53 protein-coding genes (1 of these 53 running past the window's edge) are annotated in these 57,671 nt (G+C 57.8%); 13 read left to right on the top strand and 40 right to left on the bottom strand.

All coding sequences use genetic code 11. The features are described 5' to 3' along the window. From ACR0JR_RS14525 to ruvC, 15 genes are all read right to left on the bottom strand, one after another. A partial coding sequence (locus ACR0JR_RS14525) for a hypothetical protein (protein ID WP_480435051.1) occupies window positions 1-192 on the bottom strand: 192 nt, incomplete at its 3' end. Window positions 193-252: 60 nt separating this feature from the next. Further along, window positions 253-828: an MOSC domain-containing protein gene (locus ACR0JR_RS14530; protein WP_480456742.1), complete on the bottom strand. Its 576-nt coding sequence runs from the start codon at window positions 826-828 to the stop codon at window positions 253-255. A 95-nt stretch (window positions 829-923) separates the two neighbouring features. Next, window positions 924-2,840, bottom strand: coding sequence for an ATP-dependent zinc metalloprotease FtsH (gene ftsH, locus ACR0JR_RS14535; protein ID WP_010438169.1), 1,917 nt, complete (start codon window positions 2,838-2,840; stop codon window positions 924-926). 77 nt (window positions 2,841-2,917) lie between these two features. Continuing rightward, window positions 2,918-4,171, bottom strand: coding sequence for a tRNA lysidine(34) synthetase TilS (gene tilS, locus ACR0JR_RS14540; RefSeq protein ID WP_480456743.1), 1,254 nt, complete (start codon window positions 4,169-4,171; stop codon window positions 2,918-2,920). Beyond that, window positions 4,168-4,998, bottom strand: coding sequence for a tol-pal system protein YbgF (ybgF, locus tag ACR0JR_RS14545; protein WP_170775036.1), 831 nt, complete (start codon window positions 4,996-4,998; stop codon window positions 4,168-4,170). Before ybgF ends, tilS begins: the two co-directional genes overlap by 4 nt. 4 nt (window positions 4,999-5,002) lie before the next feature. Next, window positions 5,003-5,506 carry a peptidoglycan-associated lipoprotein Pal gene (gene pal / locus ACR0JR_RS14550; RefSeq protein ID WP_010438162.1) on the bottom strand — a complete coding sequence of 168 codons (504 nt, stop codon included), beginning with the start codon at window positions 5,504-5,506 and terminating at the stop codon, window positions 5,003-5,005. Window positions 5,507-5,592: 86 nt separating this feature from the next. Beyond that, window positions 5,593-6,912 carry a Tol-Pal system beta propeller repeat protein TolB gene (gene tolB / locus ACR0JR_RS14555; protein WP_480456744.1) on the bottom strand — a complete coding sequence of 440 codons (1,320 nt, stop codon included), beginning with the start codon at window positions 6,910-6,912 and terminating at the stop codon, window positions 5,593-5,595. Then, the gene (locus ACR0JR_RS14560; protein WP_480456746.1) at window positions 6,909-8,012 is read right to left on the bottom strand and encodes an energy transducer TonB; all 1,104 of its coding nucleotides are present in this window, start codon (window positions 8,010-8,012) and stop codon (window positions 6,909-6,911) included. The genes tolB and ACR0JR_RS14560 overlap by 4 nt, the downstream gene beginning before the upstream one ends. 15 nt (window positions 8,013-8,027) lie before the next feature. After that, complete coding sequence (gene tolR / locus ACR0JR_RS14565; RefSeq protein ID WP_010438155.1) at window positions 8,028-8,498, bottom strand: protein TolR; 471 nt, start codon at window positions 8,496-8,498, stop codon at window positions 8,028-8,030. Between the two features lie 2 nt (window positions 8,499-8,500). Next, on the bottom strand, window positions 8,501-9,196 hold the full coding sequence (gene tolQ / locus ACR0JR_RS14570) for a protein TolQ (RefSeq protein WP_480456748.1): 696 nt from the start codon (window positions 9,194-9,196) through the stop codon (window positions 8,501-8,503). 105 nt (window positions 9,197-9,301) lie between these two features. Next, window positions 9,302-9,685: a tol-pal system-associated acyl-CoA thioesterase gene (gene ybgC / locus ACR0JR_RS14575; RefSeq protein WP_170545473.1), complete on the bottom strand. Its 384-nt coding sequence runs from the start codon at window positions 9,683-9,685 to the stop codon at window positions 9,302-9,304. Further along, the gene (locus tag ACR0JR_RS14580; RefSeq protein WP_480456749.1) at window positions 9,682-10,305 is read right to left on the bottom strand and encodes a hypothetical protein; all 624 of its coding nucleotides are present in this window, start codon (window positions 10,303-10,305) and stop codon (window positions 9,682-9,684) included. The genes ybgC and ACR0JR_RS14580 overlap by 4 nt, the downstream gene beginning before the upstream one ends. Before the next feature lie 63 nt (window positions 10,306-10,368). Further along, window positions 10,369-11,388, bottom strand: a complete 1,020-nt coding sequence (gene ruvB, locus ACR0JR_RS14585) for a Holliday junction branch migration DNA helicase RuvB (protein ID WP_260023066.1) — start codon at window positions 11,386-11,388, stop codon at window positions 10,369-10,371. 4 nt (window positions 11,389-11,392) lie between these two features. Next, entirely contained in the window at window positions 11,393-12,070 is a 678-nt protein-coding gene (gene ruvA, locus ACR0JR_RS14590) for a Holliday junction branch migration protein RuvA (protein WP_260023067.1), read from the bottom strand. Continuing rightward, entirely contained in the window at window positions 12,067-12,564 is a 498-nt protein-coding gene (gene ruvC / locus ACR0JR_RS14595; RefSeq protein WP_170781487.1) for a crossover junction endodeoxyribonuclease RuvC, read from the bottom strand. Before ruvC ends, ruvA begins: the two co-directional genes overlap by 4 nt. 332 nt (window positions 12,565-12,896) lie before the next feature. Between ruvC and ACR0JR_RS14600 the strand changes: the two genes are divergently transcribed. Continuing rightward, on the top strand, window positions 12,897-13,109 hold the full coding sequence (locus ACR0JR_RS14600; RefSeq protein WP_170477359.1) for a DUF1127 domain-containing protein: 213 nt from the start codon (window positions 12,897-12,899) through the stop codon (window positions 13,107-13,109). Window positions 13,110-13,222: 113 nt separating this feature from the next. Here ACR0JR_RS14600 and ACR0JR_RS14605 read toward each other — a convergent pair whose 3' ends face one another. The 4 genes from ACR0JR_RS14605 to ACR0JR_RS14620 form a co-directional block, all read right to left on the bottom strand. After that, on the bottom strand, window positions 13,223-13,648 hold the full coding sequence (locus tag ACR0JR_RS14605; protein ID WP_480422911.1) for a hypothetical protein: 426 nt from the start codon (window positions 13,646-13,648) through the stop codon (window positions 13,223-13,225). A gap of 18 nt (window positions 13,649-13,666) precedes the next feature. Next, window positions 13,667-14,545, bottom strand: coding sequence for a 50S ribosomal protein L11 methyltransferase (locus ACR0JR_RS14610; protein WP_170781488.1), 879 nt, complete (start codon window positions 14,543-14,545; stop codon window positions 13,667-13,669). Window positions 14,546-14,613: 68 nt separating this feature from the next. Beyond that, window positions 14,614-15,846, bottom strand: coding sequence for an MFS transporter (locus tag ACR0JR_RS14615; protein WP_480456750.1), 1,233 nt, complete (start codon window positions 15,844-15,846; stop codon window positions 14,614-14,616). 79 nt (window positions 15,847-15,925) lie between these two features. Beyond that, entirely contained in the window at window positions 15,926-18,121 is a 2,196-nt protein-coding gene (locus ACR0JR_RS14620; RefSeq protein ID WP_480456751.1) for a primosomal protein N', read from the bottom strand. A gap of 88 nt (window positions 18,122-18,209) precedes the next feature. Between ACR0JR_RS14620 and fsa the strand changes: the two genes are divergently transcribed. The 4 genes from fsa to ACR0JR_RS14640 all read left to right on the top strand — a co-directional run bounded on the left by fsa (window position 18,210) and on the right by ACR0JR_RS14640 (window position 21,452). Then, a complete protein-coding gene (gene fsa, locus ACR0JR_RS14625; protein ID WP_480456752.1) occupies window positions 18,210-18,863 on the top strand; it encodes a fructose-6-phosphate aldolase in 654 nt (217 codons plus the stop codon). Window positions 18,864-19,059: 196 nt separating this feature from the next. Continuing rightward, window positions 19,060-19,767 (top strand): DUF484 family protein, encoded by a 708-nt coding sequence (locus tag ACR0JR_RS14630; protein WP_170477375.1) that lies wholly within the window; start codon window positions 19,060-19,062, stop codon window positions 19,765-19,767. Then, window positions 19,764-20,684 (top strand): tyrosine recombinase XerC, encoded by a 921-nt coding sequence (locus tag ACR0JR_RS14635; RefSeq protein WP_480456753.1) that lies wholly within the window; start codon window positions 19,764-19,766, stop codon window positions 20,682-20,684. Before ACR0JR_RS14630 ends, ACR0JR_RS14635 begins: the two co-directional genes overlap by 4 nt. A gap of 54 nt (window positions 20,685-20,738) precedes the next feature. Then, window positions 20,739-21,452: a CDP-alcohol phosphatidyltransferase family protein gene (locus ACR0JR_RS14640; RefSeq protein ID WP_480456754.1), complete on the top strand. Its 714-nt coding sequence runs from the start codon at window positions 20,739-20,741 to the stop codon at window positions 21,450-21,452. Here the strand turns inward: ACR0JR_RS14640 and ACR0JR_RS14645 are convergent. The 10 genes from ACR0JR_RS14645 to ACR0JR_RS14690 form a co-directional block, all read right to left on the bottom strand. After that, entirely contained in the window at window positions 21,437-21,904 is a 468-nt protein-coding gene (locus ACR0JR_RS14645) for a hypothetical protein (protein ID WP_170781492.1), read from the bottom strand. The two genes, ACR0JR_RS14640 and ACR0JR_RS14645, sit on opposite strands and share 16 nt — an antisense overlap. Before the next feature lie 76 nt (window positions 21,905-21,980). After that, window positions 21,981-22,439 (bottom strand): methylated-DNA--[protein]-cysteine S-methyltransferase, encoded by a 459-nt coding sequence (locus tag ACR0JR_RS14650; RefSeq protein WP_480456755.1) that lies wholly within the window; start codon window positions 22,437-22,439, stop codon window positions 21,981-21,983. A 136-nt stretch (window positions 22,440-22,575) separates the two neighbouring features. Then, the gene (gene ileS / locus ACR0JR_RS14655; protein ID WP_480456756.1) at window positions 22,576-25,494 is read right to left on the bottom strand and encodes an isoleucine--tRNA ligase; all 2,919 of its coding nucleotides are present in this window, start codon (window positions 25,492-25,494) and stop codon (window positions 22,576-22,578) included. Between the two features lie 164 nt (window positions 25,495-25,658). Next, window positions 25,659-28,367, bottom strand: coding sequence for a DUF2339 domain-containing protein (locus ACR0JR_RS14660; protein ID WP_480456757.1), 2,709 nt, complete (start codon window positions 28,365-28,367; stop codon window positions 25,659-25,661). 101 nt (window positions 28,368-28,468) lie between these two features. Then, window positions 28,469-28,948: a DUF2269 family protein gene (locus ACR0JR_RS14665; RefSeq protein ID WP_480456759.1), complete on the bottom strand. Its 480-nt coding sequence runs from the start codon at window positions 28,946-28,948 to the stop codon at window positions 28,469-28,471. Next, window positions 28,948-30,288, bottom strand: a complete 1,341-nt coding sequence (locus ACR0JR_RS14670) for an SDR family oxidoreductase (RefSeq protein ID WP_480456760.1) — start codon at window positions 30,286-30,288, stop codon at window positions 28,948-28,950. Before ACR0JR_RS14670 ends, ACR0JR_RS14665 begins: the two co-directional genes overlap by 1 nt. Window positions 30,289-30,347: 59 nt before the next feature. Then, window positions 30,348-31,058, bottom strand: a complete 711-nt coding sequence (locus tag ACR0JR_RS14675) for a VIT1/CCC1 transporter family protein (RefSeq protein WP_010438103.1) — start codon at window positions 31,056-31,058, stop codon at window positions 30,348-30,350. 54 nt (window positions 31,059-31,112) lie between these two features. Next, window positions 31,113-32,102, bottom strand: a complete 990-nt coding sequence (locus ACR0JR_RS14680) for a YcjF family protein (protein ID WP_480456761.1) — start codon at window positions 32,100-32,102, stop codon at window positions 31,113-31,115. Further along, a complete protein-coding gene (locus ACR0JR_RS14685) occupies window positions 32,095-32,550 on the bottom strand; it encodes an N-acetyltransferase family protein (RefSeq protein WP_480456762.1) in 456 nt (151 codons plus the stop codon). Before ACR0JR_RS14685 ends, ACR0JR_RS14680 begins: the two co-directional genes overlap by 8 nt. Then, window positions 32,547-33,962, bottom strand: coding sequence for a YcjX family GTP-binding protein (locus tag ACR0JR_RS14690; protein WP_480456763.1), 1,416 nt, complete (start codon window positions 33,960-33,962; stop codon window positions 32,547-32,549). The genes ACR0JR_RS14685 and ACR0JR_RS14690 overlap by 4 nt, the downstream gene beginning before the upstream one ends. A gap of 107 nt (window positions 33,963-34,069) precedes the next feature. On the opposite strand from ACR0JR_RS14690, the gene truA reads away from it, so the two are divergent. Continuing rightward, window positions 34,070-34,837: a tRNA pseudouridine(38-40) synthase TruA gene (truA, locus tag ACR0JR_RS14695; RefSeq protein WP_480456764.1), complete on the top strand. Its 768-nt coding sequence runs from the start codon at window positions 34,070-34,072 to the stop codon at window positions 34,835-34,837. 2 nt (window positions 34,838-34,839) lie between these two features. Here truA and ACR0JR_RS14700 read toward each other — a convergent pair whose 3' ends face one another. The 5 genes from ACR0JR_RS14700 to ACR0JR_RS14720 all read right to left on the bottom strand — a co-directional run bounded on the left by ACR0JR_RS14700 (window position 34,840) and on the right by ACR0JR_RS14720 (window position 39,102). Continuing rightward, window positions 34,840-35,778 carry a nickel/cobalt transporter gene (locus ACR0JR_RS14700; RefSeq protein ID WP_480456765.1) on the bottom strand — a complete coding sequence of 313 codons (939 nt, stop codon included), beginning with the start codon at window positions 35,776-35,778 and terminating at the stop codon, window positions 34,840-34,842. Beyond that, window positions 35,763-36,410, bottom strand: coding sequence for a DUF1007 family protein (locus ACR0JR_RS14705; protein WP_480456767.1), 648 nt, complete (start codon window positions 36,408-36,410; stop codon window positions 35,763-35,765). The genes ACR0JR_RS14700 and ACR0JR_RS14705 overlap by 16 nt, the downstream gene beginning before the upstream one ends. Before the next feature lie 70 nt (window positions 36,411-36,480). After that, the gene (locus ACR0JR_RS14710) at window positions 36,481-37,281 is read right to left on the bottom strand and encodes a thioesterase family protein (protein ID WP_480456769.1); all 801 of its coding nucleotides are present in this window, start codon (window positions 37,279-37,281) and stop codon (window positions 36,481-36,483) included. Between the two features lie 16 nt (window positions 37,282-37,297). Continuing rightward, entirely contained in the window at window positions 37,298-38,533 is a 1,236-nt protein-coding gene (locus ACR0JR_RS14715) for an acyl-CoA dehydrogenase family protein (RefSeq protein WP_480456770.1), read from the bottom strand. Window positions 38,534-38,745: 212 nt separating this feature from the next. Continuing rightward, a complete protein-coding gene (locus ACR0JR_RS14720; protein ID WP_480456771.1) occupies window positions 38,746-39,102 on the bottom strand; it encodes a hypothetical protein in 357 nt (118 codons plus the stop codon). 176 nt (window positions 39,103-39,278) lie between these two features. On the opposite strand from ACR0JR_RS14720, the gene ACR0JR_RS14725 reads away from it, so the two are divergent. The 3 genes from ACR0JR_RS14725 (at window position 39,279) to ACR0JR_RS14735 (ending at window position 41,571) form a co-directional block, all read left to right on the top strand. Next, window positions 39,279-40,112: a bifunctional allantoicase/(S)-ureidoglycine aminohydrolase gene (locus ACR0JR_RS14725; protein ID WP_170477427.1), complete on the top strand. Its 834-nt coding sequence runs from the start codon at window positions 39,279-39,281 to the stop codon at window positions 40,110-40,112. A 91-nt stretch (window positions 40,113-40,203) separates the two neighbouring features. Further along, a complete protein-coding gene (locus ACR0JR_RS14730) occupies window positions 40,204-40,527 on the top strand; it encodes a hypothetical protein (protein ID WP_010438086.1) in 324 nt (107 codons plus the stop codon). A gap of 54 nt (window positions 40,528-40,581) precedes the next feature. Further along, a complete protein-coding gene (locus ACR0JR_RS14735; protein WP_480456773.1) occupies window positions 40,582-41,571 on the top strand; it encodes a type I glyceraldehyde-3-phosphate dehydrogenase in 990 nt (329 codons plus the stop codon). 40 nt (window positions 41,572-41,611) lie between these two features. Here ACR0JR_RS14735 and ACR0JR_RS14740 read toward each other — a convergent pair whose 3' ends face one another. The 3 genes from ACR0JR_RS14740 to puuE form a co-directional block, all read right to left on the bottom strand. Then, entirely contained in the window at window positions 41,612-43,039 is a 1,428-nt protein-coding gene (locus ACR0JR_RS14740) for a nucleobase:cation symporter-2 family protein (protein ID WP_170477434.1), read from the bottom strand. A gap of 67 nt (window positions 43,040-43,106) precedes the next feature. Next, window positions 43,107-43,592, bottom strand: coding sequence for an ureidoglycolate lyase (locus ACR0JR_RS14745; protein WP_480456775.1), 486 nt, complete (start codon window positions 43,590-43,592; stop codon window positions 43,107-43,109). Continuing rightward, window positions 43,589-45,007 carry an allantoinase PuuE gene (gene puuE / locus ACR0JR_RS14750; RefSeq protein WP_480456777.1) on the bottom strand — a complete coding sequence of 473 codons (1,419 nt, stop codon included), beginning with the start codon at window positions 45,005-45,007 and terminating at the stop codon, window positions 43,589-43,591. The genes ACR0JR_RS14745 and puuE overlap by 4 nt, the downstream gene beginning before the upstream one ends. Before the next feature lie 163 nt (window positions 45,008-45,170). Here puuE and uraH point away from each other — a divergent pair, with 163 nt between their 5' ends. Beyond that, window positions 45,171-45,527 carry a hydroxyisourate hydrolase gene (gene uraH, locus ACR0JR_RS14755; protein ID WP_170774878.1) on the top strand — a complete coding sequence of 119 codons (357 nt, stop codon included), beginning with the start codon at window positions 45,171-45,173 and terminating at the stop codon, window positions 45,525-45,527. 2 nt (window positions 45,528-45,529) lie between these two features. On the opposite strand, the gene ACR0JR_RS14760 is transcribed toward uraH, so the two are convergent. Beyond that, the gene (locus ACR0JR_RS14760) at window positions 45,530-46,444 is read right to left on the bottom strand and encodes a LysR family transcriptional regulator (protein WP_480456778.1); all 915 of its coding nucleotides are present in this window, start codon (window positions 46,442-46,444) and stop codon (window positions 45,530-45,532) included. Between the two features lie 96 nt (window positions 46,445-46,540). On the opposite strand from ACR0JR_RS14760, the gene ACR0JR_RS14765 reads away from it, so the two are divergent. The 3 genes from ACR0JR_RS14765 (at window position 46,541) to ACR0JR_RS14775 (ending at window position 53,805) form a co-directional block, all read left to right on the top strand. Beyond that, on the top strand, window positions 46,541-47,764 hold the full coding sequence (locus ACR0JR_RS14765) for a urate hydroxylase PuuD (protein ID WP_480456779.1): 1,224 nt from the start codon (window positions 46,541-46,543) through the stop codon (window positions 47,762-47,764). Between the two features lie 153 nt (window positions 47,765-47,917). Continuing rightward, window positions 47,918-49,723 (top strand): autotransporter assembly complex protein TamA, encoded by a 1,806-nt coding sequence (locus ACR0JR_RS14770; RefSeq protein WP_480456781.1) that lies wholly within the window; start codon window positions 47,918-47,920, stop codon window positions 49,721-49,723. After that, entirely contained in the window at window positions 49,723-53,805 is a 4,083-nt protein-coding gene (locus tag ACR0JR_RS14775; protein ID WP_480456782.1) for a translocation/assembly module TamB domain-containing protein, read from the top strand. The genes ACR0JR_RS14770 and ACR0JR_RS14775 overlap by 1 nt, the downstream gene beginning before the upstream one ends. Before the next feature lie 53 nt (window positions 53,806-53,858). Here ACR0JR_RS14775 and fdhF read toward each other — a convergent pair whose 3' ends face one another. Continuing rightward, window positions 53,859-56,645, bottom strand: coding sequence for a formate dehydrogenase subunit alpha (fdhF, locus tag ACR0JR_RS14780; protein WP_480456784.1), 2,787 nt, complete (start codon window positions 56,643-56,645; stop codon window positions 53,859-53,861). A gap of 13 nt (window positions 56,646-56,658) precedes the next feature. After that, window positions 56,659-57,671, bottom strand: partial view of an NAD(P)H-dependent oxidoreductase subunit E gene (locus tag ACR0JR_RS14785; RefSeq protein ID WP_480456785.1) — the 3' portion only. It continues 691 nt past the right edge of the window; 1,013 of the gene's 1,704 nt are visible here — the last part of the coding sequence; its start codon lies off the right edge, out of view; it ends in the stop codon at window positions 56,659-56,661.

Here is a 57,671-nt window from a genome sequence, read left to right on the forward strand (position 1 = left end):
ACTGGAAATGCCCAGCTTGGCACCGATCTCCTGAATCGGCTTCTTGTTTGCCTCACGGGCAATCTCAATATCGGATTTATAGCTCATTGGGTCGGGTCCCTGATTGAATTCCGTGCACGGCCGACGCGCGGGAGTCGGCGCTATGCAGTCCTTACGATGGTGCAGCGCCTTAGTGAACACAGATTCCGACATAATCAAGCCGTGAAACGGCTTCGATCCATTTCGGGCATTACCTATAGAGGTCTTATGTTTTCAAGGTGACCAAGGACGTTGATCCGGTACAAACAATGACATGCAATCGCCTATTCGCACTTTGCCTGGCCGTTCGACCCAGGCCGTCACGCCTCTGCGGCCCTGTGCCGCAGATTTGAATAATGCACCATAGCCGGGGGAAACTGCCTCTATTTCACGCCCTGGCAGGACACAGGGGCGGTTTTCCATATCAACGGTGATCGTCAAGCCCCCCTCTGCCTGAAGCCGAGAGCTTGGCGGTATGTGGGTAAAATCCGGGATCCCTTTGAGAACCATACTTGCACCCAGCAAAGAGGGATCAAGCCCATCCAGCCGCATATCACGAGCGATCACATCCAGTTCATCAGCGCACAGAACAGAAAGCTGACGCACATTCCTTATCTCAGTGCCGTTCGGGTACAGGTCCCTGACCCGCGAACACGACGCCCGGGTATGCCCCTCATGGCGTGCACCCCGGTCGCCTTCGAATTCGAGATCAAGCGCTTCGACCGCCTGTGCGCTAATAGCGCCACCAACCACTACGTGACCCAACCAGACAACCTCGGCAGCGTATTCCATTTTCCGCAATACCGGCATTTCCTACATCACCCTTTCGCCTTGTGGGTCATAGAGAACATGCGGGTGATGTGATGGAAAGAAAAAAGACCCGAGCAATGCCCGGGTCTGTCTGGTTAAGCTGAGGGTTCAGGCTCCATGCCACCTTCGGGCGGAGACTTCTTAGCCTTGGTTTTGGGAATCGCGGTGACACTTGGCGCGTTGCCCTCATCTGGTTTATCGCCTTCGTCATCGCTCTCACTTGGCGATTCTCCATTCATAACCCGCTTGATCTCATCTCCGGTCAGCGTCTCGTATTCGAGCAAACCCTGAGCCAGGCGTTCCCATTCCTCGTTCTTTTCGGTCAGAATCTGGTGCGCGCGCTCATAACCTTGCTGGATCAAGCGCTTCACCTCTTCCTCAATCAGCTCTTTCGTATGAGCCGATACTGAGAATCCGGCAGTATTGCCCGAATAGCCTTCGTGGGCTTCGGCATAGTCAATGTTACCGACCTTGTCCGACATACCCCAGCGCATCACCATAGCCCGCGCCAATTGGCTGGCCTGCATGATGTCGCCTGCAGGGCCATTCGAGACGTGATCTTCGCCGTATTTGATCACCTCGGCCGCCTTACCTGCCATGGTCATGGCCAGTTTCTGCTCGCACTCATCCCGGTGATAGTTCAACCGATCCATCTCGGGTAAGGACACAACCATACCCAACGCTCCACCGCGTGGAATAATGGTCGCCTTGTATACGGGATCGCACATCGGCAATTCCAGACCAACGACGGCGTGACCGGCCTCGTGATAAGCCGTCTTCTCTTTCTGATCCTGGGTCAGCACCATCGAGCGGCGCTCGGCGCCCATCATCACCTTGTCCTTGGCGTTCTCGAAATCTTCCATGGTGACAAAACGACGACCCACGCGGGCGGCCATCAGCGCGGCCTCGTTCACCAGGTTCGCCAGATCAGCACCCGAGAAGCCGGGTGTACCGCGCGCGATGATACGCAGATCAACATCTGGACCTAAAGGCGTCTTCCGCGCGTGCACGCCCAGTATTTTCTCACGGCCTTTTATGTCAGGGTTGCCGACAGTCACATTGCGGTCGAACCGGCCCGGACGCAGCAGCGCCGGGTCCAGCACATCCTTACGGTTGGTGGCCGCCAGAATGATCACGCCTTCATTGGCCTCGAACCCGTCCATCTCGACCAGCAACTGGTTGAGGGTCTGTTCACGTTCGTCGTTACCACCGCCATAACCCGCGCCACGATGGCGTCCCACGGCATCAATCTCGTCGATAAAGACGATGCAAGGCGCATTCTTCTTGGCCTGCTCGAACATGTCGCGCACACGACTCGCACCGACACCCACGAACATTTCGACAAAGTCTGAACCCGAGATGGTGAAGAACGGCACGCCCGCCTCACCCGCAATCGCGCGGGCCAACAGCGTTTTACCTGTCCCCGGAGGGCCAACCAGCAGCGCACCTTTTGGAATCTTGCCACCCAAGCGGCTGAACTTCTGCGGGTTGCGCAGGAATTCAACGATTTCTTCCAGTTCTTCCTTGGCCTCATCAATGCCGGCGACGTCGTCAAAGGTTACGCGCCCATGCTTTTCGGTCAGCATCTTCGCCTTGGATTTGCCGAAGCCCATCGCGCCGCCTTTGCCGCCACCCTGCATCCGGTTCATGAAATAGACCCAGACACCGATCAGCAGCAGGAAGGGCAGCAATGTGATCAGGAACGACTGGAACCCTGACTGCTGCTGTTTCACAGCCTCAACAGGGATGTTTTTGTCGATCAGCAGCTTGGTAACCTCGGCGTCGGCGGGTTTGATCGTAGTGTAACTGGCGCCGTTCTGAGTCGAGTAGCGAATCTGCTCACCGTCCAGCGTGACTTTGTTGACCTCACCACTTTCGACGGCTGACACAAAATCAGAATAGGTTTTTTCATTGCCCTGAAGCGACCCGCTGGGTCCGCTGAACAGGTTGAACAGTGCAAGGATCAGTAGAAACAGAACGACCCAGAAGGCGATGTTGCGAGCGTTGCCCAAGGAAAATCTCCCGAAAGGTTTCGGCAGGTGGCGACCTGCCGGAGTTACCCCTTAAAATAGAGAGGATTGTGGCAGGTTCAATGCGATAAAATCAAAGCCGCAAAGTCAGACCTTTCTGGCAGCAATTCGACGCGCCATTCATTCGCAAAACTGGCCAAAGGTGCCGCCAAAACCGTATCACCAGCCCAAACGGCGGGTGTCGACAATACTACAGTACGGGGTTTGCCTGTAGAGCGCCAATTTTCAAGCTGCCGAATCCCATCTTCACCCAGCGCCCGAATTTCAGCATCTGCATGATTTGGACCAGATACGATCCAGCGGCGATCCCATGGTTCAAGCGGTCGTGCGCGTTGATCCCTGATGGCGTTTAGCTCTCTGCAAATCCAAGTTTTTTTGCCTTCTGGAACCAGAATACAGCCCCCGAGCGTCGTCGTCTGGCCAGAAGAGATCGCATCCATCACTTGGTCCACCGCGTTGTGACGCGGAGGATAGCCAGCGCCAGCAATCCACAAGACAGACGCAATCACCAAACGCCGGCGAATTTCGTCGGGTAAAGTTTCGAAATCACCGCGGTCGAGACACAAATCGCCATCCGACACCTGGATGCATCTGACAGCGGATTCCTGCGTGTAGCGCGCCAGAGCCTCACGCGCTTGTGCCATATTTTCAGCGACCTTTGATAAGTTCGCTGCGGTGATGCCGATCTGATCCAACCCGGATAGGACCTGACGCGCCTTGATCCGATCATAGCGCTGGTCCTGATTCGAGGGGTCATCAATCCAAGAAATGTCTTGCGCAGTCAGATAGTCTCGTAAGCGCTCACGTGTCGTGGTTAGCAATGGGCGCAATAGGGCTATCCCCCCTTCTTTGCGCGACCCGGACATTGCTGAAAGACCTGAAACGCCCGCTGCGCGCGCCAACCGCATCAGAACGGTTTCGGCCTGATCGTCTGCGGTATGACCCAGTGCGATTGCCTGCAACCCTTTGGCCTTGGCCCAGGCGACAAGCAGTCGATATCGCGCACGCCGCGCCTGATCTTGCAGATTACCGGCTCTGTCCCAACCTTGCCATTTCAGTATCTCATGAGGGATACCCCAGCGCTGCGCCAGTGCCGCGGCAGCCAAAGCTTCCGAGGCTGATTCAGGCCGCAATCCATGATCGACCGTTGCCGCATATAGTTCCAATTGCTCTTGCTGTGCTATGTCCGCCAACAAACGCATGAGGGCAGTCGAATCACTGCCCCCTGAAACCGCCACACCCAGCCGACATGGTAGCGGGTCCGGCAAGCGCGCCCGCATTTCAGCCCGAAGCGTATCGGCGTCAATGTTCAAGAACAGCCCAGCGTTGCCATTTCCTGCACGGCCGAAGCCGCTGGTGCCGAGGTCGGGAACCGCACACCAACTTCGCCGAGTGTAATGCAGGCCTGATCTGTTTGACCCAATTGTCCAAGCGCTGCGCCCAACTCGAACAAAGCCTCGGGGGCCAGGGGGCCTTCGGAATCGCCTGTGAAACTTGCCAAGAACGCGCGTGCAGCTTCCCGGGTATCACCCACCCCTTTAAGCGCCTGCCCGCGCCGCAAATTAGCCTGACTCGCCAGCGGGCTACCGGGATAAGACAGGTCGAACTGCGCAAACAGATCGGCTGCGGTTTGGAAATCCCCATCCGCCAATGCCTGTGAAGCAGCGTCAAAATCCGCCTGCTCACCCACAGCAAGTTCACCTTGATCCGTGTCCGAGGGTTGCGTCGGCGTTGGTGAAGGAGCTACCGCAACTTCCGTTTGTGTCTCACCGCCCAGTGTGGAGGTTTCGCCCAATGTGCTCAGGTCTCCGCCTTCAAGCTCAACCAGACGGAACTCCAGATCACCAATCCGGTTCGTACCGTCGGTGACGATATTCTGCACCCGTTGGTTCAACTGCTCGGTTTGGCGCGTCAGACGCTGCAACTCGGCCTCGATCGCGTCGACACGTTCCAGAACGGAACTGCCGGACAGGTTCGGCGCGGGCGAGCCTGTGGTCGAAAACTCGCGCTTGAGACGCTGGATTTCCACATGAAGCACGGTCAGTTCCTGACGGATATCCGCCAAAGTTTGCTGATCCTGTGCTTGTGCCACACCAGCGACGGCCACAACCGCCGCCAGAACCAATCCTGCAAATCGCATCATCTTACCCCAAGGTTGAGCCGGTCAGCACCGTCACCGCGCGGCGGTTTTTGGAATAGCAATCCTCGGTGCTGCAAATTTCGATAGGGCGTTCCTTGCCATAACTAACGGTGGTCAATCGGTTGCCCGCAACTCCGCGCGAGATCAAATATTCCCGAGCTGCGTTTGCGCGACGAGCGCCAAGCGCAAGGTTATATTCGCGCGTGCCCTGCTCGTCCGCGTGGCCTTCGATGTTGGCGACAAAATCCGGGTTGGCCAGCAGCCAGTCGGCCTGCCCTTGAAGAACCGTCTGCGCCTGCGGACTGAGCGTTGACTGGTCGACGGCAAACAGAACCCGGTCGCCGACTGTCTGCTGGAAATAAGCTGGCGAGCGCGGATCACTGGGAGACCCCGGAACCAGAGCACCGCTGCCACCGGCACCTCCGCCCAGTGCCGACGGATCGTTATTCGTACAGGCAGCAATCAGGGTCAGCACCCCGATAGCCGCGGCTTTGCTCAACAGTTTCATCTCAAGTGCCTCGTGTTTCGTTGTTTATTGCCGCGCTTCTATCACATTGCGGGTTTGTTGTGAACTTTACCTGCTGCCTGTTCCGATCAATTCTGCAGTGGTCCCCAAGACGGGTCGCTACCCCCGTCCGGCGTTCGCACAGGGCGCAGGTTCCTTCCCGAAATATCCACGGAGTAAAGCGTCGATCGACCGCTCGCGCCTTGTGTTTCGCGGGTGAACATGATGACCCGCCCGTTCGGTGACCAGGTGGGACCTTCGTCTAGGAAAGAAGCGGTCAGAAGACGCTCTTCACTGCCGTCGGTGCGCATAACGCCGATGTGAAAGCGGCCCTTATTCTGCTTGGTAAAAGCAATCAGGTCACCACGCGGAGACCAGACCGGCGTGCCATAGCGCCCCTGTCCGAAACTGATCCGCGTCGCCTCGCCGCCGTTGGCGGGCATGATATAAAGCTGCGGAGTGCCCGAGCGGTCGCTTTCGAACACGATCTGGCTACCATCCGGCGAATAGCTGGGTGCGGTTTCGATCGCAGGTGTGTTTGTCAGCCGCACACTTTGACCCGAGGCCAGATCCATCTTCCACAGATCCGTGTTTCCGCCCTGCGTCAGCGAATAAACAATCGAGCGACCATCGGGCGAAAAGCGCGGCGAAAAGCTCATGGTGCCTTCCTGCGTTGGCAATTCCTGCCGTTTCACGCGACCGACATCCAGCACGTAGATGCGTGGCTGACCGGTTTCATAGCTGGTGTACAGCAGCCGGTCACCAGACGGCGAAAAGCGCGGCGCCAGCACGATGGCGGCGCTGTCAGTCAGGTACTGCACATTCGCGCCGTCATAATCCATGATCGCCAACCGCTTGCGCCGTTGATCCTTCGGGCCACTTTCAGATACGAACGCAACCCGGCTATCAAAATAAGCACCCTCACCGGTGATCCGGGTATAGACCTGATCGGCCACCTTATGCGCCATCCGACGCCAGCCGTCGGTAGTGCCGGCAAACTGCAACCCATTGCCCAGTTCCTGACCCGAGAATACGTCCCACACTCGGAACCGAACCGTCAGCCGTTTGCCCGAAACATTGACCGCGCCTGTCACCAATGCCTGCGCGTTGATTGCTTTCCAGTCGGCAAACTGCACCGGAGCATCAAAACTGCTGACCCGGCTGATGAACGCATCCGATGAAATTTCGCGAAACAGGCCCGTTCCCGTCAGGTCCGACACGATCACGCGCGATATATCCTGAGCGTATTGTGCCGCAGAAGGCCCATCCGGCACAAAACTCGGCACCGCAAACGGCATCGGCTCGATGATCCCTTCATCGATTTCCAAGCGCAGCGGGCCACTCTGGGCATAGGCCGAGGTCGAAAGAAGGGTCAGGCCAACGAAGAGGCTGGTCAGAAGTTTCATCATTTGATCCGCATCCTCTCGGGATTGAAGGTAATCTCAATATCCTGCCATTGATCGTATTTGTCAGCAGGCAGGTCGTATCCTTTGGCGCCACAGCGTAAAATCGCGCGCCGCGCTGCCTCGTAGGCTTGTTTTGCCGAAGCGGCCGAGCCGCCGGTACTGTCCAGCAACTGCAGGCTGCCACCGACCACTTTACCGTCCCGGGTAAGCGAGAACCCAACGACGACGATAGTTTCCAGCGCATCCGTCGACAGAGATCCGACATTCCAACACCGCGACACGGCAACCCTCATTGCATCTTTCTCGCCGCTGGTCAGTGGAGGACCCAAAGGTTCGGTACCATTCCCCAGCGCTTCAGCAAGCGCGTCGTTGATTGCCTGATCATTTTGCGCGGGTTCTGTCGGAGCGGGTTCAGGTGCTTCGGCAACCTCAGGCTCGGGTGGTGGCGCCGGACGGTTCGGACGCACGCGCGGGCGGGGCGAGGTGCGGGGAGCCGGGTCCTCGACCTCTTCCGCCTCGGTGACGATCTCGGGCGCGGCTTCTTCAGGAGCAGTCTGGTCCTGCTGCTCTTGCTGAACCTCAGCACCCTCATCCAAAGAGACGGGAGGGGTCTCAATGTCATCCGGTTTCGCCTCCGGCGGGGGTGGTGCAATCTGTTCAGGTGCGATCTTATCTGCGGGGCTCGGTTCCGCCTCGGGACCCGGAGGAACCGGAAGCGCCGCCACCTCGGGCTCGGGCTGTTCAAGCGTCGGGGGCTGTTCGATCAGCTCAGGTTCGGGCTGTATTTCTACCTCCTCGGGCTCCACCTCGGGCTCGGGTTCGGGCTCAGGCTTGGCAACCGGTTCCGGCTCTGGCTGGTCTTCCGGTGCTGGGTCCGGCGTATCAATCTCGTCCGGCTCTGTGGGTTGTTGTAATTCAGCCGGGTCAGTCGGCACCTCTGGTGCCTCCCGCTGGGCGGTCATTGCCGCAAACTGCTCAGACGATATCACGGTGACATCCTGCACTGCCATCGGCAACGGCTCGGACCGGAAGGTCCCTCCGAACAGCGCCCAGCTGATCAGGCTGACATGCGCAATTGCCGAAATCTTGGTGCCGGTCTCCACCGCGCGACCTCACTCTCACCCTTCGTCCAGCGTTGGCCCGCCGGTATCGGTTACAAGACCAACGTTGGAGAACCCGCCTGCATTCAGCGCACCCATGACCTGCATTACCTGCGCATATGGGATAGCACCGTCAGCACGCAGGAACACTCGATCACTGCTGCGCTCAGCCGCAATGGCGCGCAACTTGCCGATCAGCTCTTCGCGCAGCACATCTGTTGTCTGGATCTGTACTCGGCCGTCTGCCGTCAAAGTGACAGTCAATGGTTCTTCGTTGTCACCGGGTAAGGCGCTTGCGGCCGTCTTTGGCAGATCAACGGGCACACCAACGGTCAGCAATGGGGCAGCCACCATGAAGATAATCAGCAACACCAGCATGACATCTACAAATGGTGTCACGTTGATCTCAGCCATTGGCTGCGCGCGCCCGCGACGCCGTCCGCGCCGGCGTCCGTTATCACCCGAAGATTGCTGAACCGCCGCACCCATCGTCAGCTATCCAACTGTCTGGACAGGATCGTTGCAAATTCATCGGCAAATGCTTCGTAGCCGCCTACGATCCGATCACTGTCGGCGCTGAGCTTGTTGTAGAAAATCACTGCCGGAATGGCAGCAAGCAACCCAAGGCCTGTGGCCAGCAACGCCTCGGCAATACCGGGGGCCACAACAGCGAGGTTGGTGTTCTGCTGCTCGGCAATCTCGATAAAGGCGTTCATAATGCCCCAAACGGTGCCGAACAGGCCGATAAATGGTGCAGTCGAACCTACCGTGGCTAGAATGGGCAGTCCTTTTTGCAGCCCTTCGGCTTCTTTCGCGATCGCCACATCCATCGAGCGGTCAATCCGCGCGGTCGCCCCGGCGATCAAACCACCATCGTTACGATGCGAGCGGCGCCACTCGATCATCCCGGCTGCAAAAATCTTCTCAGAACTGCCCTCCGGCTGTGTTCCAATCTTCTCGAACAGCTCGTCCAGAGGATTCCCTGACCAAAAGCTTTCGTCAAACACCTGAGCCTCACGACGCGCCGCCCGGTAATTGATCAGCTTTTGAATGATGATCGCCCAAGACCAAAATGATGCGATCAAAAGGATCAGCATCACGATTTTGACGATAAATGTCGCACGGGCAAACAGCCCCCACATGGAGAAATCGATCTCCTGCGCCAGCGCCAGCGTTTCAGCTTCCATGAACCTGCTCTTTGTTTTGCCTGATGGCCATTTGGCCTTGTTTTGCCAAACGCTAACGCAGATGGAGGGGAAAAGCCAACAGAACCACCCCTGAGGGTGAAAATGTTACATCAATGCGCGAATCTCTGCCGGAAGGCGCACAGGCTTACCCTGCGCATTCATGCAAACCGCAGTGACTGCGGCACGAAAGATCTCGGTTTCACCACGCCTAACCAATTGCGACATCGACAGCCGCGCACCCGATAGTGAAACCATCTCGGTTTCCACCACCAATTCATCTTCGAAGCGCGCGGCAGCCAGATAATCCGCCTCGATCCGCCGCACGACCCAGACAATACCCGCATCCCGCATCGCGTTCTGATCATTGCCCAGCTTGCGCACCCAGTCTGACCGGGCGCGTTCGATGAACTTCAGGTAATTCGCGTGATAGACCACCCCGCCCATGTCGGTGTCTTCGTAATACACGCGAACCGGGTAAACATGTTTCATTGCGGTTGTTCCAATCGGGCAAACAGACGCAACGCATGAGAGGAATCCTGCGCTGCCCCGGGTAAAACCGGATCGTATGCGGCGCGGATCAAGGCGGCAATATCAGGCCGTAAGATCGTTGCGTCACCTGCGATGGCCAAAGGTGACGCGCTACGGAATGCCGTATCGGACCATAGCAGAATGGTCTGCACCACCTGGCTGAGCGCCAGTGTTTCCGCCGGGACCTTGGACATCTCCTTGTCCATGCGCAGAAACACAAAAGCCGCGCGAATTGCGCCATCTTCTTCGAACCGGAAAATGCGATACTGATTGGCATCAGCGGCAACCAACCGCTCGACCAATGGAGCCAAATCCGGGATCAGGCGATCCAGGTCAGGAACTTCCAACAACTCCTGCCAACCTCGGAAGAAGAAGACCATGCAGTTGGCACCCAGCTCAGGGTCCGTCTCGGTCATCTTATGACCGGCCAGAGTGACGACCGCTTCAAACGCGCCTTTGACGGTCGCGAGTGTCTCATCCTCGACACCGAATACGATTGGCGCGATGGGCCGCCCCCAGCGCGCAAACAAAAACTCACCGTTTTCGCGCGTGAACAGCGCTTGGATCTCTTCCGGAGTCACGCTTAAACCTTCATCTTCTGAAAAATACTCTCAGTAGAGGCATAAAATCTCTTGCGAGCTGCTTCAACCAAACAGATCGCTTTGCCCTTTGGGCGCAGCCATCCCCAAATGCGTCCATGCTTTCTGCGCCAGCATCCGTCCGCGCGGGGTGCGTTGGATCAATCCTTGCTGCAACAGATAGGGCTCGATCACTTCTTCCAGCGAGTCCCGGCTTTCCGACAACGCCGCCGATAGCGTCTCGATTCCAACCGGACCACCAGCATAGTTCTCGGCAATCAGCTTCAGATACCGGCGGTCGGCCCCGTCCAGACCCAGATTGTCGACACCCAGTCGGGTCAACGCTCCATCCGCCAATTCGCGGGTAATCCGACCATCACCTTCGACAATGGCAAAATCCACGACCCGCCGCAGCAAACGACCGGCGATCCGCGGTGTGCCGCGTGACCGTCGCGCAATTTCGCGCGCGCCTTCATCGTCGGCAGGAGCTCCCAGCTTCCGCGCATTCCGTGTGACAATCTCATGCAGCTCATCGACCGTGTAAAACTGCAGCCGGGTTGGAATACCAAAGCGATCCCGCAGTGGGGTCGTCAATAGCCCCATGCGTGTGGTCGCCCCGACCAGCGTGAAAGGCTGTAACTCAATTCGCACCGTCCGCGCCGCCGGGCCTTCACCGATCACCAGATCGAGCTCGAAATCCTCCATCGCTGGATAAAGCACCTCTTCAACTGCCGGGTTCAGACGATGAATCTCGTCGATGAATAACACATCTCTTGTTTCCAGATTGGTCAGGATCGCCGCCAGATCCCCCGCCTTGGCCAGAACCGGCCCCGAGGTCATGCGGAAATTCACTCCCAACTCACGCGCCATGATCTGCGCCAGCGTGGTCTTCCCCAATCCCGGAGGCCCGTGGAACAGTGTATGGTCCATCGCCTCACCCCGCTGGCGGGCCGACTGGATAAAGATGCGTAGGTTCGCGCGTGCCTCGGCCTGACCGATAAATTCATCAAGGCCCTGAGGGCGCAGGGCGCGATCATTGTCTTCCGGCATCGGCTCCGGGCGCAAGGCGGGATCGGCGTCTACCATTAACTTACCCTTTCGGAGCCAGCAGTTTCAGCGCGGCGCGGATCAGATCGGCTTCACCCGCATCGGGCATATTGGCCGCTGCCTCAGCGACAGCAGAAGCCGCCTCGGATGGGCCATAGCCAAGATTGCCCAGCGCCGAAAGCGCGCCCGCAGAAGCAGCAGCAGCGCCTGAGGCCGGTTTTACCGCTCGTTTCGGCGCGGGCGCAGGCTCACCCGCGTCGATGACTTCCAGAGCGGGACCCTCCATTGCTTCGGTCACAGTGCCACCCATAGCCATCACGCCTGGGGCTTTGTCCTTCAGGTCCAACACGATCCGTTGTGCCGTCTTCGGTCCGACACCCTTGGCTGCCTTGACCGCACCCCAATCGCCCAAGGCGATCGCACGGCTGACACCATCCGGTCCCAGCGCACTAAGGATCGACAACGAGACCTTCGCACCCACGCCCTGAACCGAGCACAACAGGCGATGCCATTCCTTCTCTACCAAGGACAGAAAGCCGTAAAGCTGCATCAGGTCTTCGCGCACAACCATGTCTGTGTAGATCGATACACCTTCACCCACACCGGGCAAAGCCGCCATGGTCCGATCTGAGCAATAGACGATGTACCCGACCCCGCGTACGTCGATCAGAACGTGATCAGCAGCGCGATAGTCCAGTCGTCCGGTGAGTTTGCCGATCATGCACGCACCTCTTTCAACCGAGCCTGCGGAGCGGAGCCATAGTAGGAGTGACAAATCGCAATCGCCAAAGCGTCCGCTGCATCCGCCCCTTTGGGCGAACAACCCGGCAGTTGCAATTTAACCATGTGCAACACCTGTTCTTTCTCGGCGTGGCCGACACCCACCACAGTTTTCTTGACCCGGTTGGGGGCGTATTCACCCACCGGCAGACCGGCTTGTGCCAGGGTCAATAGCGCAACACCCCGCGCCTGCCCCAACTTCAGCGTTCCTGCTCCGTCTTTGTTGACAAAGGTCTGTTCGATGGCCGCCTGATCGGGCCGGTGTTCAGCGATAACCTCGACTATCTGGTTGTGGAGCGACAAAAGCCGTTCTCCCAAATCATCACCATCAGATTTACACAAGCCATTGGCGACGTGGCTCAGGCGGCTGCCCGTTGATTCGATGACGCCCCATCCCAGGGTCCTTAGACCCGGATCAATGCCCAGAATTCGCATGTTTGCTTCGGCCTGCTCGGGTTTACGTGATCTTTTTCCATCGATTAGCACGAAGCGTGAACATTTTCCAAGCAAAATGGTCGCAGGGTGAAAAACGACATTTGTGTCGCCCCTGGTCTTCCCGGGTTCATTTGCGACACGGACTGGTTCATTTTCGACCTCGATATGAAGGAAAATTAACCAATGATTTAAAGGGCTTTCAGAGATACTGAGCATTGCAAAAAACGCATAGGACACATGCAATTTCAGCGCTTGCACGGCAAGATTGAGATCACTAGATGCCGCTCAGATCGCAAGATCAGAGTTTAACACAAACCAGAAGGAAACAGGATATGGCTGCACTGGACACCACCCGCACCACCACTGGCTCATTCGGCCTCGTCGGCCGTATCGGCGCGACTTTCGCATCGGTTGTAAGCACCGTGGTCGAATGGAATGACGCCCGTGTAACACGCAACGCGCTGAACGGTCTGACCGATCGTGAACTGGCTGATATCGGCTTGTGCCGTGGCGACATCGACGAAGTCGCCGAGGGCCGTCGATAACAAATTGTCACTGCTCCAAATAAGCCCCTACTTCCTCCCTGTTGGGCGAACAGAAACACCGCGTGCCTCAAGACACGCGGTGTTTTTGATTGAGGAGGGCGTTCAAACTTAGGCTAGAACATTACCTTGTTTAATTGGGTGGCGAAGAATGCAGTCACAGGATCGGCTTGCATGATCCATGCACCAGCTTGTTCAACTGCAGTGCCTTGGTGCAAGGCATCCACGCGCGTGTCGTAGGCAGACGGGCCCAGATGCGACAGAAGGAAAGCTTTGAAACCAAAGAAGCCCACCACACACATGAGTAAAACCTTGGCCGGAACTGCCGAGCGCACGCGCTGCGGCTTCATCACCACCAGTCCATCCGACCGCATGGTCGCACGATACCCACGGCTTAGTTTTTGATGCTTTTTGTTCAAGCGCGTAACGCGTTGATCAAATTCCAGTTGTTTTCCAGTCATGGCAGCCTCCAAAAAACCGCCCCCCGATTGCGTCCAATGACGGTAAAAGAAGAATGCGACAAAAACGTGGCGAAAATCCACAAAACTCCCGCAAATGGCCTAGCTTTCGCCCCGTTTGCTTAAGATTAGCGTCGTCCACTCACCAATCTCACTCCTGCGCACCTGATTGAAGCCATTTTGGATATAAACTGTGAGCACATCATCAGCTTGTTCATTGAGGATTCCCGACAGGATTGCGTGTCCGCCTACCCGCAGATTCGCCGATATCTCTGGTGAAAGCGCGACCAGGGGTCCTTTGAGAATGTTTGCAAATATCAGGTCATAAGGCGCATGTTCATTCAGGTCGGGATGATCGAATCCCGCAGCTTCGACGCATTTCACGGCTCCTGCCATACCGTTTGCCTTCAAATTGGCCTCGGCCACATCAACAGCAACCTCATCAATATCACTGGCGATGATATCGCCTTCCCAAACCCGAGCCGCGGCCATCGCCAGCACGGCAGTACCGCAACCGATATCGGCAACTTTGGTGGCCGCGAAGCCTTCATCCAGAAGAAAGTCCAGAGCTTTGAGACATCCTAAGGTCGTTCCATGATGCCCCGTGCCAAAGGCCATCGCGGCTTCAATCAACAATGGAATACGACCATCGGGTAGCTTGTCTGCGTCGTGGCTGCCATAAACAAAAAAACGACCTGCTTCGACCGGGGCCAGTTCGCGACGTACATGGGCAACCCAGTCAGTTTCGGGAAGCTCTGAGACGACGAATGGCTTGGCCTCAAATGCGGCTGCCAAAACGGCCAACGCGGTCTCGTCTGGTGCTTCAGTAAAGTACCCGCCGATCTCCCATAGGCCCGAGCCATCCTCGACCTCAAACACCCCCACACCGGTGGGTTCCGGGTTCAGACGTTCCATCGCCTCGCCCAGACCTTCGGCTGCTACTCGGCCGGTCAGGGTGGTCAGTGCGGTGAATGTGGGCATGGGGGGCCTCCTGTCTCAAGCTGCCCCTGCGCGTAGGGCGGCGCGGCGCCGAGGTCAAGCGCCGGTGACTACTCGGCGGGTGCAGTGGCGTATTTCGACAGGATTGTCTCGTTCCCGGCCTCCGGATGCCGTGGGATCAGAAGAGACAAGCCCAACGACACCATCGCCATCGCAGCGGCAAGACCAAATACGGCGCCCGGTGAAATGACCCAAAGCAGACCCAATAGCGCAGGCAGGAACACCGCCGCGATATGGTTAATGGTAAAGGCAACCGCCGCAGTGGGTGCAATATCTGCCGGATCGGCGATCTTTTGGAAGTATGTTTTCAGTGCCAGTGCCAGCGCAAACAAAACATGATCGATCACATATAATATTGCCGCCAGCAAAACGCCCCATCCGAACCAATAGATACCACCATAGGCTGCGAATACGATTGCAAGGCCGGTATATTCAAAGATCAGCGTGCGGCGTTCCCCGAATCTGGCAACTGCTTTGCCCAACATCGGCGCTGCGGCCATGTTGATCATCAGGTTGATGAGGTAGAGGCTGGTCAGTTCGTGCACCTCGAACCCGAACTTCTCAACCATCATGAAGCCCGCAAAAACGATGAAAATCTGACGCCGCGCGCCTGCCATGAATTGCAGGGCGTAATACAACCAGTAACGTCTGCGCAGTACGATCTTTTTGGTCTGGGGTGTCGGCGAATCGAACTGCGGAAATGCGATCAGACAAAACAGCGCAAGCAGAACGGTTACGCCGCCAGCAGCCATGAAGACGAAGTTGTAAGACAGATCGAACCGATCCCATGTCAAAACGATCAGGCCATAGACCACAGCCGTCGCAGCCGAACCCATCGCAACCAGCCAGCCCAAAATCTGTGGCGCACGATCCTTGGGCAACCACTGCAGTTGCAACGACTGATTCACCGTCTCGTAGTAGTGAAACCCGATTGAGCTGAACAAAGTGACAAACAACAGACCGCCAAGGCTTGGAAACCACGCGGTCACCGCAGTTGCAGCGCCCAGCATCATCAACGAGATCATGGCCAGAACCTGCTCGCGGATGAAGATGATCACTGCGATAACGCCGACGGCCAGAAACCCCGGAACTTCGCGCACCGTGTGCAACAGACCGATATCCGCCCCGTCAAAATTCGCAGCCTCAATGACAAAATTGTTCAGCAACGCACTCCACGCGTTGAACGCGATCGGCATGGTCAACGCCATCACGAACAAGAGCGTCATAGGACGGCGCCAGAGCGGAAGACTCTGCGCCTCAGACAAGGGCATGGGTTTCAGCATGAGGTTGCCTTACGCCCATTTGCACCTTTTGGCGAGTGGAAAGCGGCTGGCGCACAGTGGCTCTGCACTGATGCAGGGGTCAGTAGAAGCTTTGCGGATCGATATCCACGGCCAGGCGGATATCGCCTTTCAACTTCAATGGCGCAATCCAGCGGGCGATGGCGTCCTGAATAGGCGCGCCTTTCGGGGCTTTGACCAAAAGCCGGACGCGGTGACGGCCACGTATGCGCGCGATGGGGGCCGGAGCCGGGCCAAACACCTGCGCCCCGACGTCGCGCAGCGGTGCATCGTTGCGCGCCATGGCATTGCCGATATCGAAGACCGGCCCAACCTCGGGGCCCGACAGGACAATCCCGGCCATACGGCCGTAAGGTGGCACCCCAGCGGCCTGACGGCCAGCGGCTTCGGCCTTCCAGAACCCTTCTTCATCGCCCGATAGGATCGCCCGGATCACCGGATGCTCGGGCTGGAAGGTTTGCAGCAATGCCTGCCCCGGTTTATCCGCACGGCCTGCCCGGCCCGCAACCTGCCGCATCAGTTGAAAAGTCCGTTCCGCCGCGCGCAGGTCAGCCCCGTGCAGGCTGAGGTCCGCATCGATCACCCCCACCAGCGTCAGCTTGGGAAAGTTATGCCCCTTGGCCACCAGTTGCGTCCCGATAACGATATCCGCATCGCCCTCGGCAATCTCTTCGATCTTGGCCTTCATGGCACGGGCCGAACCAAACAGGTCAGAGCTTAACATAGCGATCTTGGCCTCGGGGAAGGTCGCCTCGGCCTCTTCGGCCAGTCGTTCAATCCCCGGCCCGACCGGTGCCAGCTTGCCCTCGACCCCGCAGGACGGGCAGGTCTCGGGCATCGGCTTGGTCTCACCACATTGGTGGCACATCAGACGTTTGAGGAACCGGTGCTCCACCATCCGCGCATCGCAATGGTCACAGGCAATCTGTTCTCCGCAGGCCCGGCACAGGGTCACCGGTGCATAGCCGCGGCGATTGATGAACAGCAGCGACTGTTCGCCCCGCTCAATCCGCTGCCGTACCGCCTGCCGCAGCGAGGGGGAAATCCAAGTCCCCGCCTGCATCTGTTCGGCCCGCATGTCGATGGGCTTCATCTCGGGCAGGACTGCCGCGCCAAAGCGTGCGGTCAGGTCGAGACGCTCATACTTCCCAGCCTCGGCATTCGCCCAGCTTTCAAGCGACGGCGTCGCGCTGGCCAGAACCACGCGCGCCCCGCAGATGGAGGCCCGCAGCACCGCCATATCGCGCGCGCTGTAATGCACGCCATCTTCCTGTTTGTACGACGTGTCGTGCTCTTCATCGACCACAACCAGCCCCAGATCGCGGAACGGCAGGAACAGCGCCGACCGAGCGCCCACAACCAGCTGAGCATCCCCCTGCCCAACCATCCGCCAGACCCGGCGTCGTTCTGTCATTGTTGCGCCCGAATGCCATTCTGCCGGACGCGCACCGAAACGTGCCTCGACACGGGTCAGAAATTCAGCCGTCAGCGCAATCTCGGGTAGCAGGACCAGAGCCTGCCGCCCCTTGCGCAGCGCCTCGGCCACGGCTTCCAGATAAACCTCGGTTTTGCCCGACCCCGTCACGCCCTTCAGCAGCGTGGTCCCATAGTCACCCGTGCGCTGCCCGGCTTGAAGCCGCGCAACGGCTTTTGCCTGATCCTCGGTCAGGTCTTTCCCCGGCAGATCAGGCTCCAGATAGGGATAGGGCAGATCTCGTGGGCTGTCCTCTTCCCGCACAGCGCCCTGCTTCACCAGCCCTTTCACTACAGACGAGGTTACACCCGCCTGCTCGGCCAGTTCTTTCAGTGTGAAAGCCAACCCCCCATAGTCGCGCAGCACCTCCAGCACACGGGTTCGCGCATCAGTCATCCGATCCGGTTCCGTGCTTCCCAGCCGATAAACCTTGCGCATTGACGGCGGATCACCCAATCCCGGCGCGCGCGTCGCCAGACGCAGCATCGCAGGCATCGGTGTCAGCGTGTAAACTGCTACGCGCCCCAGAAACAGGCGCATTTCCTCGCGCATCGGCGCAACCTCAAGCACCCGGATCACCGACCGCGCCTTGGCCAGGTCAAAACCGCCCTGCCCCTGCCCCCAGACCACACCCAAGACTTTACGCGGCCCCAAAGGCACTTCGACAAACGCCCCAAGAAAGCACCCGCCTTCGGGCGCTTTATAGTCCAACGTCCGGTCCAGCGGCTGCGTTGTCAGCACCGCAACAAGCTCTCCTTCGTCGAAAAATCCGTTAGCGCTCACGGCATATCCTTCGCAGGGGGTTCCAGCATGGGTCTCTTTGAGGTAAAGCCATCCGCGACCAAGGCCAACCCATCAAAGGACTGCCCTCATGAAATTCTTCATAGACACCGCCGAGATCGACGCCATCGCCGAACTGAACGATCTGGGCATGGTGGACGGCGTAACCACCAACCCCTCGCTGATCCTGAAATCGGGCCGCGACATTCTGGAAGTCACCAAAGAGATCTGTGATTTGGTCGACGGCCCCGTCTCGGCCGAAGTTGTCGCCACCGAGGCCGACGACATGATCGCCGAAGGCCGCAAACTGGCAAAGATTGCATCGAACATTGCTGTCAAAGTACCGCTGACATGGGCGGGTTTAAAAACCTGTAAAACGCTGACCGACGAAGGCCAGATGGTCAATGTGACCCTGTGCTTCTCGACCAATCAGGCGATTCTGGCCGCCAAGGCGGGCGCGACCTTCATCTCGCCCTTCATCGGACGCCTTGACGATATCAACCTCGACGGCATGGACCTAATAGCAGATATCCGTCAGGTCTATGACAACTACGGGTTTGAAACCGAAATCCTGGCCGCCTCGATCCGTACCGTGAACCACGTTACCGATAGCGCACGCATCGGGGCCGACGTGATTACCGCTCCTCCGGGTGTCATCAAGAAACTGGCCGACCACCCGCTGACCGACAAAGGTCTGGAAACATTCCTGGCCGACTGGGCCAAAACAGGTCAGAAAATCCTCTGATCCTTTGCGTTGCCGCGCGGTGCTGCCAGGCACCGCGCCCTGCCCAACGGCCAAAGCTAAATTTCATTCAGCGCATGGCTGGCGGGAGCTCCCGCCACAGCAGCGATGAAATTCGCCTTTCGCGTGCATTTTTCCCAAGGCAAATCCGTCAACCCGTGTTATAAGCCGGCCAAAACAAAAAACGACCGGACGGGACATGAGCAGCGATCCTAAACTCAAGGACAATCTCCGCGCCGCGATTCTGGCTGAGCCTGACGCAGTGCTGGATGACAAAGACCTGATGCAAGCCCTTGTGGCGGCAAATGAACAAGCCCGCGGTGACAATGTCGTTGATCTGCGCGGCATCGCCATGCAACGCCTTGAGGCACGGCTCGATCGACTTGAGGACACCCATCGCTCAGTCATCGCAGCAGCTTACGAAAATCTGGCAGGCACAAATCAGGTGCATCGTGCCATTCTCCGGCTTCTCGAGCCCACAGTATTCGAAGATTTCTTGCGCGCGCTTGGCAATGACGTGGCCGAGATCCTGCGCGTCGATCACATCACATTGGTTCTTGAAACGACTATCGTGCGCGACGATCCTGTAGTGAACCAGCTTGGCGGCGTTCTGACCGTGGTCGAGCCCGGATTTATCGACAGCTACCTGACCTCGGACCGCAATGGCCAACCGCGCGAAGTAACGCTGCGCGAAATTCGCTATCCCAATCCTCAAGTCTACGGTGAACAGGCTGATCAACTGCAATCCGAAGCCTGCCTCAAACTTGATCTCGGCGCGGGACGCTTGCCCGGCATGATTGTCATGGGTGCCAACGACCCACGGCATTTCTCACCTCAGCTTGGCACAGATCTTCTTGCCTTCTTTGCCGGTGTCTTTGAACGCTCGATGCGCCACTGGTTGTCATGAGCCTGATCTCCCCAGCCTGCCGCGATGCTTTGCAGCATTGGCTGGACAGTCTGGGGGCGCTCGCTGGGCGATCAGAGAATACGCTCGAGGCCTATCGCGGTGACGTGACCGAATTCCTGTCCTTCATGACCCTGCATCACAGCGAGCGCCAAGGGCTGGCAGCACTTGAACGTATTACCGTCTCGGATATGCGGGCCTGGATGGCGGATCAGCGCAATTCAGACGTCGGCGCGCGATCTCTGGCGCGCAAACTGTCTGCGGTCAAAAACTTCTATCGTTGGCTGGCTGAGCGCGAAGGGTTCGAGCCAACCGCTGTCCTGTCCACTCGCGCGCCTAAATTTACTAAGAAATTGCCGCGCCCTCTGGCCGAAGACGCAGCCCGCGCCATGATCGAAACGGTCGAGTTGCAATCATCTTCCGATTGGGTTGCCGCCCGGGATGTCGCGGTTGTAACACTCCTATACGGTTGTGGGCTTCGCATTTCCGAGGCACTTTCTCTGACCGGATCGGATGCGCCCCTGCCGGATACTCTGCGCATTTCAGGGAAAGGTGGCAAAGAACGAATCGTGCCGGTTCTTCCGGCCGCTAGGGCAGCGGTTGATCGCTATCTCCGGCTATGTCCGCATCCGCAAACACCTGATGCCCCGCTGTTTCGAGGCGTTCGGAGCGGCCCCCTGAACCCCGGAGTCATTCAATCCGTGGTTGCCAAGGCGCGGATGCAGCTTGGCCTACCCGCCACAGCCACCCCGCACGCGATGCGCCACAGCTTTGCTACCCATCTGCTGTCTGCGGGCGGTGACTTACGTGCAATCCAAGAGCTTTTGGGTCACGCCTCGCTTTCGACCACACAGACCTATACCGCGGTCGACACGGCCCGGTTGATGGAAGTCTACAACCGCACCCACCCAAAAGCCTGAAGCAAAGACCCTTTTTGCTTTGCATCTGCGCCTTGCTTCCGTCATGACACCACCATGACACTTAGATTCAAAGCGCTTTCCGTTCATCTCTTCACCGCCACAGGTGCCGTTTTCGCAATGCTCGCCATGTTGGCCGCAGTCGAAGAGAAATGGAGCCTGATGTATCTCTGGCTGGTTGTCTCGTTCATCGTGGACGGAATCGATGGCCCGCTGGCGAGGCACTATCACGTCAAAAAGAACGCACCAGAGTTTGACGGCGTATTGCTGGATCTGATCATCGACTATCTGACCTATGTGTTCATCCCGGCCTTTGCCCTGTTCAAATCAGGGCTGATGGACGGCTGGACCGGGTGGTTCGCAATCATCGTCATAACCTTTGCCAGCGCGATGTATTTTGCGGATACGCGCATGAAAACCAAAGACAATTCCTTCTCCGGCTTTCCGGGCTGCTGGAATATGTTCGTCATCGTGATCTTCGCTTTGGAGCCCAACTTCGGGGTCATCCTGCTGCTGGTCACCTTGCTGTCAGTCGCAATGTTCCTGCCGCTGAAATTCATTCACCCGGTCCGAACCGAGCGTTGGCGCACCTTGTCGCTGCCGATGGCATTTGCGTGGACCTTCTTTGCAGGCTGGGCCGCTTGGGTCGATTTTCACCCCGAAAGCTGGGCCCATTGGGGGTTGGTGATCACCAGCTTGTATCTGGTTTCAGCTGGAATAGCGCAGCAAATAATCCCACCGCGCAAAGCCATAGATTACAAGACTTCCTGAACCTCAAACTCAGTTCCGTTATGGGTGAACACATCACCCTTCTGAAGGCCGACCATGGCCAGATAGATCGGGCTTTGGGTCGAAATGCCCATGTAGGTTTTGCCGTCCACGTCAAAGCGAGTCGTTGAGACACATACGACGAAGCGGCGATTGTTGAACTTGATCACCGCACCGGGCTGCACCGTGTCCGTGACGCTGAAATCAGTGTTTTCGATGACGTCAATCTTGGCGTGATGCGCATGAACGGGTGCATCAAAGGCGGCCGCCAGGTCCGCATTCTCGCGCGAGGCAGCAATGTCATCCTTGTCATGCCCTTCCCGGTCATCCAGTTGGGAATCCTTCAGAAAGGCATCATAATGCGCCTGTGCGGTTGCCAGTTCCTGTTCTTCCAAAGACATCAAATGATCAACAATGGCTTTCTTACGTACGGCGGGATCTGTCTGGCCGGTCATGCAATTCGGTCCTTCAAATTCACTATTTGATATAGGTTGGGGCCGTGACGCTCTGAATGCAACAGGTAAGTGCAGATCAGATCAACAGGCTGGCTGCACCTTCGTGACGCAGCAAAGCCACTTTGGTCTCTACTCCACCCTGCCCTGAAAACCCGACCATCTTACCATCCGTGCCCAGAACCCGATGACAGGGAATGATGATCGGGATGGGATTCCCACCGCATCCGCGCCCAACCGCCTGCGCCGAGTATCCAAGCTCGTTGGCCAACTCACCATAGGTGCGCGTATCCCCGAACGGGATGGCATACATCGCATCGCACACGCGACGCTGAAATTCCGACCCCTTGATCCGATAGGGCAGATCGAAGTGCTGCAAACGCCCTTCGTCATAAGCGCGCAATTGCGCCGCCGCCTCTTGCAGAACCGGGGTGGCCGGGCCTTCGTCTCGGCCATTCCAGACAAGTCGTGTAATGGCGCCATCGATCTCGTCGACACCAAGGCAACCAAACTGAGTTTCTACGGCGATCATCGGCATAAGAGAACGGTTGCAGATGTTTCGCCACACCTGCAACCCGAATCCTGACGATCCGCCCTTCATCTGGCCAAAAATACCTCGGAGCGCGAGGCAGTGCCTCGCATCAGCGAACTCTCCTACGCGCTCCGTTTGGGTGTCAGCTCAGCGCCTCGTTGCAGCGCCCGCAAACGCCCGGATGGGCGTGCAGCCCCACATCGGGCAGGATTTTCCAGCACCGCTGACATTTGTCTCCCTGGGCCTTTTCGAAGACCACGGCGACGCCTTCGATTTCCGGCACCCGGAACGCCTCGGCGGGGGCCGGATCGCCGGTGACCGCCAGACCCGAAGTGATGCACATGTCATCCACGTCGAAAGATGCCAGCAGATCGCGGGTTTCCTGATCCTCGACATACACGATCGGAGCAGCCTCAAGGCTAGATCCGATCACTTTGTCCTGCCGCTGAATTTCCAGCGCAGCGGTCACGGCGCGGCGCACGCGGCGGACTTTAGCCATACTGGCTTCCAGTTCTTCATGGCGCCAGTCGGCGGGCGTTTCAGGGAAGTCCATCAGGTGGACTGAGCTGTCATCGGCCGGGAACCGTTCCAACCAGACCTCTTCCATGGTGAAGACCAGCACCGGGGCCAGCCATGTGGTCAGGCGGTGGAACAGGATATCCAGCACCGTCCGCGCAGCGCGGCGGCGCAGGCTGTCACCGTCGCAATACAGCGCGTCTTTGCGGACGTCGAAGTAGAATGACGACAGATCGACCGTGGCAAAGGTGAACACGGCGCTGAACACGCCCTGAAAATCGAACGAGGCGTAACCCTTGCGCACCTGCTCATCCAGATCGGCCAGACGGCTCAGTACCCAGCGCTCCAGACGCGGCATATCCTCGGGCGCGACGCGGTCGGTCTCGGTGAAGTCCGCGAGCGAGCCCAGCATGAACCGCATGGTGTTGCGCAGGCGGCGATAGCTGTCGGCGGTGCCTTTCAGGATTTCCGGCCCGATCCGTTGATCGGCAGTATAGTCGGTCTGAGCCACCCACAGGCGCAGAATATCGGCGCCGTATTGCTTGACGACCTCTTCCGGCACGATGGTGTTGCCCAGCGACTTGGACATTTTGTTGCCCTTGGCGTCCAGCGTAAAGCCGTGGGTCACCACGTTCCGGTATGGCGCGCGGCCTTTGGTACCGCAAGCTTGCAGCATCGACGAATGGAACCACCCGCGGTGCTGGTCAGTGCCTTCCATATAGACGTCGGCAATGCCGTCCTCAGTCCCGTCCTCACGATCACGCAGAACGAAGGCATGGGTTGAGCCCGAGTCAAACCACACGTCCAACACGTCGAAGACCTGGTCGTAGTCATCGGGGTTAACGATTCCGTCGAGGATCGTTTCTTTGAACCCGTCCGTGTACCAGACATCTGCGCCGTCTTTCTCGAACGCTACCTTGATACGGGCGTTCAGATCTGCGTTGCGCAACAGATAATCCGCGTCGGTGGGCAAAGCCCCCTTCTTGGTGAAGCAGGTCAGCGGCACACCCCACGCGCGTTGGCGTGACAGTACCCAGTCCGGGCGCGCTTCGATCATGGAATACAGGCGGTTGCGGCCGGTCTGCGGTGTCCATTTCACCAGCTCGTCGATGGAGCGCAGTGCTCGTTCACGGATGGTGTCACCCATTTGGCCCATACCATCATCCAGCTTGCGGTCGACCGATGCAAACCACTGCGGCGTGTTGCGATAGATGATCGGAGCTTTCGAGCGCCATGAATGCGGATAGCTGTGCTTGATCTTGCCGCGCGCCAGCAGCCCGCCGACCTCAGCTAGCTTGTCGATGACGGCTTTATTCGCATCACCCTCGCCGCCCTTGCGGGACAGGATGTATTTGCCGCCGAAGAACGGAAGATCAGCGCGGAAAGAGCCATCGTCCATTACGTTATAGGTGATGACCTGTTCCAGCATGCCCAGATCGCGATATAGTTCGAATTCCTCCATACCGTGCGAGGGCGCGCAATGGACAAAACCGGTACCTTCCGTATCGGTCACAAACTCAGCAGCGCGGAAATCACGGATATCGTCCCATTCGCCGTTGCCGCCTTCAGCCCCGGCCAGCGGGTGGGTTAGCTGGATCTTGTCTAAATCCTCTTGAGTGACATCGCACAGACGGCGGTACATCGAATCGTCCAGGCGCGCGCGGGCAAACACATCCGCCGCTCGGTCATCGGCCAGCAGATAACGCTCGCCGATCCGCGCCCAGCATTCCTCAGGGCGGCCAATGACCTCGTAGAGGCCGTACGAGATGTCTTCGCCATAAACTACGGCTTTGTTCGACGGCATTGTCCAAGGTGTGGTGGTCCAGATCACCACATGGGCGTTGTCCAACGTCACATCGCCGGTGTTCACAACCTTGAATTTCACCCAGATGGTGAAGCTTTCCTTGTCGTGATACTCGACCTCGGCTTCGGCCAGAGCAGTTTTCTCGATGGGCGACCACATCACGGGTTTCGAGCCCTGATATAAAGTCCCATTCATCAGAAACTTCATGAACTCGTCCGCAATCACGGCTTCGGCGTGATAGTCCATAGTGATGTAGGGATCGGGCCAATTGCCGGTGATGCCCAGACGTTTGAACTCTTCGCGCTGAATGTCGATCCAACCTTCGGCGAACTTGCGGCATTCCTGACGGAAGTCGACGATGTTCACCTCATCCTTGTTCTTGCCCTTCTTACGGTACTGTTCCTCGATCTTCCATTCGATCGGTAAGCCGTGGCAGTCCCAGCCGGGTACATAACGCGAGTCGAAGCCCATCATCTGATGGGACCGCACGATCATGTCCTTGATGGTCTTGTTCAGGGCATGACCGATATGCAGGTGGCCGTTCGCATAGGGGGGGCCATCGTGTAGGGTAAAGGGTTTACGGCCCTCTTTCTCGCGCAGGCGGTCATAGACACCGATCTTTTCCCAGCGCTCCAGCCATGCAGGCTCGCGCTTGGGCAGGCCAGCGCGCATCGGGAATTCGGTCTTGGGCAGGTTCAGCGTGTCTTTGTAGTCAGGTGTTTGGGGTGTGTCGGCGCACATTTGGGGCGTCCTCAGGATGATCTTGTCGTATGTGGATCGAAGCGGTCAGTGCGATATCTCAAGCACCTTTGCCCGGCGTCTCGCGATATCAGAGCGCCGGGGATATAATTCGAATAATGATGGCCAGACGGTCAAACATGGCCGCGCTTATAGGACGCCCGCCCTCAATGGTCCAGAGGTTCCGCATCCTGAGGCGAATGGCGCAACTTGGCCCAGCGATTGAGCCATGCCAGCCCTGCCAGAGCGAGCCCTAACGCAAGCAGAGAAAAGACGCGGATTAGCCCTCCCAATCCGGCGATATCGATCAGAAATACCTTGGCCACCGCCAACCCGATAACAGCCAAGCCAGCCTTGCGCATCAAATCAGAGTGGCGGGCCAGTGATTGATAAAACAACGCCGCTCCGACCACCAACAACGTGATTGTATAAGTATAAAGTTCGGGCTGAGTGACGCCGTTGCCTTCATACATACCGCCCGCGCCCTGCCAGACATGCCGGATCGCTAATCCCAGCCAAACAGTTGCCAGAGCAGTGGCTGCTCCATAGCTGATCTGTTTCAGCAGAACTGGCTGTGTAACGACACGCCAGGCCGAGAAACCAATTGCCAGCGCGGGCAACAAATAGGCAACGGCGAGCGTGTTCAAAACCGGTGGGCCCAGTACCGGGTCCGCAAACGGGTTGAGCAGCGGGTTGGCTTCTGACAACGCCTGACCCAGGCGATACACACCATGCGCACCGAAGAAAGCAGCCAAGGCGTAGCGCAGATAGTTTAACTTACCGCCCAACTTGAACCGTTGCACCTGTGCGAAAGCCAGCAGCAGCCAGATGACCGCAAGCAATCCCAGCCCCCAGTGGCTGTTGGTGGCACCGCCTTCGCCGAAACTTTCCAGCCAGCGCAGCAACAGCAGCGATAGCAGTATCCCCGCTGTCGCCCAGGCCGCGCTTTCAAGGAGCAATGAAGCAATCGGGCGGTCTAGGGGCTTCAGTAACGTCCAGCCCACAATGAACCCGACAACCGCAGCCGAATAGACCAACGTCATTTCGAGCAATGGAGCGCTTTCGGCCCAAACAAGCCCTGGGTCCAACACCAGTCGGACTGTGACGGTGAACACGCCTGCCCAGATGAACCAGCTCATCGGAGGCAGTTCAAATCGTCTGTCCAACGCGGCGGCCACAACGATCATGGCGACAAGCGCCACGGTTAAAGCAGCCGAACTGAGCACAATAATGCAGGCAAAGCTGAGACAAGAAAGCGCGGACAGAGTCGCAAAGGCTGGGCGCATCCGGTTTTCACCATCGACCCGCGCGAACCGTTCGGCCAGAACTACCATCATCGCGCCCAAAGCGATGGCATGTAGCGCCCATGGGTAGGCTCCTAATACCTCAGCAGGGTGCCATCCGACCTCAAGCGCGATCGCCAGGGCCGGAGCGAATATCGCCGCCCCTCCGGCCCAGACCACGGCATAGCGCCCGGCCCGAAAGGATCGCCAAGCTGCAATCAAAGTGACCAAAGCGCCTAAGGCCACCAATTGCGTGACGCTCCAAGGATAATCTGCCTCGGCTGTTTCCGCATAAGTATCCACAAAGCGAAGCCATACTGCGCCTCCATCCAACCCGTGCACCAAGACAAACCAGATTAGTCCCAGTGCTGGGAATGCGGTCACATCCTGTAATGCCCGTGCATCCTTTGCCCAGAGCATCAGCGCCAATACCAAGCCTGTGAACAGCGCGACGCCCAACCAGAATTCACCACCTGAATCTGGCCAATGCAGCGACAAAATTACTGAGGAAACAAGTACCGCACCAAAGGCAATCCGAGTTGGAAACTCGGGCCATGGTTCTCCTTTCCGGCGTCGGATAATCTCGGTCACCATCGCACCAGAGTGGTTTGGCCAGATACGCCGTATGGGTATCGCAATCGCAATGATCGCCAGTGCCGTGACGCAGGTTAGATACCCGGGCTCGGTCGACGGCGAAGACAGTACCAGCAGAAACGCGGCCCCATAGGCGCCAATTAGGGTCAACACCGAAATCCACGCCCAACGCCTGACTGTATCAATTCCCAGACCCAATACGGTGATTATGAAAAAGTAACCGTAGAGCCAGCTCGGATCATCCGAGGAACCACCCACGGCAAAGGGGGCGGCAAAAGCTCCGATCAGGCCAACAGCCGCCAATAGCGGCCCTTGGAACCAACCCAACACGAGCCCGAACAGCGCGATGACAATCAACCCGGCTAACGCCGCCTCGGGCCCGATCAGATCATAAAGCTGGCGTGCCGCCAGAATGCCGCCGAACAGGGTAACCAGCCCTGCGCCTGAAAATACCGATGGGAGATAAGCGGTTGAGGCCTCCTCATCATCGCCAAACCGACGGCGGATCACCTCACCCGCGCCGATCAGCAGCAAGCCAAAGACCAGCGCCGCAGCGACCCGCGCGGTGGGGGGCAACAACCCGTTTTCGACCCCATACTGAACCAGAAAGATCCCCGCCAACGCCAGTGAAAGCGCCGATACCGCGTAGAACCAGTTCTCGCGCAACCACGCGCCCAGCGCTGCGATTTTGTCTTCGCGAAATACGATACTGGCTGGAGGATCTTTAATCTCGGGAGCTAGCGGTGTCTCCGTTAGACCTTCGTCGGTGGTGGTTGAAGCTTTTGCCGCTGCCCAAGGCGCAGGCTTAGCTTGCACGGTTGTGGGTTCTGATCGGGACGTTTTGGGTGCCTCAGCAGTGCTTTCTGGCATTTGCCCTGCAAGTTGCTGCTCAAGCTGTTCTACCCGTTTGCGCAACCGCGACTGGCCAACCAGCAATACGATGATCGAAACAGGAATGGCCAGAACGATCAGGCCAATGAGAACAAGCAAGGATTCCAACCGAAACCTCCGAGGTAGGATACATCAAACGTATCGCGGTGATCGGCAGGTTTATAGTAAGGAAATCCACATGATTACCGTATGTTGCTTTGCAAGCCTGCCTAAAACAGCGCCAAGTCGGGGCGCGCCAGCATCAACCAGACGATTGTCAGCACAGCAACAAAGGCCGGAATGCCGCAGGCGAACCAAAGGCGGAACAATCGGAAATATGCAACCGGCAAAGCAGTCCCATCGTGATTGGCCAGTCTTGCATAATCCCGCAGCCTGATTTGTATCCAAACCACAGGCAACCAGAACAGGCCGGTCAGAATATAAAGCAGCACAGACGCCACGATCCAATCCTCTGTCAGAGACCAGCCTAAGCGCCATGCCAAAAGTGCGCCCGTCACAGGCTGTAGTAAGACCGCGGTTGCTGTGAAAATCATGTCGGCCAACACCACGATACCTGCAGTATGGGCGATAATCCTCGCGTCTGCTGTTCGATGCGCCATCAGCATGAAAAAGGCGATGCCCGCGCCTGTTCCCAACAGAACACACGCTCCGATCACATGCAGCCAGCGCAGAAACAGGTCCGGGTCCATCAGCGGCTCTCCAACATGGGTCGAGCAACCAATGACAGCATCAATGCGGGCGCGATCTTGACCAATGGTCCCAGCGGATCTAGCCAAAGCTCTGGTGCCATCAACGTTGCAGCGATCAAATAAAACATGGCGATCGCGGCTTGAGCCGAACAAACGCGGGCCGCCCAAGGGCGCCACAGAATTGCCAGTCCCAACATTATGTCGACAATTGACCAGAACGCCACGCTTGCATTTGCGATGCCGCCAGACCAACCATTCCTCGTAAGGACTTCGGCCGCCAGAGAAAGACCCGTTAGTCCGAACACACCAGATAGAACCCAAAAGAAGCAGAGCACAGCAATAACGACCGGCATCTGCAACGTCATCCGAGCTGTCAGCCTGTGTTCTCTCGCGCAAGCCAGCCCGCCATAAATCTCCTCTAATCCGGCCAGAGAGCGGCCCGTGGCACGGCGATATGGCTCAGGGTCGCCTATCACCCCTTGAGCCATTACCATCATCGCCGTACTCCGCAGCGGTGATCGCCACCCAAGGTGGCCAAGCAGATCAGCCACGGCGGCGACTGCTTTGGTTACCCGTGGTGGCATTGTGATAGTTAAGCGTGCAGGCGAAAAGCCAAGCCAGTGTCGTGTCACTGACAAAACCCGCGACAGCGGTTGCGGCGTATCTTCCACCAGATCGTAGCTACCTGGCGGCAGATCGTCGCGAATGGCAGACAAGACGGCGGCGCACAGGTCTCGCATCCCGACACATTGCACCGGAGTTGCAGGAAAGGCGACCGGCTGTACGAAAGGCACTGCCGCCAGCATCCGCAACAGCGCCGTGCCGCCATAATCGCTCTGTCCGATCACCAACCCGGGCTTGAAGCACCACAAAGTCGCGCCACTTGCGCGTAGGGCCGCATCCCCGTCCGCCTTGGTGCGCATGAACTCGGTCGAGGCATCAGTGTCGGCCCCGATTGCCGAGACCTGGACGATTGAAACGCCTGCCTCGGCACAAGCCTGTCCCAGCGATGCAATAGCCGTGTAGTGCACGGCGCGCAGATCATCCTGCCCCCCAGCCTGCAGCGCCCCGGCGCAATTCACCACAACATCGACACCTGTGAGGAGTGGCCTCCAGTCCCCGACTGATCTAAAATCACGCAGGTCGCCCGACACCAGATCAACATCGGGCAAGACACGTCCCGCTGTCTTTCGGCTGCGTATAAGGCCCTTGACCGCGATACCATCCGCATGCAGCGCCCTAACAACAGCCGCACCAATGAAACCATAGGCGCCCAGCACCAATACTGTTTTTTCTTCAAACTTCACTGCCACAGGATGACCCACACGTGTTTTTGTCACCCTAACGGATCAAACCCCTGCGACCAGCTTGATTGAGCTGTCTGCGACAACAGCACCGATCAGGGATGGAACAGGGAACCGACCAAGAATGCGATCCCAGCGGCCAGACCACCGATCAGAAGTGTTTCGGCCCCGGATCGCCACCAAGGCGCAAGGGACCAGCGGCTTTTCATGGCTCCGATGGCAAAGAATACACCTGCCGTCATCCAGGCCGAAACGGTAAACGCACCTTCAATCGAGAAAAGGAACGGCAGCAATGGGATCATGCCTGCGACTAGAAAAGCAAAGAACGTCGCCATTGCGGCTTTCAGCGGGTGCGGGTCGACGCTGCCTAACCCGTATTCGCCCTCGATCATCAGGTTAATCCAATTGTCGTGGTTTGAGGTGATCTCATCCGTGGCCTCGTCCAACACGCGGCCCGACAGACCTTTTTGCGTAAGGATTTCGCGTACTTCCTTTCGCTCTCCGTCCGGATAAAGCCTGATATGCTGTTCCTCGATGGCGCGGATGCGATGGATGTTGTCGATCTCAGCCTTGGTGCCAGAATAGTTGCCCGCCGCCATCGAGAACCCATCCGCCAGCACATTGGCCAACCCGAGCGCTACGATGACAAATGGCGATAGCCCCGCCCCCGCGACACCGGCGACGATGGCGAACGTGGTGACCGATCCATCGATGCCGCCATAGACCACATCACGCAGCACACCGCGTCCAGGCGGGGCATTGATCCGTTCGGTAATCTCTTGCTGGCTGTGGCCGTGATCGGTCATGGCTTGCTCCGACTTTTTTATGACGGATCCATGTTATTGTGGCCTTGCGCCAGATCAACTCTTGGAAAACAGCCCGCTAAGTGCGCGTTTGATCATGCCCCGCGTCGAGGGTTTGTGGCGTTTTGAGAAGGGCAGAGGTCGGCACACCTCCATCGCGGCGACGCCAACGCGTGCTGTTAACGCACCATTGACCAAGCCCTCGCCGAACCGGCGAGACAGTTTGCTGAGGACTGAGCCACCCAGGATCGGCTCCAGTAAATCATCCCCTACAGCTACGGCACCGGTTGCAACCAAATGCACAAACACAGCACGGGTCAGGCGCCAACTGCCAAGAAAGCCCGCCCGACCGCCGTAAATCTCGGCGACGCGTCGGATCATGCGCAATGAACTTGCCAACGCCGTTGCGACGTCAGCCAGCGCAAGTGGCACCAGAGCGGTCACGGTAGCGACCTGCCGGGCTGCGGCCTCGACCTCGCGACTGGCGGCGGCGTCCAGCGAGGCTAAAAGTTCGTCTTCGGCCAAACTTAGCAGGGTGGCGGCATCGAATTGTTCGCCCATGCGTTCGTTCAGACGGTCGCGGCCCCAGCGGGTTTCATCACGCCCCTTGTAGAACGCAATCAGCCGTGTGGTGACGGTGCGGGCTTGCGTCAAGTCCTCGTCTGCTAACGCAGCATCGGCAGCGCGGCGTAACCCGTCCACGCGAGCAAGGCGACTAATCGCGGCCAATTCACGTAGTGCGATAACCAGCACGACCAGCAAAAGCGCGGCGATCAGGCCCGTGACGATCCACCCCAGTATTGGGGCGCGTTCCAGCAGCGACATGGCAAAATCCCACGCCGCAACCGAGACCACCGCGCCTACGACTGCAAGCGCCAAACCCCAAAACCAGCGCGCCAATGCCGATGGTTTTCGGGCTGCAAACCGAACAGCGGCCTGCATCGCCTGCCCCTGAGGAGGTGCAATATCAGGTACGGGTGGTGCGGTTGAAACATCGGCTGCCGGGGTGTCGTCTTCCAGATCAATCAGCACGGGGCCCTTAGCCATCGACCTCCTCCTTACGTGTCCAAACATATTTGATATCTGGCAGGTTTTCGTCATTCTCGGACCCGTCGCTGCGCGCGACCTCTACAAACCCGTTGCGTTCATAGAACCGACAGGCGCGGTGATTGGCCTGAAACGCATATAGTTTGAGATTGGGGCGCTGCGTCTTCGCAAGATCAAGCAATTGCTTTCCGATCCCCTGCCCACGCGCCGGTGCTGTCAAATAGAGCGACTGCACTTCTTCCCCATCCAACGCCAGAAATCCGGCGACCTGGCCCTGCACCTCGGCGACAGTGACCCAGCCCAAATCAATCATGCGACCGCAAAATGCGATGGTTTCAGCTTCGGAATGCAGCTCTGGCATCCAGTCATTTTCCCGTGCAAACCCGTGCAGAACTGCGCCGGTGGTTCCGGCATCGGTACTGCGTGCTGGGCGGAGGATCGCGTTCACAACCGATCTCCGATCAGGAATTGCGCGGCTCGGTCTAATCGAATATGCGGTGGGCCGTCTCCGGGATTCAGGGTCAGATGCGCCGGTGCGAAGGCCATATAGCCATAGTCCTCGCCCAACCAACCTTCGGCCCCGTTTCGCGCGGGGCCAAGCAGATGGGCCGGGTCCTCTGGCAAATCGCCAGGATAGAACGCCGCCTGCTTGCCGCTGTCCAGCAGAGTACCGCGCACGCAAGGGAGTTCAACGCCGTTATGGCTGCGCATCTCTTCCGTCGTGGTTCGAAGCGAAGCCAACGATAAGGCCACCGTCTCAGCGCCCGCAAAGCTGGCGCGATCGCGCGCTTCACGGGTCAGAGCCTCAATAATCGCGGTCAGGCGTGGGTGCTGCAGATGGTGCAGATGGTCCGCTTTGGTGGCCGCAAACAGGATACGCTCGACCCGCTTGCCAAGCAGCAGTTTGTTCAGCCACGCATTGCGACCGGGGCGGAAGGCCGACAGGATATCGGCCATGGCGCGGCGCATATCTTCAACCGCTTGCGGGCCTTTGTGGATCGCGCCCAGCGCATCGACCAGAACGATCTGCCGGTCGATCCGGGCAAAGTGATCGCGGAAGAAGGGTTTGACCACCTGCGCTTTATACGCCTCGTACCGCCGCTCCATCTCGCGGTGCAGTGAACGGCGGCGTGATGCTTCAGACACCGGCAATGGCGCGAAGGTCAGCACAGGAGAGCCTGCGAGATCTCCCGGCAGAAGGAACCGACCGGGGGTGCAGTCGTAGAACCCGGCCTCACGCGCGGCATTTAGATAGTCTGTGAAGCTGCGAGCAAAGTCCTGCGCCTGCGGCTCATCATGTGGCGCGGTTGGGTCGGCAGCCTGAGCCTTTGCCAGAAACGCCTCTGCTTGTGGACGGTTGGATATGTGCTCCAACGTGCCACGCGACCAGTCCTCGTAGGATTTGTCCAGCAGGGCCAGATCCAGCAGCCATTCACCGGGATAATCCACAATGTCCAGATGCAATGTTCGCGGCCCTTGCAGCCCTGACAGCAGACCTGCGGGCTGGACTTTGAAGGACAGGCGCAGCTCAGACACCGCCCGCGTGCTGTCCGGCCAGTGCGGCGTGGGTCCGGTGAGCGCGGACAGATGGGATTCGAAATCGAACCGGGGCACGGTATCGTCGGGCTGTGGCTGCAGATAGCTGGCGGTGATCCGCCCTTCTTGCTGCGCCACAAGGCCGGTCATCCGGCCCCGATCCAGCAGGTTGGCCACTAGCGATGTGATGAACACGGTCTTACCCGACCGCGCCAATCCCGTGACGCCCAGCCGGATGACCGGCTCGAAGAACGTCTCGGACACGCGGTCGCCCACGGACTCGACGCTGCGTACCAAACTGTCTGCCAATGATGAGATGACCAAGCCGTCGCCCCGCAATTATCGTTTGTGCCAAGATAGGTAGCGGTTACCGCACTTGCCAGAGCTTTCGCCCCCTTGCCCGACCGACCAAGGCGCGATACCAGCGCCCCATGCAAAGATACGCGCTGCAAGTCGAATACCAAGGGGAACCGTTCGCCGGATGGCAACGGCAGAAAGAACTGCCGTCGGTTCAGGGCGCGATCGAACTAGCGCTTTCGCGGATCGAACCTGGAGACCACACCATCGCAGCCGCCGGTCGTACGGATGCGGGTGTGCACGCGCTGGGGCAAGTGGCGCATTGCGATCTGGTTAAGGACTGGGACCCGTTCCGCCTGTCTGAGGCGTTGAATTATCACCTCAAGCCGCAGCCCGTTGCCATCGTGAAAGCCGCACGGGTGGATGATGACTGGCATGCGCGGTTCTCGGCGCTTGAGCGGCAATATCTGTTCCGCATCCTGATGCGCCGCGCGCCCGCTACCCATGACAAGGGGCAGGTCTGGCAGATCAATCATTCTCTGGACGTCGCGGCGATGCAGGCCGGGGCGGATATGCTGATCGGGCGGCATGACTTCACCACCTTCCGGTCCTCCATCTGTCAGGCCGCCAGCCCGATCAAAACGCTGGATGAGTTGCGGGTGGAACGGGTGCAGGGCTTCTCTGGCCCCGAAATCCACTTCCATGTTCGCGCCCGATCGTTCCTGCACAATCAGGTACGTAGCTTTGTTGGCACGTTGGAGCGTGTGGGAGCTAGGGCATGGACGCCTGAGGACGTTCGCGATGCGCTTGAGGCGGTTGACCGAGCGGCCTGTGGCCCGGTTTGCCCGCCGCAAGGATTGTATCTGGCAAGGGTCGGGTATCCAGAGCCGGTTTTCGACTAAGTCTACAAAGCCCGCAATAGCAACCCACTAGCAATCACGGCGATGATAAGACCCGCCACCAGTTCGATGGTCGGAGCCAGCACCGATGCAAAGCGCGTGGCCGAGGCAGAGGCCAACAAACCGCCACGCAACCCAAAAGACGTCCAACCGACCAAAGTGGTGACAGTTGCGGTGCCTAAAGCCATGGCGAATGCGCCCGCGATGCCGACCATTGCGATACCCATCTGCCATGTCAGGATCAGCACGAACAACGCGCCGGTACAGGGGCGCGCGGCTATGCCAGCGATCAGGATCAACGCCTCGCGCAGGCTGCCCACCTGAGCGACCTCATCGGCAGTCGGGCCGTGGCGGTGGCCGCAGTCAGCGCAAACCTCGTGGTCGTGATGATGGTGGTCATGATCATGCGCATGGTGATGGTGGTCGTGCGTATGCGATGTCTGGCTTTTGCGATGCCGTACAAAGCTGCGCAGCGCGCGAAAGATCAACCACAAGCCGATTACCGCAATCATGCCATAGCTGATTGGTGCCATGACCTGTTCGGTCGTGCCTACCAACGACTCGCGCGACATCTGGAACACGAGCACACCGGCATAAACCAACACGATTGCCGTGACTGCTTGACCCAGACTCGACAAAACACTGATCGCGGATAGTCGCCAAAACGCGACACGACGGCCCAACCCGTACCCTCCGATTAAAACCTTGCCATGACCTGGTCCAATGGCGTGGAAAAAACCATAGGCGAAACAGACGGTCAGTAGCGTCGCGATAGCTTCGGGCTGCTCGGCCCGGGCCGCACGCAAGGCGCGGGCGATCTGGTTCTGGAACTCCCGCTGCTCACCAGCCGCCCATGCAGCCAGATGGTCAAAGCCACCGCTACCCCAGAACCAAAGGAGCAACCCGCAAGCGATGACGACGGGAACGATCAGGTATTTGGACATGAAAGTCTGATCTCAGTTGCGAATTTCTCACCAACCAGGGGGATGTCATTCTCCTCGAGGTCATAGTCGGCATCGAGTGTCCGTAAAAACGCCTGCATCTGCGCCAGTTCTGCGTCAATGTCCGGATCGCTCCGATCAATCTGACAGATGACAGGACCCGAAACCGTCACAGGCCGGGTCACCTCGTAGGCGGTGTAAAAGCTCTCATCAAAGGCTTTGATCGACAGGTCACTTGCCGGAACGGGCGTGCCTTCTACCGAGCGCAAATGCGTGGTCACGATACGTGCATCTTCAGTCGTCGCTTGTGGCTCTAGCGGGCCAGACAGGGGGATCACGGTCTCGCCCATACGAATGACCAAATCGCCATTGTACCCTTCAACCCATTGCGCATCGAAGCCGCTTAGAAACTTTTCTTCCTCTTCGGTCAGCACGCCATCGCCGTCCTGATCCAATCTCATGTCTTCCAGCACCAGCAGCGAATAGAATTCATCATAGGCCCAGGTCACACGCACATGGGTCAGGTTGCCTGCGTCATCGACGACGAACTCCAGTCCCGTGTCGATAAAGACGTGCGGGTGGGCCAAAACCGGAAATGGCAGGCAGCAGGTTAGAAGGGTCGCAATCCAACGCATAGCGCAAAGATAGGGTGCGGGGCAGGCATCGGCAATCCGGTTCCCCAGAGTATCGCAGATTCCAGCCGAGTTAATTGGGCGGAAACAGAACCAGAGTCTGTAGTGCCGTTCCCACAGGTCCCTTCGCGTCAAACAAAACCGACTGCGACATACCAATCCCCGACGGCTGCCAGTGCGAAATCGAATCGGAGGCCAGCCAGTCTGAGGTGGGCTCTCGATGGACTTGTATCGTCAGATCGGTGTTCATGAATCCCATCTCGGTCGTGGGCGCATTCCATGATATGCCATTACCACAATCCGCGAGCGGGCAGAGCGCCTGTATCGGCGAGGGATCTTCGCCATCAACCAAGGGGGGCGTGCGCATCCACACGATTTTGGGACCAGCGCCCTGATTGCCGCCGGCTGGATAGCCAATTTCTGAGTGATGGGCAAATCCAGGCAGATCATGCCGCATTTCACCGATTGGAAATGGGCCATCGACGACATCTTCCAATCGCGGTGCGGGCAGGTCGACATTGGGAACAGACCCAAGGTCCCTGCGCGCCACATGCATGGTGGTTGCCGTTGCACAAAGCGTATCATCCATGTCATGAACGGTGACGCGTGTGGTCGCCAGCGTTTTTGTGTGGCGCGTGGTCTCCGCCGCGACCCACAAACCGGCCAAAGGCAGCGGGCGCAGCAAATTGACCGTGAGACGGGTCAACATCTTATCTGGTCCGACCTCGGTCTCGGCCGCTCGTACAATCAGGCCACTGACTGGCCCCGCATGACAGTGATCTGCGGACCAGGGCCCGCGCGCGGGATCATTGCCGACAAACTCACCTTGCGTATTCTGATGAAAATACGCCTGCCCCAACACATCCGATATCATCGCGGTTGCTTCTGCCTCAGACTTTTTCCTGCGTGTACTTCTTTAGTTCGGCGCGGGCGACCTGGCGACGATGCACCGCGTCGGGTCCATCCGCCAGACGCAAGGTGCGTACATGGGTCCACGCGTTCGCCAAAGGTGTATCCTGGCTGATACCCTGTGCGCCAAACATCTGCACAGCTTCGTCGATAACCTTCAGCGCAACTTTAGGCGCCACGACCTTGATCTGGCTGATCCAAGGGGCCGCCGCCCGCGCATCGCCCTGATCCATGTACCATGCCGCCTTTAGGCACAGCAGTCGGGCCATTTCGATCTCCATCCGACATTCGGCAATGATGTCGTAGTTGGCGCCCAGTTGCGCCAGCTTCTTCCCGAATGCCTGGCGTTGCAGTGACCGCTTGCACATTTGCTCCAATGCAGCTTCGGCCTGACCGATGGCGCGCATGCAATGATGAATGCGACCCGGCCCCAGACGACCCTGCGCGATCTCGAACCCGCGCCCTTCGCCCAGCAGGATGTTCTCGGCTGGAACCCGGACATCTGTGAAACGGATATGCATGTGACCATGAGGTGCATCGTCGTGGCCGTAGACTTCCATCGGCCGCAATACCTCGATGCCAGGAGTGCCTGCTGGCACCACGATCATCGACTGGCGCTGGTGCTTCGGCAGATCATCTCCGCCCGTTTTGACCATCACGATATAGACCTTGCAGCGCGGATCACCTGCCCCGGAAGACCACCATTTCTCACCATTCAGAATGTAGTCAGCACCGTCCCGCACACAGGACATCGAGATATTCGTGGCATCCGACGACGCCACATCCGGTTCGGTCATCAGATAGGCCGACCTGATCTGGCCATCGAGCAACGGCTTCAGCCACTGTTCCTTCATCGCGTCCGAGCCGTAGCGCTCAAAGACCTCCATATTCCCGGTGTCAGGCGCTGAGCAGTTAAATACTTCAGCCCCCAAAGGGGTCTTACCCATTTCTTCGGCAAAATAGGCGTACTCAACTGTACTGAGGCCAAAGCCCTTATCACTGTCCGTCAGCCAGAAGTTCCACAGCCCAGCCGCTTTGGCCTTGTCCTTTAGACCTTCGAGGATTTCGGCCTGACGCTCGGTGTATTGCCAGCGATCACCTTTGTTGATCTCGGCATGATATTCCTGCTCAAGCGGCATGACCTCATCCCGGATCATATCAGCAACACGTTGCAACAAGGCGCGATTTTCATCGCGCAGTCCGAATGTCATGGTCATGTATAGTCCTCTCTACAGCACCGCGCGCACCCGACGCTTGGGTCCAAGGATGGCTCAGCACCTATGACACTGTCCAGTTGTGTGACGGAACGTCATTCAGATAAAACGAAACCATACACTGCATCACAGTGAGGTGCCTGAGGTCGCGGCAGAAATTCTCGATTGGATTGGGCGTAGATACATGAGGTCAGACGCCGACCCAGCGACAGCCTTTAAGGTGCCAGTATCCAGTTACCATCGGCAGTTCTGCAACGGCGTGTTCTGATATCCCGAGCCTGTTCCGCGCCTTCGGGCTGCACAATATGCTGGAGTATTACGCAATTATCCTGAACACTGAGAACTCGGATCGTCCCTTTTGAGCCCGTATCCTGATTAAGCCATGCCCTCTCTTGCCCAACCGAGGGCGAGCCTGAGGACAACAACGCATTCGAGGTGGCGCTTAGCACTTCGAAATCCGCGGGGCTCAACCCCATTTCCGCGATGATTCGGGAAATCGATTTGGCCTGAGCGATTCCACTCGAACCCAGTAATAGAACGGTAACGAGCGCTGAATAAAAGAAGGCTTTCATTATGGGGCCTCGCCGATCTGAACAACTTTCACGCTCATAGATATACCTCTGTGCGTGTGTGGCCAAGCCCAACTTGGTCACCTTCAAATTATCCCGAACAAACCTATTGCAAGGCGGGTGCTAGGTCCCTCCGCCAGTTCGCCTCATATTATCCCAAGACGAACCAGAGGCATTTGATGACACATCCAAAATACTATGCACCTACAGGCGGTCACCCGGGGCAAGAGCAGTTATTGACTGACCGCGCCATGTTCACCGACGCCTATGCGGTTATCCCGAAAGGCACGATGCGCGACATCGTCACCAGCTTTCTTCCTTTCTGGGAAGGGACACGCCTGTGGGTTCTTTCGCGGCCTCTGAGTGGGTTTGCAGAGACATTCTCGCAATACATCATGGAGGTTCAGCCCAGTGGCGGCAGTGATACTCCGGAAACAGACCCAAACGCACAAGGTGTGATTTTTGTAGTCGAAGGCTCTGTAACCCTGACGTTGAACCAAGCGGAGCACGTACTTGAGACCGGAGGATATGCTTATATCCCACCCGGAAGTGACTGGGCCCTACACAATCGCGCCGATTCCGTTGCCCGGTTCCATTGGGTTCGCAAAGCCTATCAGGCCGTGCCCGGCCTGCCAGCCCCTGATCCGATCATCACCAACGAATGCGATGTGGCACCCGTCGAGATGCCCGGCACCGAAGGGCGTTGGTCTACCACGCGTTTTACCGATCCGCATGATCTGCGGCATGATATGCATGTCAACATCGTCAATTTCGAGCCCGGTGGCGTAATCCCATTTGCAGAAACCCATGTGATGGAACACGGCCTGTATGTGCTGGAGGGCAAGGCGGTTTATCGACTCAATCAGGATTGGGTCGAGGTCGAGGCCGGAGATTATATGTGGCTGCGCGCTTTCTGCCCCCAAGCCTGTTATGCGGGTGGTCCGGGTCGGTTCCGATATCTGCTATATAAAGATGTAAATCGGCATATGCCTCTGTCGGTTCCCTCGCGATAGACGACCATAGCGTTAATGTCCGGTATAGGGGTTCACAGAATCGCTGGAATCTGATGAAATTACATAAGTTTTCAGCACTGGAGATTGTTCAATGTTACTGCGCGGTACGATGATTGCACTGGTTGCCACCCTTGGCCTTTCGGCGTTCAACGCCGAGCCGGTCGCAGCCAAGGAAGAAACCAAGTCCGTTTTCGTCATGAGCCGTACCTGGGCGGTGACGCAGGTCTCGGACGCGCCTGTGGTCTATCGGGCCACGCGGGACAACAACAATCTGAACCCCTTTGGCCCCCCGCCACGTCTGCGCACCATTCAGGCGATGGCTGCGATACAGCAGGCGACCGGATGCAAGGCGATCTATTCCAGCATGTATCAGAACATCTCGGGCCAGTTCTTTTCACAGGTCAGCTGCAACTGAAATTGGTACAATACTTTGATTGAGATCGCATGATCTGCCTGCCATAGCTTCCGCATGAAACTTGCGATCAACGGATTCGGCCGTATCGGCCGCACCATCCTGCGACAGGTCCTAGGCCCGTCGCAGCATTCGGATATCGAGCTGGTGCTGATCAACGATATCGCACCGCTCGAAACCTGCGCATATCTGTTCAAGTACGACAGCACATTCGGACCTTATCCAGGTTCGGTGGCAGCCGAAGGTGGAGCATTGAACATTGATGGCCGGATTGTTCCAATGTCCCACAGCGCAGATTTGGCAAAGGTCGATCTGTCCGGCGTCGATGTGATGCTGGATTGCACCGGCATCGCGCGCACGTCGGATGTTGCCAGCCGGGGATTGACTGCCGGGGCGGGCAAAGTGCTGATTTCCGGCCCCTCACCTGCTGCCGAGATCACGGTTGTACTGGGTGCAAACGAAGATCATTTGGGCAACGCACGGATCGTGTCGAATGCGTCATGCACCACGAATGGGCTGGCACCGCTCGTCAAGCTGATTGATGAAATCGGCGGGCTTGTGTCCGGGCACATGACCACGATCCACTGCTATACAAACAGCCAGCCTATGGTCGATGCGCCACGCGGGGATCTGGCCCGTTCGCGCGCCGGAGCATTGTCGATGGTGCCCACGACCTCAAGCGCCACACATCTGATCGATGTTGTGCTGCCAAATCTTGCCGGTCGCATTTCAGGGGCTGCGGTGCGTGTTCCCACGGCCAGCGTATCTGCTGTCGATCTTGTCGCCACCCTTGAACGGGGCAAGAGCGCGGATCAGTTCGACCAAGCGTTTCGCAACGCGGTCGCAGCTTCTGCCGTACTGGGCTGGACCGATCTGCCCTTGGTATCATCTGATTTGCGCTCCCGTCCTGAATCACTCGTTATGGCCGGGCCCGAGACGCGTATGATCGGAGAGAACCAAATCAGGGTCTTTGGTTGGTATGACAATGAATGGGGGTTTTCGGCCCGCATGCTGGATGTCGCACGCTTGATGGCCGAAGCGGGGTGACCCGCAGCGCTGAGCCGCGCTGCGGGATTGTTCATAGGCCTCATTCGTGAGGCAGGCTGCCCGAGCCGTGACCGGCCATTCCGCCAGAAACTTCCTCGGTCGATTCTTCTGCCAGCTCTTCAGGCAGGACCAGGTTCAGCACGATGGCGATCAGAGCCGCTGGCAGCAGGCCGCTTGTCATCAGAATGCGGAGCGTATCCGGCAGGTGCTGGACCGCACCAGGTTCCAGCTGCAACCCAAGACCAATCGACAGTGAGATCGCAAAGATCACCATGTTGCGGCGATTCCAATCCACGTCCGACAGCATCGAGATGCCTGCCGCAACCACCATGCCGAACATGACGATCACGCCGCCACCCAGCACTTCGATGGGTACTGTGCGAATGATCGCTCCGACCTTCGGCACGAGACCACACAGGATCAGGAACAAGGCCCCGCAGGTCACCACATGACGGCTCATGACGCCTGTCATCGCGATCAAGCCGACATTCTGGCTGAACGATGTATTCGGAAACCCGCCGAACATACCGGCGAGTGCAGTTCCAAAACCATCGGCATATGTTGCACCTTCGATCTCTTTGTCTGTCGCCTCACGACCTGCACCACCCTTGGTGATCCCCGATACGTCGCCGACGGTCTCAATGGCCGAGACGAAAGACATCAGACAGAATCCGATAATGGCCGCCAATGAGAACTCAAAGCCATATTTGAACGGGACTGGCAGTGCGAATGCGGAGGCCCGCGACCAGCTGTTGCCGATGGCTTCGAACGTCACCATGCCGACCATTAGGGCATAGACGTAGCCAACCGCCAATCCGACGAGTACGGCAGACACCGACAGCATACCACGCGCAAAGAACTTGAGGCCCAGCGTCACGACAACCACGACCAACGCCGCCGACCAGTTGAGCAGCGATCCGTATTCCGGAGTACCAATCGCAGGCACGCCACCGGCAGAATATTGAATGCCAACCTTGACCAGCGCCAAACCGATCATTGTCACGACAAGCCCGGTCACCAGCGGCGGAAGCGCAAAACGTATCTTGCCAATGAACAGGCCTAGAAAGGCGTGAAAAAGACCACCGATCAGGACGCCACCGAACAGTGCGGCCAAAGCATCCACGCCCTTACCAGCGACAAGCGGGATCATGATGGGCAGAAAGGCAAAGCTTGTTCCCTGAACAATCGGCAGAGCCGCGCCAACTGGGCCCAGCGTCACAGTCTGCAACAAGGTCGCCAGACCCGCGAACAGCATCGACATTTGGATCAGGTAGAGCAGCTCAGGAAAATCGGGGGAATTGGATCCAAATCCAAACCCGGCGGCTCCGGCCACGATAATGGCCGGCGTGACATTTGAAACAAACATCGCCAGCACATGCTGAATGCCCAGCGGTATCGCCTTGTGTAAGGCGGGCGTATAGTTCGGGTCCCGAAGCTGTTCGGGTGTCCCTATCGTAGTTTCGGCCATGATCTCATTGTCCTCCCTAAGATCCAATGGGGTTCTTACCGCTTCTTTGGCGGCTTCGTATTTGGATTCAGCGGTCGACCACCTCGTACGGAGTGCTGAACCAGTATTCTTCTAGATTTGGACCGTCCCCGATCCTATCGACGACCGCGAACAGGCCGGGCCCGTGCAGAGGAGTTAGAACCCCGTGCCAAGTGCCTCGGTGATAGTTCACAGCTTGCCCGGGGAGCGTGATGAAAGCCCTTGGTAGCCCGGGTTTTCCGCCCTCATCCGGTGCGACAATCACCAGAAAAGGCTGGTGAGTCATCGGAATAAAGGCCTGGCTGCCATCGGGATGACGCTCGACCATTTCCAGCCGGTAAGGCAATTCGCGCGGGTTGGCGTTAAACAGGCTAATACCGGCACGCGCGTTACCGAAATCCAGTTCAGCCCGGTCGTGATAACGGCCGCATTGACCCTGATTGATCATCTTGTCAGGCTCACCTGAGATATCAATCAGATCGCCAAATGGCGCGAACGCTGCTGTCGAGATCGTTTCAGCGACAATCTGGGTCATGAGGGCAGCACATCGCGCAGACGGAATTCGGCGATCCGTTCGACCTGTCGGCATGCTTCAGCAAACTCGGTTTCGCGATTCTGTTCGATTCGCCGTTCAAATGCGCCCAGGATCGAGGCCTTGTTGTGGTCCCTAACGGCGATAATGAACGGAAAACCAAATTTTTCGGTGTAGCGCTGATTTAATTCGGTAAAGGTGGCGCGTTCGTCATCCGTCAGCGCATCGAGACCGGCCGAAGCCTGCTCAGACGTGCTTTCCTGTGTCAGCCGCTTGGCCTGCGCCAGTTTACCAGCAAGATCGGGGTGGGCCGATAAAACACCCAGCCGTTCCTCCTCCGAGGCGGACCGGAACATGCGGGTCAAAGCATTGTGCAATCCACCCGCCGTGTCATGTGCCGCGCCCAGTTCCAGACCAAACGCACGCTCGGCGATCCATGCGGAATGCTCGAAGATACCTCCGTAAGCGGAGACAAATTCGTCGCGGCCCATCTGTGAGGGTTTTGGGCGCTCAGCCGGCGGGTGCGTTTCAGCCCAATGTTCCGCAATCTGCAATCGCGTTGCAAACCACACATCCGAGAACCCGAGCGCGTAATCCAGAAACCGTTTCAGCGCCATGACGCGTCCCGGACGCCCGATCAAGCGACAATGAAGACCAATCGACAGCATCTTGGGTGCGCCAGCTTCGCCTTCTGAATAAAGCGCATCGAAGCTGTCTTTCAGATAAGAATAGAACTGATCCCCGGCGTTGAACCCCTGCGGTGTGGCAAAGCGCATATCGTTGCAATCCAGCGTGTAGGGAACAATCAACTGATCCCGGCCACTGGTCTGCATCCAGTATGGAAGATCATCCGCATAGGTGTCCGCGACATAGGCAAAACCACCCTCTTCGGCGACCAGACGCACAGTGTTGTCCGAACAGCGCCCGGTGTACCAGCCACGCGGGCGATCCCCCACAACTTCGGTATGCAAGCGGATAGCTTCTGCAACCTGAGCCCGCTCTTCATCCTCGGGCATGTCCTTGTGCTCGACCCATTTCAGCCCGTGGCTGGCAATCTCCCACCCTGCCGATTTCATTGCGGCCACCTGATCTGGCGAGCGCGCCAAAGCCGTCGCCACACCGTAGACAGTGATCGGCAGATCTTTCATCAACCGATGCAGGCGCCAGAACCCTGCCCGCGCGCCGTATTCATAGATCGATTCCATGTTCCAGTGACGCTGGCCCGGCCATTGCGCCGCCCCGACTATCTCGGACAAGAACGCCTCAGACGCAGCATCCCCATGCAGAACACAGTTTTCACCACCCTCTTCGTAGTTCAGCACGATCTGTACAGCCAGTTTCGCCCCGCCGGGCCATGCGGCGTCAGGCGGGTTGGCTCCATATCCGATCATATCGCGGGGGTAACGAGGCGGCTGCATAGGGTCTTCCAGTCCGATTAGGTGTTTTGACAGCTTTACCGCAGAAACGGTCCATTGATTATCAAATCAATCCGAACACTGTTTCCAGTTCTTTCGGCATTTCAACCATTTTGCTGTTTGGCCCAGACTGTGGCACACCAAAAGAAACACATAGGAGAGACCCTTGGCTGGCTATCTGACGACCCATGTTCTGGACACGGCACGCGGCTGCCCCGCTGAGGGGTTGAAAATCTCTCTTTACGAAGTGTCGGGAGATTCTCATCGCAAACTGGCTGAGATGGAAACCAACGAGGATGGTCGCACCAACAGTCCGATCCTACCGCAGGACGACTTCAAAACCGGCACGTATGAACTGATTTTCTTTGCTGGCGATTACCTACGCGCGACGGGTCAGGACGGCGATGATCCTCTGTTTCTGGATCAGGTGCCTATCCGCTTTGGTATGTCCGACCCGGATGCCCATTACCATGTACCGCTGCTTCTTTCCCCTTATGGGTATTCGACCTATCGGGGCAGCTAGACCTAGATTTCGGCGCTGCGGACCACCTTGCCGATACGATCAATCATGAAATCCATAAACAGCCGTGCCTTGGGATCTTGGTGGCGGCGATGGGTATATAAGCAAGCCATTTGAACCGGCACCGGTGGCGTTTGCGTCGCCACCGGGATCAATCGTCCTGCCTTCAGATGTTCGGACACTTCAAAGACAGGTTTCATAGCAATTCCCTGCCCCGACAACGCCCAATCGGTTAAAACATCGCCATCGTCGCACTCATAGCGACCTGAAACAGCGAACCGTTTCGGGCCATCAAGCGTTTCCAGCATCCACTGAAACTCTGCCGCTCCGGGGAAGCGTAGATTCAAACACTCATGTTTGCCTGAAATCAGATCCGTTCCAGATTCGGGCATCCCACAACGGCTGACGTAATCAGGGGCCGCGCATAGCACGCGCTGGCAATCCGCGATCTTGCGGATGCGCAATGTGCTGTCTTCGGGCTGACCGATGAAAAAGGCCAGATCCAACCCTTCGGTGGTTAGGTCGACAGAGCGGTCTGTCAGCCTTAGACGCACATCAATCTCAGGGTATTCTGACAGAAAATCAGGCACATGAGGTGCCAGAAGACGGCGCCCGACACCCAGGGGCGCTGCGACGAACAGCGACCCGCGCGGCGCTTCGGTCAGATGTGTGACTTGCGCTTCTGCCTCATCCACCGCATCCAGAACTGCAACTGCACCGGGGTAAAACGCCCGCCCTTGCTCAGTTGGAGTCAAGTTGCGTGTGGTTCGCTGGAACAGACGAACCCCGAGGTGATCTTCTAACTGCGAAATCCGCGCTGACGTCACCGCAGGTGAGATTCGCATATCGCGTCCGGCGGCTGACATACTGCCTAGATCATAAACCCGTACAAAGGTTCGAATGTTATCGAGATAGGACATCTTATCGTTTTTTTTGATACAGTTTGACAATATACGGGAATACCGAAGAAAAGCCCGTTTGCCTAGTGTGGCGATAACTAATCGGAGACCTCATCAATGTACGACTTCGCCGTGTTCTGGGATTGGATTGGTTTTGGCGTGCGCTGGCTGCACGTCATCACTGCGATCGCCTGGATCGGATCATCCTTCTATTTCATCGCGCTGGACCTTGGCCTGAACCGCGATATTCCCGGCCCGGCGGACGGCGAGGAATGGCAAGTCCATGGCGGTGGCTTTTATCACATCCAGAAATATCTTGTCGCGCCGGAGCGCATGCCTGACCACCTGACCTGGTTCAAATGGGAAAGCTACGCGACTTGGCTGAGCGGCGCCGCGCTATTAATGATCGTCTACTGGGTTGGCGGCGAGCTTTATCTGATCGATGCGCATAAAGCTGATCTGGCGCTGTGGCAGGGCATCCTGATCTCGGCTGCGTCGCTGACCATTGGCTGGCTGGTCTATGATTTTCTGTGCAAGTCTGGTCTCGGTGAACGCCCGACGCTGCTGATGGTTCTGTTGTTTGTCCTGCTGGTGGCCATGGGCTGGGGTTATAACCAAATCTTCACCGGCCGTGCGATGATGCTGCATCTAGGGGCTTTCACGGCCACAATCATGACGGCGAATGTGTTCTTCATAATTATGCCAAACCAGCGCATTGTTGTGGATGACCTCAAAAACGGACGTACGCCTGATCCCAAGTACGGCAAAATCGCCAAACTGCGTTCTACCCACAACAACTATCTAACCTTGCCCGTTGTGTTCCTGATGCTGTCGAACCACTACCCGCTGGCCTTTGCCACCGAGTACAATTGGATCATCGCCGCGTTGGTCTTTTTGATGGGCGTCACCATTCGCCACTATTTCAACACCCGCCATGCGCGCGCCGGTAATCCAACCTGGACCTGGCTGGTGACTGTACTGCTGTTCATGGCCATCATGTGGCTGTCGACCGCTTCTATGCACGACCCGTTGGAAGAGGCCGAAGCGCAAGAGCTTACACCATATGAACAGAAATTTGCAGCGGCGGATGGCTTTGAAGAAGCGCACGACATTGTTTTGGGCCGCTGTTCCATGTGCCACGCGCGTGAGCCTGTCTGGGAAGGCATCCTGTGGGCACCCAAAGGTGTGTTGCTGGAAACCGAGGCCGACATCGCGCAGAACGCGCAGCAGATATATATGCAATCCGGCGTCACCCACGCAATGCCCCCCGCAAACGTCACTTACATGGAGCCCGAAGATCGCGACGCGATCATTAGGTGGTTCCGAAATGCCGATCTGTGAAAAATTGGGACACGGTCGAGCCAATAATAGCAACTGAGTTTGGTTTAGTTCTTCCCCTTGGCGTCGCCAAATGCTCTAAATGAATTCAACAAGCCGCATTTCTATTGTTTCGCGGCCATAGTGATTTCGACTTGGGGCAGTTGGAGCCAGACAATGATAGGGAGCAGACCGCGCAGCGTTCTGAGAAGCTGGCTTTATTGTGTTCTTTTGGCATTGTCTCCCAATCTTGCATCGGCGCTGGAAACCACCCTCTCCGCTCCCGGCGCATCTAAAGATCTGATTGACCGGCTGGAAGATACCTCATCGGTTTTCACCTCAGAATCGCGTGGACTGGATACGTCGCTAGAAATTCTGTCGGCAGCTCTGTCCGACTACCGCACCATCGTTCAAATCATGTATGACGAAGGGTATTTCAGCCCGGTTGTCAGCATCAAGTTGGACGGGCAGGAAGCTGCAAATATCAACTCTTTGAATGTTCCGACCCAGTTCAAACGTGCAACGATATTGGTGACTTCAGGGCCGAAGTTCGAATTTGGCACGGCTGTCGTTCAACCATTGGCACCAGAAACTGCGCTACCCGAGGAATTTGCCACAGGCAAAACGGCCACCACTGGAGCAATCCAGCAAGCAGCATCCGCAGGGGTCCAAGGCTGGCGCGATACGGGCCACGCAAAGGCAGAGGTGTCGGACCAAAAAGTAATCGCGCGACATGCGCAGGCACGACTGGATGCCACAATTGATCTGGCACCGGGGCCAAGGCTGCGGTTCGGCAAAATGAACATCCAAGGCGACACTAACGTTCGCCATCGGTCGATCGAAAAAATTGCAGGCTTCCCCTCGGGTGAAGTTTATTCGCCAGAACAGGTACAAAAGGTTGGAACCCGGCTGCGGCGCACCGGCACGTTCAGCACGGTCTCTATAAAGGAACATGACGAGCCCAACCCGGACGGCACTTTGGATTTCGATGCCACATTTGAAGACCTCCCCCCCCGTCGGCTGACATTCGGGGCCGAGATCGCCTCGCGCGATGGGCTGGATTTAACTGCCACGTGGACCCATCGGAATGTGTTCCGGCGGGCAGAGCGGTTAAGGTTCGAGGCTGCGATCCGCAACATTGGCGGCGCCGAGGATATCGATGGGCGCATTGGCCTGCGTCTGGATCAACCTGACCGGCTCGGCCCAGACGACAATACTTTCTGGAGTGCGCTGCTGGAACGGCGAAACACCGAGAATTACAACGTCACTATCGCCTCGCTTGCCTATGGTGCCCGCCGCACGTTTTCGGACCGTCTTTATGCCGAAGCCTCAGCCGGTTTCCAATGGTCAGACGCGGATGACGCCTATGGCGATGGCCGCAAGTTCCGGTACTTCATCCTGCCCTTCCGGTCTGAGTGGGATGAACGGGATAGCAAAGTCAGCGCCACACGAGGTTATTATCTGGATTCGCAGGTGATGCCCTTTGTCGGGTTCTCTGGTTCTGACACTGGCCTGAGGATGTTCTTTGACGGACGCGCCTATAACGATCTGGGTACTGGCGGACGGCTGGTGCTCGCCGGGCGCGTTCAGCTGGGATCTGTGCTGGGCCCGCCCGCAGACGGCGTGACCCCGGATTTCCTGTTCTTCTCAGGCGGCGCCGGAACGGTACGTGGTCAGCCCTATGAAAGCCTCGGTATTCCAGTCGGAGACGGTGTGGCTGGTGGCAAGTCCTTTTTGGGACTGTCAGCTGAAATTCGTGGCAAAGTCACCGACGCAATCTCGTTGGTCGGCTTCTATGACTATGGCGTCGTCGACACGTCCTCGTTCATCGGCAGCGGCGCGGAAGAACATTCTGGCGCCGGGCTGGGTATTCGCTATGATCTGGGCGGTTTCGGGCCATTGCGCTTTGACCTTGCCGTCCCAGTTCAGGGTGACACGGGCAATGGGCTGCAGTTCTACCTCGGGATCGGGCAGGCCTTCTGATGCGTCGCTTTGTATATCCTCTGTTGCTGAGTTCAGCAGTGATCATCGTCCCCCTCGGAGCGACCGCGCAGGACGAAGGCGGTAGCATGATCGAACGGTTCCTGCAGGATACCCTGTCAGGCGATGATCAAAATGTTCAGGTGATCGGTCTGGAAGGTGCGCTGAGTTCACGAGCGACGATTCAGGAAATTACCGTCGCCGATGACGAAGGTGTCTGGCTGACCATCAAAAATGCTGAGCTGGATTGGAACCGGCTGGCGTTGCTGCGGGGTCGATTCTCAGTCAATACATTGTCGGCGCAAGAGATTGACATCGCCCGTGCCCCGGGCACGACGACTAAGGACACACCGCCGCCTTCAGCTGAGACCCAACCCTTTCAACTGCCCGAGCTTCCGGTTTCCATTGAAATTGGCGAGCTTCGGGTCGATGACTTGTCTTTGGGTGAGCCATTGATCGGCGTTGCGGCTGATCTTGCCGTGAATGGTAACCTCTCGCTGGCGGACGGAACGCTGGATACAACGCTGGATATCGACCGGCTGGATCGAGCGGGTGATACGATTGATCTTAAAGCCGGATTCCAGAACGATAACAGCCAGATCGACCTGGACCTCACCGTCGCCGAAGCCTCGGGCGGGTTGATCGCAACGGCCCTGTCCATCCCCGATGCCCCGCCGCTAAAACTGACCGCAAAAGGTTCGGGGCCGGTATCAGATTTCAACGCCGATATCGGGCTGAGCAGCGATCAACAGCTTCGCGTATCTGGCCAAGTTCGACTGCGGACAGCCGAAGAGAATGGCACTGCATCCGATGGGATTGCATTTACTGCCGACGTCGGCGGCGACCTGACTCCGTTCCTGGCCCAAGAGATGGACATTTTTTTTGGCACAGACACGAGGCTTTTCGTGGACGGGCGCACCCATTCCGATGGTGCGCTGGACATCTCGGACATTGAGATCACCTCAGAAGCATTGGAACTGAAAAGCGAGGTGAGCCTTGCCTCGGGCGGTGTTTTGCAACTGGTTGCCCTTCAAGGCCGCATCACGCCACCAGAAGGCGACAAAGTTGTTCTGCCCGTCAGTGGCGGGGATACGTCCATTGGTGCGGCGCAGATTTCGGCCTTGTACAACTCCGAAAACGGCAACTATTGGGATCTGAGCCTGACAACTGACAACGTTGAGACCCCCAATCTGAATATTGATCACGCAAGAATTACTGGGCAGGGCACCTTGGATCAGTCCGGCGGCTTATCGATGGATGGAGACGTCCAGGCCGTGCTTGATGGCATCGATTTGACTGACCCAGCGCTGAATGCTGCCGTTGGGGATCAGATTACGCTGGATGGACAGTTCGTTTATGGCAGTGACCAGTCCTTACAACTGACCGGTTTCGAACTGGTTGGCAGCGACTATACCCTTGAAACCGATGCCGTGATCAGCGGGCTTGAGACAGGGTTGCAGGTTGATGGCGCGGCACTGCTGCAGGCCACCGACCTATCGAGGTTTTCGAACCTCGCACAGCTGCAGCTAGGTGGCGAAGCTTCGATCAAAATCGAAGGCAAAGGCTCACCGCTGGAACGCAGCTTTGATGGCAAGCTAACAGTAAACGGGCGCGATTTGGTTACTGGCCGCGACGATATCGACCCAATGATCACCGGTGAAACCGACATTGTGTTAGATGCCAAACGCGGAACCGATGGCGTGTCCATACGGGAGCTTTCGATCAGTGGTGATGCACTGACTGCTCAGGCCAGCGGTACGGTCACGACCCTTGATGGCAACATGACGATCGATGGGCGGGCCAACGTCAACGCCCCCGATCTGAAGGTATTCTCGGGCCTCGCTAAGCGTGATCTCTCCGGTGCGGTGCAGGCCCGGCTGGATGGCAAGGGCACCGTACAAACACTGGAGTTTGACGGCCAGGCCAGCGTAATCGGAACAAATATCGAAACAGGGATGAGTGAGTTCGATCCGCTGTTGAGAGGCCGGGTATCGATCAATCTGGACGGCGCACATTCCGGCGATCAGGTCGTCGTCCGAAATGCTACAATCAAAAGCGCCGCGTTGACCGCTGAGGTTGGTGCTACGATTAATGATCCTATCGGCGACATTGCCGTAGACGGCAGTGCCAAGGTAACGGCACCGGATTTGTCAGTGTTCTCAGGCCTCGTCGGGCGTGACCTGACGGGATCAATCAATGCTGATGTCACAGGCAGAGCCGCGCAAGGTAGCAAGACTTTTGAGATCATTGGCAACCTCAGCGCGGATGATCTTGGAACAGGTATAAACGTGATTGATGCGCTTGTTCAGGGCAGAACAACGCTAAACGTGGATGCCGCAAACGACGATCAAGGTCTTAACATCCGCACGTTCAATCTGAACGGAACAGCACTGACTGCAGATGCATCGGGACGATTGGACCGTGAAGCAGGTGGCCTGAATTTCTCGGCCATGCTGGACAATGTGGGTCGGGTCTCGCCTACTCTGTCCGGCCCGCTAAAACTTGATGGCAATGTCGCCCCGACCGGGTCTGGCCTTGAGGGCAACGCCCGCTTGCAAGGACCTGAGAGCTCTTATGCCGACTTGTCGGGAACCGTTGACACCAATGGTTCAGCCGACTTTGATTTTGAGGCCAAGATCAATCGGCTCGAACGTCTGATCCCCGATTTCCCTGGAACCCTGTCTGCCAATGGAAATGCTCGTCGTGATGCAGGCAAGTGGACTATCGACGCCAAAGCCGACGGCCCCGCCGAGATCAACACTACGGTCGCGGGTGCCTTTGATGAAAGTAGCGGCGAGGCAGACTTGAAGATGCAAGGCGGTATCAACATAGGTATCGCCAATGCGTTTATTTCACCCAATAGTCTGGCAGGTAAAGCTCGGTTCGATCTAGCCCTGAAAGGGGCGCCTGCACTGGATGCGCTCAGCGGAACGATTTCAACTACCGGCGCATCAATGGCGCTGCCAGATGTGGGGCAAACGATCACCGATATCGGCGGAACGGTCAACATCGCGCAAAGCCGTGCAACTGTTGCACTGCAGGGTGGCCTGCGGGCAGGAGGAGGATTCACCGTCAACGGGCCGATCAATCTGACTTCGCCCTTCAACACTCAGATCACCACGAAACTCAATAATCTCGTTCTGACCGACAGACTTTTGTATGAGACCACATTGAACGGCCAGATTGCCCTGACCGGGGCATTGGCTGGAAACAGTGCTCTGGCCGGTCAGATAAACTTTGGCGAAACCAACATAAACCTTGCCGCAGCGGCAGGCGCAGTTGGCGCAGCACCAATCCCAACAATCGACCATATTAACGAAAGCCGTGCCGGTTTTGTGACGCGGGAACGTGCCAATCTGGTCGAAAGCGAAGACAAAGCCAAAAGCAACTCGCGCATGTCATTGGACATCGGCCTGCTTGCCCCCAAAGCCGTGTTTGTTCGAGGCCGAGGTGTCAACGCCGAATTGGGAGGGCGCATTCAGATTGGCGGAACCACTACATCCGTCGTCCCCTCGGGTCAGATTGAATTGATCCGGGGTAACATCGACATTCTGGGCCGTCGTCTTGCGCTGACCAAGGGTCTGGTGACACTGCAAGGCGACCTGACCCCCTATATCGAGTTCGAATCTTCGACCAGCACCTCGGACGGTACAGCCACCATTGAGATCGCAGGTCCTCTGGATTCGCCCGAAGTGGACGTGTTCTCAGACCCCGAACGCCCGACCGAAGAAGCACTGGCCATGCTGCTGTTCGGCAACCGTTTTTCGGAGTTGTCGCCTTTTGTGATCGCCCAGATGGCGGCTTCACTGGCCCAACTCAGCGGCGCGGGTGGGGATGCAACCAAGGGCGTGCGCGAGGCTACGGGGCTTGACACTGTAGACCTTGGCGCAACGGAAGGCGGCGGTGGCAGCCTTGGGGCAGGCGCATATCTAAGCGACAACCTCTATACCGATTTCACCGTCAATACCGAAGGCGATACCGAAGTGAATTTGAACCTGGACGTCACCGACAGCTTTACAGTGCGTGGTACGGTGGATGGCCGGGGTGAGACGGGGTTGGGTATATTCTTCGAACGGGATTACTGATCACAAAAAAGGGCGACCTCAAATGAGCCGCCCTTTCTAAGAGTACGTGAAGTTTATTCCGCCGCGATGGCGTCTTCGATCTTTTCGACACGAATGGCCGAGAATTTAAACTCGGGGATCTTACCGTATGGGTCGATGGCCGAGTTGGTCAGGATATTCGCCGCCGCCTCTACATAGGCGAATGGTATAAACACCATATCCTCGGCAATCGCTCGGTCGGCTCGCACCATGATTTCAATCGAACCGCGGCGAGTAGTCAGACGGATCATCTCGCCCGGCTCAATCCCCATCAGTTTCAACGTACGCGGGTTCATCGAGCAGTTCGCTTCAGGTTCTACGGCGTCCAAAACAGTGGCCCGGCGGGTCATAGACCCGGTGTGCCAGTGTTCCAACTGCCGGCCCGTGGTGGCGATCATCGGGTACTCGTCATCCGGCGCCTCATCCGGCGGAATGACGCTGGCCGGGGTGAACCGGGCCCGACCATCTGCGCGCGGGAACCCGTCGCCGAACACGATGGCCTGTCCCGGATCGGTTTCGCTGAGCGAGGGATAGGTGATGGTCTCGGTCTCCAACCTTTCCCAAGTGATATTGTCGAGCGAGGCCATGGTCAGCTTCATCTCGGCAAAGACCTGGGACACATCCGTGTACTCCCAGTTCAGACCTATGCGCTGCGCAAGCTCGACAGTGATTTTCCAATCCTCGCGCGCCTCACCCGGAGGCGTCACAGCAGGACGCACACGTTGTACCTGACGGTTGGTGTTGGACACGGTGCCGTTCTTCTCATAGAGCGCCGAGGCGGGCAGGATGATGTCGGCATAGTTCGCCGTTTCGGTCAGGAAGATATCCTGCACGATCATCAGCTCCAGCTTGGCCAGAGCATCACGCGCGTGGCCTACATCCGGGTCAGACATGGCAGGGTTTTCACCCTGAATGTACATACCTTTGATGTTGCCCGCATAGGCCTGATCGATGATCTCGGTTACCGTCAGGCCCTTCTCGTTCGAGAAGTCGCGTTCATCGTTCCAAACATTGTTGAACTTGGCCCGGATGCTGTCATCGGTGACTGACTGATAATCCGGCAGGAACATCGGGATCAGACCCGCATCTGAGGCGCCCTGAACGTTGTTCTGACCCCGCAACGGGTGAAGACCCGCGCCCGGCTTGCCAACGTTACCGGTCATCAAGGCCAGCGAGATCAGGCAGCGCGAATTATCGGTTCCGTGGATGTGCTGGCTGACGCCCATACCCCAGAAGATCAGACCGGCCTTGGCTTGTGCAAAGGTGCGCGCCACTCGGCGCAGTTGATCCGGTTCAATACCACAGATCGGCGACATCGCCTCGGGCGTGAACTGGCCCAGATGCTCTTTCTCGGCTTCCCAGTTCTCAGTCCAGCGGTGGATATACTGGCTGTCGTATAGTTCCTCTTCCACAATCACATTCATGATCGCGTTGAGCATCGAGACATCCGCTCCCGGACGGAATTGCAGCATTTCATCGGCAAATTTGCGCATGCCGACGCCGCGTGGGTCCATCACGATCAGCTTGCCGCCACGTTTGGTGAACTGCTTGAAGTAAGTCGCGGCTACGGGGTGGTTCTCGATCGGGTTGGCCCCGATGATGATCGCCACATCCGCGTTTTCGATCTCGTTGAAGGTCGCAGTAACAGCGCCGGAGCCGACGTTTTCGATCAGGGCCGCAACAGACGACGCGTGGCACAGACGGGTGCAGTGGTCGACGTTGTTGTGGCGGAAACCCTGACGGATGAACTTCTGGAACAGATAGGCTTCTTCATTGGTGCACTTGGCCGAGCCGAAGCCTGCAACGCTGCGCGGGTCTTCGTCGCGCAGAGCCTTCAGCTTGGTGGCGGCCAGATCCATCGCCTCTTCCCAAGTCGCTTCGCGGAAATGAGTTGATAGGTTGCCGGGATCGACATTCAGGCCCTTCTCAGGCGCATCTTCACGACGGATCAGCGGCTTGGTCAGGCGATGCGGATGGTGGATGTAGTCGAAACCAAAGCGGCCTTTGACGCACAGACGGCCTTCGTTTGCGGGACCGTTGATGCCCTCGACATATTTGACCTTGCCGTCTTTGACCTTCAGCGAGACCTTACAGCCGACGCCGCAGAACGGGCAGACGCTTTCGGTTTCGCTGTCGTAATCCTTGCTGTCGCCCTGCTGGTTCTCATCCAGAACAGTGGCGGGCATCAAAGCACCGGTCGGGCAGGCCTGCACGCATTCACCACAAGCCACACAGGTCGAAGCACCCATCGGGTCGTTCTGGTCGAACACCACCTGCGCTGTGTGGCCACGACCGGCCATGCCAATCACGTCGTTGACCTGCACGTCGCGGCAGGCCCGGACGCAGAGGTTGCAGTTGATGCAGGCATCCAAATTGACGCGCATCGCAACGTGGCTGTCATCCAACAGCGGGATTTTCTCGGCCTCTTTCGCCGGGAAACGGCTGTCGCTGACATGGTTCAGCTTGGCCATATCCCAGAAGTGGCTGGAGGTGTCGTGTGCTTCCTCAGGCTGATCCGCGACCAACAGCTCCATGACAATGGCGCGCGATTTCTCGGCCCGATCACTGTCGGTCTTCACGACCATACCCTCCGCCGCCGGGCGGATGCAGGAGGCGACCAGCGTGCGCTCGCCTTCCACCTCGACCATACAGGCGCGGCAATTGCCGTCGGGTTTGTAGCCCGGCTGTGGCTTGTGGCACAGGTGCGGGATAGTGAACCCCTGCCCCTTGGCGGCTTCCCAGATGGTCCAGCCTTCGGGTACGGTGACATCTTCGCCGTTCAGGTTGAAGGTGACGGTTTTGTTCGGGCTTGCATCAAGCATGGCTCTGTCTCCCTCAGATTTCGTCAGCGAAATGTTTCATGACAAGGCGGATCGGGTTCGGGGCCGCCTGCCCCAGACCGCAGATCGAGGCATCGCCCATCACCTGACACAGATCCTCGAGCAAGTCCTGATCCCACTTGTCGGCCTGCATCAGTTTGACCGCCTTTTCGCATCCCGCCCGGCAGGGCGTACACTGGCCACAGCTCTCATCCTCGAAGAACCGCAGCATGTTCAGCGCCGCATCGCGGGCGGTATTCTGATCGGACAGAACCACCACAGCGGCAGAGCCGATGAAGGTGCCATGCGGTTGCAATGTGTCGAAATCCAACGGGATATCATCCATCGACGCGGGCAACAGGCCAGAAGACGGACCACCCGGCTGATAAGCCTTGAAGGTCTGCCCTTCGGCCATACCACCAGCAGCTTCGATCACATCCAAAATGGTCGAGCCAGCAGGCAGAAGGTAAACACCCGGCTTCGCGACCCGCCCCGAGACCGAATAGCTACGCAAACCCTTGCGACCATTCTTTTCGGTGCTGTTCAGGCATTCAGGCCCTTCGCGGCAAACTTTGGTCACCCAATAGAGGGTCTCGACATTGTGCACCAAGGTCGGGCGGTTAAAGACCCCAACCTGCGCCACGAACGGAGGACGGTGACGCGGCAGGCCCTTTTTACCTTCGATCGATTCGATCATCGCGGATTCTTCACCGCAGATATAAGCTCCGGCGCCGCGGCGCAGATCGATATAGCCGGGCTCAACAATCCCGGCCTGTTCCAGCGCGGCAATCTCACGGCGTAGGATTTCCAGAACCGCCGGGTATTCGTCACGCATGTAGATAAAGCACGTCTCGGCCTCGACTGCCCATGCGGCGATCAGCATACCTTCGAGGAAGACATGCGGTGTACGCTCCAAGTAGAAGCGGTCTTTGAACGTGCCGGGCTCGCCCTCATCCCCGTTTACAGCCAGATAGCGCGGACCTTCGTTCATGCGAACGAAGCCCCATTTCTTGCCGGATGGGAAACCTG

Source organism: Ruegeria sp. AA3 (assembly GCF_056542905.1).

Excerpts from the sequence above, each read along its gene's own strand:
- ACR0JR_RS14730 (WP_010438086.1), top strand. The coding sequence starts at position 40,204 with ATGTTACTGCGCGGTACGATGATTGCACTGGTTGCCACCCTTGGCCTT.
- ACR0JR_RS14640 (WP_480456754.1), top strand. The coding sequence starts at position 20,739 with ATGACACTTAGATTCAAAGCGCTTTCCGTTCATCTCTTCACCGCCACA.
- puuE (WP_480456777.1), bottom strand. The coding sequence starts at position 45,007 with ATGCAGCCGCCTCGTTACCCCCGCGATATGATCGGATATGGAGCCAAC.
- tolR (WP_010438155.1), bottom strand. The coding sequence starts at position 8,498 with ATGGGTGCGGCGGTTCAGCAATCTTCGGGTGATAACGGACGCCGGCGC.
- ybgC (WP_170545473.1), bottom strand. The coding sequence starts at position 9,685 with ATGAAACATGTTTACCCGGTTCGCGTGTATTACGAAGACACCGACATG.
- ACR0JR_RS14635 (WP_480456753.1), top strand. The coding sequence starts at position 19,764 with ATGAGCCTGATCTCCCCAGCCTGCCGCGATGCTTTGCAGCATTGGCTG.
- fdhF (WP_480456784.1), bottom strand. The coding sequence starts at position 56,645 with ATGCTTGATGCAAGCCCGAACAAAACCGTCACCTTCAACCTGAACGGC.
- ACR0JR_RS14705 (WP_480456767.1), bottom strand. The coding sequence starts at position 36,410 with ATGCGTTGGATTGCGACCCTTCTAACCTGCTGCCTGCCATTTCCGGTT.
- ACR0JR_RS14615 (WP_480456750.1), bottom strand. The coding sequence starts at position 15,846 with ATGCTGAAACCCATGCCCTTGTCTGAGGCGCAGAGTCTTCCGCTCTGG.
- ACR0JR_RS14745 (WP_480456775.1), bottom strand. The coding sequence starts at position 43,592 with ATGACCCAGATTGTCGCTGAAACGATCTCGACAGCAGCGTTCGCGCCA.
- ACR0JR_RS14740 (WP_170477434.1), bottom strand. The coding sequence starts at position 43,039 with ATGGCCGAAACTACGATAGGGACACCCGAACAGCTTCGGGACCCGAAC.
- ACR0JR_RS14760 (WP_480456778.1), bottom strand. The coding sequence starts at position 46,444 with ATGTCCTATCTCGATAACATTCGAACCTTTGTACGGGTTTATGATCTA.
- ACR0JR_RS14720 (WP_480456771.1), bottom strand. The coding sequence starts at position 39,102 with ATGAAAGCCTTCTTTTATTCAGCGCTCGTTACCGTTCTATTACTGGGT.
- ACR0JR_RS14610 (WP_170781488.1), bottom strand. The coding sequence starts at position 14,545 with ATGCCCACATTCACCGCACTGACCACCCTGACCGGCCGAGTAGCAGCC.
- ACR0JR_RS14645 (WP_170781492.1), bottom strand. The coding sequence starts at position 21,904 with ATGACCGGCCAGACAGATCCCGCCGTACGTAAGAAAGCCATTGTTGAT.
- ACR0JR_RS14675 (WP_010438103.1), bottom strand. The coding sequence starts at position 31,058 with ATGACCGATCACGGCCACAGCCAGCAAGAGATTACCGAACGGATCAAT.
- ACR0JR_RS14700 (WP_480456765.1), bottom strand. The coding sequence starts at position 35,778 with ATGTCCAAATACCTGATCGTTCCCGTCGTCATCGCTTGCGGGTTGCTC.
- tolB (WP_480456744.1), bottom strand. The coding sequence starts at position 6,912 with ATGATGAAACTTCTGACCAGCCTCTTCGTTGGCCTGACCCTTCTTTCG.
- truA (WP_480456764.1), top strand. The coding sequence starts at position 34,070 with ATGCAAAGATACGCGCTGCAAGTCGAATACCAAGGGGAACCGTTCGCC.
- ACR0JR_RS14650 (WP_480456755.1), bottom strand. The coding sequence starts at position 22,439 with ATGCCGATGATCGCCGTAGAAACTCAGTTTGGTTGCCTTGGTGTCGAC.
- ACR0JR_RS14665 (WP_480456759.1), bottom strand. The coding sequence starts at position 28,948 with ATGGACCCGGACCTGTTTCTGCGCTGGCTGCATGTGATCGGAGCGTGT.
- ACR0JR_RS14765 (WP_480456779.1), top strand. The coding sequence starts at position 46,541 with ATGTACGACTTCGCCGTGTTCTGGGATTGGATTGGTTTTGGCGTGCGC.
- ACR0JR_RS14530 (WP_480456742.1), bottom strand. The coding sequence starts at position 828 with ATGCCGGTATTGCGGAAAATGGAATACGCTGCCGAGGTTGTCTGGTTG.
- ACR0JR_RS14680 (WP_480456761.1), bottom strand. The coding sequence starts at position 32,102 with ATGGCTAAGGGCCCCGTGCTGATTGATCTGGAAGACGACACCCCGGCA.
- ACR0JR_RS14775 (WP_480456782.1), top strand. The coding sequence starts at position 49,723 with ATGCGTCGCTTTGTATATCCTCTGTTGCTGAGTTCAGCAGTGATCATC.
- ACR0JR_RS14735 (WP_480456773.1), top strand. The coding sequence starts at position 40,582 with ATGAAACTTGCGATCAACGGATTCGGCCGTATCGGCCGCACCATCCTG.
- tolQ (WP_480456748.1), bottom strand. The coding sequence starts at position 9,196 with ATGGAAGCTGAAACGCTGGCGCTGGCGCAGGAGATCGATTTCTCCATG.
- ACR0JR_RS14725 (WP_170477427.1), top strand. The coding sequence starts at position 39,279 with ATGACACATCCAAAATACTATGCACCTACAGGCGGTCACCCGGGGCAA.
- ACR0JR_RS14600 (WP_170477359.1), top strand. The coding sequence starts at position 12,897 with ATGGCTGCACTGGACACCACCCGCACCACCACTGGCTCATTCGGCCTC.
- ACR0JR_RS14630 (WP_170477375.1), top strand. The coding sequence starts at position 19,060 with ATGAGCAGCGATCCTAAACTCAAGGACAATCTCCGCGCCGCGATTCTG.
- ruvA (WP_260023067.1), bottom strand. The coding sequence starts at position 12,070 with ATGATCGGCAAACTCACCGGACGACTGGACTATCGCGCTGCTGATCAC.
- ileS (WP_480456756.1), bottom strand. The coding sequence starts at position 25,494 with ATGTGCGCCGACACACCCCAAACACCTGACTACAAAGACACGCTGAAC.
- ACR0JR_RS14715 (WP_480456770.1), bottom strand. The coding sequence starts at position 38,533 with ATGACCATGACATTCGGACTGCGCGATGAAAATCGCGCCTTGTTGCAA.
- fsa (WP_480456752.1), top strand. The coding sequence starts at position 18,210 with ATGAAATTCTTCATAGACACCGCCGAGATCGACGCCATCGCCGAACTG.
- pal (WP_010438162.1), bottom strand. The coding sequence starts at position 5,506 with ATGAAACTGTTGAGCAAAGCCGCGGCTATCGGGGTGCTGACCCTGATT.
- ybgF (WP_170775036.1), bottom strand. The coding sequence starts at position 4,998 with ATGCGATTTGCAGGATTGGTTCTGGCGGCGGTTGTGGCCGTCGCTGGT.
- ACR0JR_RS14770 (WP_480456781.1), top strand. The coding sequence starts at position 47,918 with ATGATAGGGAGCAGACCGCGCAGCGTTCTGAGAAGCTGGCTTTATTGT.
- ACR0JR_RS14710 (WP_480456769.1), bottom strand. The coding sequence starts at position 37,281 with ATGATATCGGATGTGTTGGGGCAGGCGTATTTTCATCAGAATACGCAA.
- ruvB (WP_260023066.1), bottom strand. The coding sequence starts at position 11,388 with ATGGTAGACGCCGATCCCGCCTTGCGCCCGGAGCCGATGCCGGAAGAC.
- ruvC (WP_170781487.1), bottom strand. The coding sequence starts at position 12,564 with ATGCGAATTCTGGGCATTGATCCGGGTCTAAGGACCCTGGGATGGGGC.